At 55.7% G+C, this 57,671-nt stretch carries 44 protein-coding genes and 1 pseudogene (2 of these 45 running past the window's edge); 31 read left to right on the top strand and 14 right to left on the bottom strand.

Annotation, left to right across the window (positions count from 1 at the left end):
• On the top strand, positions 1-539 hold the 3' portion of the coding sequence (locus IPM61_06105; GenBank protein ID MBK8910884.1) for a DUF1016 family protein. 520 nt of this gene lie to the left of the window's left edge; 539 of the gene's 1,059 nt are visible here — the last part of the coding sequence; its start codon lies beyond the left edge, outside the window; its stop codon occupies positions 537-539.
• Between the two features lie 278 nt (positions 540-817).
• On the opposite strand, the gene IPM61_06100 is transcribed toward IPM61_06105, so the two are convergent.
• The 3 genes from IPM61_06100 to IPM61_06090 form a co-directional block, all read right to left on the bottom strand.
• Entirely contained in the window at positions 818-1,693 is an 876-nt protein-coding gene (locus IPM61_06100; protein ID MBK8910883.1) for a GerMN domain-containing protein, read from the bottom strand.
• A 55-nt stretch (positions 1,694-1,748) separates the two neighbouring features.
• A complete protein-coding gene (radC, locus tag IPM61_06095; GenBank protein ID MBK8910882.1) occupies positions 1,749-3,968 on the bottom strand; it encodes a DNA repair protein RadC in 2,220 nt (739 codons plus the stop codon).
• 108 nt (positions 3,969-4,076) lie between these two features.
• Positions 4,077-4,478, bottom strand: coding sequence for a metalloregulator ArsR/SmtB family transcription factor (locus tag IPM61_06090; protein MBK8910881.1), 402 nt, complete (start codon positions 4,476-4,478; stop codon positions 4,077-4,079).
• 132 nt (positions 4,479-4,610) lie between these two features.
• Between IPM61_06090 and IPM61_06085 the strand changes: the two genes are divergently transcribed.
• From IPM61_06085 to IPM61_06075, 3 genes are all read left to right on the top strand, one after another.
• Complete coding sequence (locus tag IPM61_06085) at positions 4,611-5,138, top strand: VOC family protein (protein MBK8910880.1); 528 nt, start codon at positions 4,611-4,613, stop codon at positions 5,136-5,138.
• 485 nt (positions 5,139-5,623) lie between these two features.
• Positions 5,624-6,298 (top strand): aquaporin family protein, encoded by a 675-nt coding sequence (locus IPM61_06080; protein MBK8910879.1) that lies wholly within the window; start codon positions 5,624-5,626, stop codon positions 6,296-6,298.
• Positions 6,299-6,393: 95 nt separating this feature from the next.
• A complete protein-coding gene (locus IPM61_06075; protein ID MBK8910878.1) occupies positions 6,394-9,198 on the top strand; it encodes a fibronectin type III domain-containing protein in 2,805 nt (934 codons plus the stop codon).
• A 105-nt stretch (positions 9,199-9,303) separates the two neighbouring features.
• On the opposite strand, the gene IPM61_06070 is transcribed toward IPM61_06075, so the two are convergent.
• Complete coding sequence (locus tag IPM61_06070) at positions 9,304-10,014, bottom strand: hypothetical protein (protein MBK8910877.1); 711 nt, start codon at positions 10,012-10,014, stop codon at positions 9,304-9,306.
• A gap of 183 nt (positions 10,015-10,197) precedes the next feature.
• Here IPM61_06070 and IPM61_06065 point away from each other — a divergent pair, with 183 nt between their 5' ends.
• The 6 genes from IPM61_06065 to IPM61_06040 all read left to right on the top strand — a co-directional run bounded on the left by IPM61_06065 (position 10,198) and on the right by IPM61_06040 (position 20,212).
• Entirely contained in the window at positions 10,198-10,992 is a 795-nt protein-coding gene (locus IPM61_06065; protein ID MBK8910876.1) for an ATP-binding cassette domain-containing protein, read from the top strand.
• Between the two features lie 258 nt (positions 10,993-11,250).
• Positions 11,251-15,264: an SBBP repeat-containing protein gene (locus IPM61_06060; GenBank protein ID MBK8910875.1), complete on the top strand. Its 4,014-nt coding sequence runs from the start codon at positions 11,251-11,253 to the stop codon at positions 15,262-15,264.
• The gene (locus IPM61_06055; protein MBK8910874.1) at positions 15,264-17,303 is read left to right on the top strand and encodes an OmpA family protein; all 2,040 of its coding nucleotides are present in this window, start codon (positions 15,264-15,266) and stop codon (positions 17,301-17,303) included. The genes IPM61_06060 and IPM61_06055 overlap by 1 nt, the downstream gene beginning before the upstream one ends.
• Positions 17,304-17,315: 12 nt before the next feature.
• Positions 17,316-18,566: a hypothetical protein gene (locus IPM61_06050; GenBank protein ID MBK8910873.1), complete on the top strand. Its 1,251-nt coding sequence runs from the start codon at positions 17,316-17,318 to the stop codon at positions 18,564-18,566.
• A gap of 30 nt (positions 18,567-18,596) precedes the next feature.
• Positions 18,597-20,024 (top strand): VCBS repeat-containing protein, encoded by a 1,428-nt coding sequence (locus tag IPM61_06045; protein MBK8910872.1) that lies wholly within the window; start codon positions 18,597-18,599, stop codon positions 20,022-20,024.
• Positions 19,985-20,212 carry a T9SS type A sorting domain-containing protein gene (locus tag IPM61_06040; protein MBK8910871.1) on the top strand — a complete coding sequence of 76 codons (228 nt, stop codon included), beginning with the start codon at positions 19,985-19,987 and terminating at the stop codon, positions 20,210-20,212. The genes IPM61_06045 and IPM61_06040 overlap by 40 nt, the downstream gene beginning before the upstream one ends.
• Before the next feature lie 39 nt (positions 20,213-20,251).
• Here IPM61_06040 and IPM61_06035 read toward each other — a convergent pair whose 3' ends face one another.
• Positions 20,252-20,533: a helix-turn-helix transcriptional regulator gene (locus IPM61_06035; protein ID MBK8910870.1), complete on the bottom strand. Its 282-nt coding sequence runs from the start codon at positions 20,531-20,533 to the stop codon at positions 20,252-20,254.
• 169 nt (positions 20,534-20,702) lie between these two features.
• Here IPM61_06035 and IPM61_06030 point away from each other — a divergent pair, with 169 nt between their 5' ends.
• The 3 genes from IPM61_06030 (at position 20,703) to IPM61_06020 (ending at position 25,507) form a co-directional block, all read left to right on the top strand.
• Complete coding sequence (locus IPM61_06030; GenBank protein ID MBK8910869.1) at positions 20,703-22,373, top strand: T9SS type A sorting domain-containing protein; 1,671 nt, start codon at positions 20,703-20,705, stop codon at positions 22,371-22,373.
• Positions 22,374-22,446: 73 nt separating this feature from the next.
• Positions 22,447-24,063, top strand: a complete 1,617-nt coding sequence (locus IPM61_06025) for a hypothetical protein (GenBank protein ID MBK8910868.1) — start codon at positions 22,447-22,449, stop codon at positions 24,061-24,063.
• Between the two features lie 166 nt (positions 24,064-24,229).
• Positions 24,230-25,507, top strand: a complete 1,278-nt coding sequence (locus tag IPM61_06020) for a hypothetical protein (protein MBK8910867.1) — start codon at positions 24,230-24,232, stop codon at positions 25,505-25,507.
• Between the two features lie 9 nt (positions 25,508-25,516).
• Here IPM61_06020 and IPM61_06015 read toward each other — a convergent pair whose 3' ends face one another.
• Complete coding sequence (locus tag IPM61_06015; GenBank protein ID MBK8910866.1) at positions 25,517-25,795, bottom strand: helix-turn-helix transcriptional regulator; 279 nt, start codon at positions 25,793-25,795, stop codon at positions 25,517-25,519.
• Between the two features lie 177 nt (positions 25,796-25,972).
• On the opposite strand from IPM61_06015, the gene IPM61_06010 reads away from it, so the two are divergent.
• The 3 genes from IPM61_06010 (at position 25,973) to IPM61_06000 (ending at position 34,522) form a co-directional block, all read left to right on the top strand.
• Entirely contained in the window at positions 25,973-27,634 is a 1,662-nt protein-coding gene (locus IPM61_06010) for a T9SS type A sorting domain-containing protein (protein MBK8910865.1), read from the top strand.
• Between the two features lie 74 nt (positions 27,635-27,708).
• Positions 27,709-29,340, top strand: coding sequence for a T9SS type A sorting domain-containing protein (locus tag IPM61_06005; protein MBK8910864.1), 1,632 nt, complete (start codon positions 27,709-27,711; stop codon positions 29,338-29,340).
• A 1,027-nt stretch (positions 29,341-30,367) separates the two neighbouring features.
• Positions 30,368-34,522 (top strand): T9SS type A sorting domain-containing protein, encoded by a 4,155-nt coding sequence (locus IPM61_06000; GenBank protein ID MBK8910863.1) that lies wholly within the window; start codon positions 30,368-30,370, stop codon positions 34,520-34,522.
• A gap of 89 nt (positions 34,523-34,611) precedes the next feature.
• Here the strand turns inward: IPM61_06000 and msrB are convergent.
• The 4 genes and pseudogenes from msrB to serS form a co-directional block, all read right to left on the bottom strand.
• Positions 34,612-35,149, bottom strand: a pseudogene (gene msrB / locus IPM61_05995) (peptide-methionine (R)-S-oxide reductase MsrB).
• Between the two features lie 242 nt (positions 35,150-35,391).
• A complete protein-coding gene (locus IPM61_05990) occupies positions 35,392-37,947 on the bottom strand; it encodes an OmpA family protein (GenBank protein MBK8910862.1) in 2,556 nt (851 codons plus the stop codon).
• 188 nt (positions 37,948-38,135) lie between these two features.
• Positions 38,136-39,092 (bottom strand): histone deacetylase, encoded by a 957-nt coding sequence (locus IPM61_05985; protein MBK8910861.1) that lies wholly within the window; start codon positions 39,090-39,092, stop codon positions 38,136-38,138.
• Between the two features lie 28 nt (positions 39,093-39,120).
• Positions 39,121-40,395: a serine--tRNA ligase gene (serS, locus tag IPM61_05980; protein MBK8910860.1), complete on the bottom strand. Its 1,275-nt coding sequence runs from the start codon at positions 40,393-40,395 to the stop codon at positions 39,121-39,123.
• A gap of 161 nt (positions 40,396-40,556) precedes the next feature.
• On the opposite strand from serS, the gene guaA reads away from it, so the two are divergent.
• The 5 genes from guaA (at position 40,557) to dnaK (ending at position 46,816) form a co-directional block, all read left to right on the top strand.
• Positions 40,557-42,221, top strand: coding sequence for a glutamine-hydrolyzing GMP synthase (guaA, locus tag IPM61_05975; protein ID MBK8910859.1), 1,665 nt, complete (start codon positions 40,557-40,559; stop codon positions 42,219-42,221).
• Between the two features lie 51 nt (positions 42,222-42,272).
• A complete protein-coding gene (locus tag IPM61_05970) occupies positions 42,273-43,766 on the top strand; it encodes a leucyl aminopeptidase (GenBank protein MBK8910858.1) in 1,494 nt (497 codons plus the stop codon).
• Between the two features lie 237 nt (positions 43,767-44,003).
• Complete coding sequence (locus IPM61_05965) at positions 44,004-44,327, top strand: hypothetical protein (GenBank protein MBK8910857.1); 324 nt, start codon at positions 44,004-44,006, stop codon at positions 44,325-44,327.
• Between the two features lie 85 nt (positions 44,328-44,412).
• Positions 44,413-44,877 (top strand): Hsp20/alpha crystallin family protein, encoded by a 465-nt coding sequence (locus tag IPM61_05960; GenBank protein ID MBK8910856.1) that lies wholly within the window; start codon positions 44,413-44,415, stop codon positions 44,875-44,877.
• A 43-nt stretch (positions 44,878-44,920) separates the two neighbouring features.
• Complete coding sequence (dnaK, locus tag IPM61_05955; GenBank protein MBK8910855.1) at positions 44,921-46,816, top strand: molecular chaperone DnaK; 1,896 nt, start codon at positions 44,921-44,923, stop codon at positions 46,814-46,816.
• 52 nt (positions 46,817-46,868) lie between these two features.
• Here dnaK and IPM61_05950 read toward each other — a convergent pair whose 3' ends face one another.
• Both IPM61_05950 and IPM61_05945 read right to left on the bottom strand, forming a co-directional pair.
• Complete coding sequence (locus IPM61_05950) at positions 46,869-47,384, bottom strand: hypothetical protein (GenBank protein MBK8910854.1); 516 nt, start codon at positions 47,382-47,384, stop codon at positions 46,869-46,871.
• Entirely contained in the window at positions 47,381-47,746 is a 366-nt protein-coding gene (locus IPM61_05945) for a hypothetical protein (protein ID MBK8910853.1), read from the bottom strand. The genes IPM61_05950 and IPM61_05945 overlap by 4 nt, the downstream gene beginning before the upstream one ends.
• 109 nt (positions 47,747-47,855) lie before the next feature.
• Between IPM61_05945 and mnmE the strand changes: the two genes are divergently transcribed.
• From mnmE to IPM61_05895, 10 genes are all read left to right on the top strand, one after another.
• On the top strand, positions 47,856-49,217 hold the full coding sequence (gene mnmE / locus IPM61_05940) for a tRNA uridine-5-carboxymethylaminomethyl(34) synthesis GTPase MnmE (GenBank protein ID MBK8910852.1): 1,362 nt from the start codon (positions 47,856-47,858) through the stop codon (positions 49,215-49,217).
• A 29-nt stretch (positions 49,218-49,246) separates the two neighbouring features.
• Positions 49,247-51,070 carry a tRNA uridine-5-carboxymethylaminomethyl(34) synthesis enzyme MnmG gene (mnmG, locus tag IPM61_05935; protein MBK8910851.1) on the top strand — a complete coding sequence of 608 codons (1,824 nt, stop codon included), beginning with the start codon at positions 49,247-49,249 and terminating at the stop codon, positions 51,068-51,070.
• A gap of 155 nt (positions 51,071-51,225) precedes the next feature.
• Positions 51,226-51,681: a helix-turn-helix transcriptional regulator gene (locus IPM61_05930; GenBank protein ID MBK8910850.1), complete on the top strand. Its 456-nt coding sequence runs from the start codon at positions 51,226-51,228 to the stop codon at positions 51,679-51,681.
• A gap of 420 nt (positions 51,682-52,101) precedes the next feature.
• Positions 52,102-52,470 (top strand): VOC family protein, encoded by a 369-nt coding sequence (locus IPM61_05925; GenBank protein ID MBK8910849.1) that lies wholly within the window; start codon positions 52,102-52,104, stop codon positions 52,468-52,470.
• Positions 52,471-52,521: 51 nt separating this feature from the next.
• The gene (locus IPM61_05920) at positions 52,522-52,884 is read left to right on the top strand and encodes a VOC family protein (GenBank protein ID MBK8910848.1); all 363 of its coding nucleotides are present in this window, start codon (positions 52,522-52,524) and stop codon (positions 52,882-52,884) included.
• Positions 52,881-53,489, top strand: coding sequence for a VOC family protein (locus tag IPM61_05915; GenBank protein ID MBK8910847.1), 609 nt, complete (start codon positions 52,881-52,883; stop codon positions 53,487-53,489). Before IPM61_05920 ends, IPM61_05915 begins: the two co-directional genes overlap by 4 nt.
• The gene (locus tag IPM61_05910) at positions 53,456-53,848 is read left to right on the top strand and encodes a VOC family protein (GenBank protein MBK8910846.1); all 393 of its coding nucleotides are present in this window, start codon (positions 53,456-53,458) and stop codon (positions 53,846-53,848) included. The genes IPM61_05915 and IPM61_05910 overlap by 34 nt, the downstream gene beginning before the upstream one ends.
• A 36-nt stretch (positions 53,849-53,884) precedes the next feature.
• Positions 53,885-54,157, top strand: coding sequence for a MoaD/ThiS family protein (locus IPM61_05905; GenBank protein MBK8910845.1), 273 nt, complete (start codon positions 53,885-53,887; stop codon positions 54,155-54,157).
• Between the two features lie 50 nt (positions 54,158-54,207).
• On the top strand, positions 54,208-55,305 hold the full coding sequence (locus IPM61_05900) for a glycosyl hydrolase (GenBank protein MBK8910844.1): 1,098 nt from the start codon (positions 54,208-54,210) through the stop codon (positions 55,303-55,305).
• 63 nt (positions 55,306-55,368) lie between these two features.
• Positions 55,369-55,935 (top strand): DUF1579 family protein, encoded by a 567-nt coding sequence (locus IPM61_05895; GenBank protein MBK8910843.1) that lies wholly within the window; start codon positions 55,369-55,371, stop codon positions 55,933-55,935.
• 8 nt (positions 55,936-55,943) lie between these two features.
• On the opposite strand, the gene IPM61_05890 is transcribed toward IPM61_05895, so the two are convergent.
• Together IPM61_05890 and IPM61_05885 are read right to left on the bottom strand one after the other, a co-directional pair.
• Positions 55,944-56,636, bottom strand: coding sequence for an oxidoreductase (locus IPM61_05890; GenBank protein MBK8910842.1), 693 nt, complete (start codon positions 56,634-56,636; stop codon positions 55,944-55,946).
• Between the two features lie 166 nt (positions 56,637-56,802).
• Positions 56,803-57,671, bottom strand: partial view of a metallophosphoesterase gene (locus IPM61_05885; GenBank protein ID MBK8910841.1) — the 3' portion only. 13 nt of this gene lie beyond the right edge of the window; 869 of the gene's 882 nt are visible here — the last part of the coding sequence; its start codon lies beyond the right edge, outside the window; its stop codon occupies positions 56,803-56,805.

The following is a 57,671-nucleotide window of genomic DNA, read 5'->3' as shown; positions in this document are numbered from 1 at the left end:
CCTTAGCGCACGAAACGCTGAAAGACCCATACCTGTTTGACTTCCTTGGCTTGGCCGATGCTGCCCACGAGCGCGAGATCGAAAACGCGTTGATTCGCCACATCACTCGTTTCCTTATCGAGCTGGGTTCGGGGTTTGCTTACGTTGGGCGGCAATTTCGGCTGGAGGTGGGGGGTGATGAATTTTTCATTGACTTGCTGTTTTATCACACGCGGCTGAAGTGCTACGTCGTGATCGAGATCAAAGGGGGCAAGTTCAAGCCCGAACACATCGGCCAATTGAACTTTTACCTTACCGTTGTGGATGCACAGATCAAAGCCCCCGACGACAAACCAACAATCGGCCTGTTGCTGTGCCGCAAGCAAAACCGGATGGTGGCCCAATACGCCGTCAATGGCATCAACAAACCGATTGGCATTGCGGAGTTTGATTTGCTGCGAAATCTGCCACAGCCCCTGGCCGACAATTTGCCCCGCATCGAAGAGATAGAAGCGGAATTGACCGGGAGGATACTGCCGGATGAACCAGAAACAGAGTAGCCGCCCCGACCTCTGTCGGGGTTGATAAAAAGGTAGCCGCCCCGACCTCCGTCGGGATTGATAAAAGGTCTTTAGCCTTCGGCGTCATCTTCGATCTTCAGTTCTCGGCCTTCGGCCTCTGGGCAGGCTAAAGACCTGCCGCTACCCCGACTTCGTCGGGACAACCACCGCAAAAGGTAGCCGCCCCGACCTCCGTCGGGATTAATAAAAGGTCTTTAGCCTTCGGCGTTATCTTTGGTCTTGGCAGGCTAAAGACCTGCCGCTACCCCCCTTTTTTTTCACGGCTCCAACACCTCTTCCTCGTTTCCCTCCACTTGGATCACCACGGATTGCACCGAGGGGAATTGGAACAATGTCCGCTCAATCTGGGCGCGGATTGCTTCGGCGCGGCAGGCCCCGGCGGAGCTTCGCAGCTGGCGGCTGAAGTTCGCCACCGCCACCCCGTTCGTAATTCGGATTCCAAGCAACTCCACCCCGCGCGGAAGCTCGGTTGCGTAGCCCGCTTCACGGTCGCTGCTGCTGGGGCCGGCAAGAAGCTCGCGCAAGGCGTGCTCGGCAACGGCGGGCGATGCCCCGCGAGGACGCTCCACCGAGAAGACGTTGCGGCAGTCACCATTTCCGTTCATTGATGAGTTCGCGAAGAACACCCGAATGGTGGCCCCGCCAGTGGCAGCGGCGGGGGGCTGGTCCCGCACGGCAATCGGGATTTTCACCACGTCAATCGGGCGGCCATCGCGGGCGGAATATTGGAAGACCTCCAACGTTGCCCGCCCGGCGTATTTCCCGGGCAACGCCACCTCGGTGGTGAACGGGTTCATTGTGCCTGCGTCGCCAACGGCCATCAGGTTCCCCTCGGCAACGCGCTCGCCACCTTCGCCAACCACTCGGTAGCTCACGGTGTTCTCAAACGTTCGCGCCTCCCCTTTCAACACAAATCCACCGGAGACTTTTTGGCCGCGGGTTGGGAGTTCCACCACGATGTTCGGGCCGTCGGCGGGTGGCGCGTCCGCCTCGGTTTTCACCGGTTGCTGTTTGGCTGGCGTGATGCCGGTCCCCGCTTCCTTGCCCTGCGGCCCCGAACGTTCGCCACAGGAAAGAAGGGAGAGAAGCAGCAGCAGAAAAGAAGCCAACCGCAAGAATGGAAACCGTTGCATGATCTGGAGTTTGTGATCGGTAGATAGTTCAACGCTGATGGAGGTCCCGGGCAACTCACACATATCCTTGCTCGGCCAGCGAGACGTACTCCTCGCCGGCAATGATGACGTGGTCGTGGAAGGTGATGCCGATAATCTTCCCGGCATCCACCAGCTGGCGGGTGATGTTGATATCCTCACGGCTAGGGGTTGGGTTTCCGCTGGGGTGGTTGTGGATTCCGATAATCGCCGCCGCGTTCTCGATAATCGCCGTGCGGAAAACCTCGCGGGGGTGAACAATCGAGCTGTTCAAATTCCCCTCCGACACCATCTCCCGCCGGACCACCTGGTTTGCCGTGTTCAGAATCAGCACGTGGAATTGCTCCTTCTGAAGGTCGCGCAGGTGCGGGCCGATATACCGGGCAACATCGGCCGGGGAAGTGATCGTTGTCCGGCTGGTGAACGCCTCGGATTTTACCCGACGAACCAGCTCGAACGCGGCGGCCAGCGTCACCGCTTTTGTTGGGCCAATGCCGTTGATGCTTTGAAGCTCCGTAACGTCGCGGCGGGAAAGCTCGGTGATGTTCTTGAACAGATTCAGCAGTCGCCGGCTCATCTGCAGCACATCTTCCCCAACCCGCCCGGTGCGGAGAAGGATTGCCAATAATTCCACATTGCTGAGCGACCCCGCCCCCTTGTTTATCAGCCGTTCGCGGGGTTGTTCGCTTGGCTGCCAATCTTTCACGGTGATCGTTTTTGGCGACGCGTCGTTCTCGGGTTGCGCCTTCTTCTTCTTTTGCTTCGCGGGGGTTGGCTCCGCTGGAATCGCCTGCGGCTGCGGGGCTTGCGCGGTGGCCGGGTCCGGCTGCTTCTTCAGCTTGGTGAGCTTCAGTTTCCGTGGGTGTTTATCGCCAACGCTGGGCTGGTGCGCCGTTGGCAGCTTGGGCGTTGCTTCCGTTGGTTGCGGCGTGGCATTGGGGTCCATCGCCCCATTCTGTTCCTGCAACTGCAACGCTTCCCCCACCACGTAGAACGATCCGCAAATCACAACAATCTCCCCTTCGGCACGCTCCTGCTCGGCCAGGCGGATTCCATCGGCAACGGAGCCGGCAAGGGTGGTGGGGATTCCGGCGGACTGGGCGTGGTGGGCGATTTCATCGGCGGGAAGCGAGCGGTGGCTGTCGGCACGGACGGCGTACAGATGCTGGGCCAGCGGCCCCAGCGATTTCATCACCCCGGCAACGTCTTTTTCCTGGACCGCACCCACCACAAACCGGACGTTCCGCGCCCCGTGGTTCAGCGTTGCAAGCGTGTCGGCCAGGACCGCTGCGCCGTCGGGGTTGTGGGCAACGTCAATCACCGTTCGGGGCGTTTCCCGAATGCTTTGGAACCGCCCGCTGATTCCGGTGTTGGCGGCAATCTGCGCCAGCCCTTCCTGGATTGCTCTGGTGTCAATCCCGAACCGTTCTTTCAGTTGCTCAATCACCCCCAGTGCCACCCGTGCGTTCTCGATCTGATGCCGCCCAACCAGGCCAATCTGCAAGCGCGGCAGCTCGCGGCCACTCAGCAGGAAGGAGGCAACGGTGGCGTTGAAGGTGAGGTCATGGAACAGGCCGCGGCAGAAATCATCAACGAACAACACCGGCGCGCCAACCTCTTCGGCACGCTTCTGGAACAGGGCGCGCAATCGCGGCGCAACGCGCCCAACCACTGCCGGCGCGCCCCCTTTGATAATCCCCGCTTTCTCGAACGCGATCGCCTCCAGCGTTTCCCCCAAATGTTTGGTGTGGTCAAAGGAAATGGAGGTGATGGCGGTGGCAAGCGGGGCAACCACGTTGGTTGCATCCAGCCGCCCCCCCATGCCGGTTTCAATCACGGCAACGTCAACCTCTTGCTCGGCAAAGTAGCGGAAGGCCATGGCGGTGGTCCCCTCAAAAAAGGTGGAGCCAAGCCGCTCGATTGCTGGCATCATTTGGGTGGTGTAGCGGGCCAGGTGTTCAACGGGCATCGGGATTCCGTTCATCCGAATCCGTTCCTGGAACCGAACCAAGTGGGGCGATGAGTAAAGTCCAACCCGCAACCCCGCCGATTGCAGGACCGAAGCCACCATGGCACAAACCGAGCCTTTGCCATTGGTGCCGGCAACGTGGATGCAGGGGAAGCGGTGGTGGGGATTGCCGAACTGATCCAGCAATTCGGTTACGGGTTCCAGCCCCAGCTTGATCCCAAAGGTTTGCAGGGAGAACAATCGGTTCAGCGTGGCGCGAAGCTCCGGACTGTAATCGGCGTTGGTCATGCCGGAAAATAGCAGGGAAGGGGAGATGTGGGAAAAAGGTTTTCTGGCGGGAAGGGGTGGGGCCCGGGTTCGACCCCGGGCATTGCTTCTATCAGCCAGGTTCTTCCGCTACTTCTGCGGAACTCCTTCTGGCCGGGGCGCGCCTTGAATTTGGATTGGTGGGCTTGCCATGCAGCAGACGGCGGTTAGCCGTTCCCGCTCGCGCCGCATTGCCGGGTCCAGTAGCAGCCAAGCGCGAACTTCGTTCAGGATATGCGCCGCGCCAGGGTCCGGCGGCTGCGCAATTTGGTAATGGATCCATTTGCCGTCGCGGCGGGATTCCACCAATCCGGCGCGGCGCAGGTAGGCCAAATGGCGCGAGATTTTCGGCTGGCTGGTTTTCAGAACCTCCACAAAGTAGCAGACGCAAATTTCACCGCTGGCCATAAGGTTCAGCAGCCGCAGCCGTGTGTTGTCGGCAAGGGCGCGGAACATCAGCTCGAAATCGAAGGGTTGTGATTGCTTGCTCATGGCGCGAAGAAAGAAAAAAAATGCCAAACAACAAATATGCTTTTGCATATGTGTTTTTTTCGCCTATATTTGCATCACATTCGCGTAGGCGAATATGAACTTTTATCAACAATCCATAATGGAGTAACCGCAATGAGCACAACCGCAGGAAGCCGAGCAACGGCACTGAAAGCACACATCGCCTTGAACGTCAACAACGTGGCCGAAAGCATCAGTTTCTACAAGAAGCTGTTCGGCATCGAGCCGATGAAGGTCCGAAGCAATTACGCGAAATTCGACGTGGCCAATCCCCCCTTGAACCTGACGCTGAACGCCGCCCCCATGGCCGCCCCCCTGAAAGGGCAGGGCGCGCTCTCGCATCTTGGAATCCAAGTAAGCACCACCGAAGAAGTGCTGCAGATGCGCGAAGAATGGATTGCCACCGGCTTACTCACCCGCGACGAAATGGGGACCGCCTGCTGCTACGCCATTCAGGATAAAACCTGGGTTCGCGATCCCGACGGAAATGAGTGGGAGGTGTTTACGGTGCTGGAGGACCATTTACCAGAGCAAGATTCGGCAAGCGCAGGGACCTGCTGCGTGCCGCTGGCCACCGTCGAACCCGGACCCTGCTGCACCAAAGAGGATGTGCCAGCCAGCGCCACCTGCTGCGTGGTGTGAACGGCAGCATACATAGCATTGGCCATGAACCCTGAGGTTGGGGATTGGTGAAGATTGCCCACACGTGACGCGCCATTTTCACCCCCCAACCTCATTCCATTTCCCTCCGCTGTTGCTCCGGTTGTGGCTGGGCTATATTGATGCCAACAGCGTTAATTGATAAGCGACCCACAAACCCTCACGAAACAGTTCCCCTCCTGGGGAGGGGTGCCCGATAGGGCGGGGTGGGTTCGGGGGAACAACAGAAAGAGCGGCGTTTCGCGTTGGCCACCGAGGCCTGCTGATCCTGAGATTCGGGAACGAGGGCTTGGTTCGCGGGTGTCCCCAACCCACCCCCCGCCCCCTCCCAAGAGGGGGGGAGCCACGCATCAGGCCGCGCACGGAGAGAGAGGTAGAGAAGATGAACGCCGAAGGTTAAAGGCCTTCAATCAACCCCAACTCAGTCGGGGTTGGAAATGATAGCAACACACAACAATCAACACACCATGGAAACACGCACACACGTTTGGGGGCAATCGCGGCGGGTTGTTGCCGAAGGGATTGGGACCGGCTTACTCCTTGCGGCAGTGGTTGGGTCCGCACTGATGGCCGAGCAATTGGCGGCGGGGAACACCGCGCTTGCCTTGCTGGCAAACTCCATTGCAACCGCAGGGGCGTTGATTGCCCTTATCACCACCTTCCTACCGATTTCCGGCGCGCACTTCAACCCGGCACTGACGCTGGCCGAGGCATGGAACGGCAGGATGGAATGGCGCGAGGTCCCCGGCTACGTCACCGCGCAGATTCTTGGCGGGATTGCCGGGGTTGTTGTTGCCAACGTGATGTTCGGGAATTCGGCGGTTGCTATCGCGGACCACGAACGCTCCGGGTTTGCGCAATTGTTCGGCGAGGTTGTGGCAACGTTTGGGCTGCTTGCGGTGATTTTCGGGACGGCACACAAGGAGCCGGAGCGGCTTCCGATGGTTGTGGGGATGTACATTCTGGCCGCGTATTGGTTCACCGCCTCATCGGCGTTTGCCAACCCAGCCCTCTCCATCGCCCGGATATTCACCGAGACGAACGCCGGAATCCGCCCGGCCGACGCATTGGCGTTTGTTGTGGCGCAGCTTGTTGGCGGCACGTTGGCGGTCCTGCTTTTCCGTTGGTTTGGGAAGAAGTAATCTCCCCTGAAATTTCTCTATTCTTCTCTGAAATTTCATGCCGTATATTCGGGCAAGCATCAATCCGTTTCTCTCTCCATCAACGTACGCCTGCCATGAACAAACTGCGACTGCTTCTGATCCCTGTGCTTCTGCTTGTTGCGTGCCATGCCGCAAGCGCCCAACAGCGTTTCCCATCGGCCACCCTGGACGGCAAAGAACTCTTCAAAAACATCTTCCAGATTCGGCAACACCCAATGCTTGCCCAGCTTAACACAGCGGAAGCAGGGCGATTGCTGGCTGCCCCGGAGCATCTAGAGATCACCAACTTCCCGGTGATGCCGGAAATCTATGGGACGATTGTGCTGCAACGCCGCCGTTCGGTGGTGGATGCCACCACGCAGTTTGTTGTGGCCACGCCAACGGGCGATGTTCCCACCAAGGCCCCACAGCTGGTCCTGTACACCGGAACCGTGGAAGGGAGCCCGGGATCGAAAGTGTGGCTGACCTACGAAGCAGGAACCGAGCAGATGTTTGCGGTGATGGAGTATCCCGATGGCCAAAGCTATATCGTTGGTCCGGACATCAGGAACCCGCAAGGAAGCTATACCATGGCCGCCACAAAGAAGATGACACTTCCCGCCAGCAACTTTGTTTGCGGAACGGAGGATGACTTGGATGCGTTGCCCCCAACCCCGCCGGCACCAATGGCCGCCGATGTGTTGGCCGCAAAAAGCATTCTGGAAGTTGAGCTTGCCGTGGAGACCGACAGCGAGTTCTTCACCGCCACCGGTGGGACCGTGGAAAAAGCGCAGGCCTACGCCGTGGCAATGTACGCGGTGGTCAGCAGCATCTACGAAGATGAGCTTCACGTCACCATCCACATCCCCTGGATGAAAACCTGGACGAACTCACCCGCCGATCCGTACAACGTGAAAGGCGACCCCTTCCTGCTGCGCGACAAAGCCGGGCCGTACTGGAAGGAAAACTACACCACCGTCCAGCGCGACATCTTCCAAGTGGTGACTTCGTTAAGCTACGGCGGCGGGGGATATGGATTCTTCGAGGCACTGTGCGGGAAGAACCAGGACAAAGGCTACAGCGTGATCTCGGTGCAGGGAAGAAACCCACTGCCGACGTTTGGATTCAGCTACGACGTGTACATTGCCGCCCACGAGATTGGCCACAACTTCAACGCACCCCACAGCCACAATTGCTACTGGGGCGCGCCGCTTGACACCTGCGTTGTGGATGAGGGAATCGAAGGGAAATGCTTGCCGGAAGGCCAACAGAAAAAACCGAACCCTGGCTCGATTATGAGCTACTGCGGCGGGACCAACAACGACGCAGGTTTAGGCTTCACGCTTCGGATGACCTTCCTTCCCCAAGTGGCCGCGCTGATGCGCCAAACCGCAGAAGCCGCCACCTGCATCAGCGCACCCGCCACGCAACGGGTGATGCTACTGAACCCACATGGCGAGGAGCAATACGATGCCGGAACGGCAGCGCAAATCCGCTGGCGGTCCTCCGGCGTGGCAAACATCACGTTGGAGTACAGCAGCAACAACGGGGCCGATTGGACGCTGATCCAAGCGAACATCCCCGCCGGCGACGAGGCCTACAACTGGACGCTTCCGCAAACCTGTTCCCCCACCATGCGGGTCCGGATCAGCAGCAGCGAAAACCCTGCGGTGGCCGACACCTCCATGAAAGCCTTCAGCATCGTCCAGAACGATGCCAGCGGGCTGGTGCTGTACTATCCATTCAGCGGAAACTCACGCGATGAAGCGGGGTGCGGATATTACCCGGCATCGGGCAACGCAACCCTTGCCAACGATCGGCTTGGGAACCCGAACAGCGCCTACTCCTTCAACGGAAGCTCCTCGCTTTCGGCAGCAAACTATATCTCCAACTTCACCAACTTCACCGCCTCCTACTGGTTCAAGCTGGACAACACCACTGGCATCCAGACAATGGTGGGGCAGAACTGGGAGATTGACGCAATGTTCTTCACCTACAGCTGGGACGGGCGATTGGGGATTGCCGCCTACTTCAACGGAAGCGGCGTGCCGTTCCAAGCATGGGGACCAAACTTGACCGCAAACAAATGGTACCACGCCGCCTTTGTGTACGATGGCACGGCAATGAAAATCTATCTGGATGGCGTGCAGGTTGCCAGCGAACCAAAAACCGGAACGCTGGTGACGGCAAAGGCGCCGCTGTTTGTTGGCGCACGCGGAACAACCGAGTACACCAAAGGGGCGATTGATGAAGTCCGCATCTACCGCCGCGCGCTGAGTGGGGAGGAGGTGCTGGCACAATCGAAAGAAGGTTCCGTTGCGCCGGCAGCGCCGTTGCTGCTGCTTCCGCCGCACGCCGCCACCAACCAGCCAAGCTCGGTGCAGTTGCAGTGGCAAAGCAGCAGCGGGGCATCGGCCTACCACGTCCAAGTTTCCACCAACGATAACTTCAGCGGAACGTTGGCTTTGGACAACAACGCCGTGGCCACCACTTCGCAAATCGTTGGCAATCTTGGCCCGAACACCACGTATTTCTGGCGGGTTGCCGCTACAAACAGCGTTGGGACCGGGGCTTGGTCCACGGTGTTCAACTTCAGCACCGCCGGGTTTAGCGGGGTGGAGGAAACCACCACTGGCAACGGCGCAACGCTTGCCGGAGCCACGATTGACCCGCGCACCAACAGCGGGACCGCCACCATCCTTCTGGAAGCCGAGCGGAACCTTACGATGACCATCTACGACCTAACCGGCCACCCGGTGATTGCCGTGGCGGTTGGCCCACGCGAAGCCGGAAGCCACACCCTGCGGTTCGATGCCGCCGGCCTTCCATCCGGCAGCTACCTTTGCGTGGTGGATGTTGGCGGGAAACGCCTTGTGCGGAAAATGGTGCTGGCCCGCTAAGCCTTCCCCTTGCACACATTCTTTCTGGTTTACCTTTGCGTCGTCTGTGCCCTGGCGGTTCTTTCACCAAAAGTTCCGCCGGGGCACAGCCGTAGTTGGCCCGGGCTATTCCCCCAAGCCGCCCCCGGTATCGTTCCATTGGAACTCGCTCAGGATCGCATCAATCCGCAGCGGGAAATCTTTCTCCCCTTTCTTGTGGACCACCGCCACGTAAAACGCTTTGGTGGTGGCATGGACGCTAAGGCAGGCGTAGCCTTCGTTCCCTTTTCCGGCAAAGGCGTAGGTTTCGGCACTCCATTGGCAATGGGGGAAAGGTTGCGGCGGCGCTGTCACCTTGAACTTGTTTTGCTCCACCAGGCCATCGGACCCAAGCACTGCGCCGGTCATATCCATCAGCGAGAGCGGGTTGTTGGGAACGTAGATTTCGGCCCACGCGCTCCGGTCCGGCTTCCCCTGCGGAGCGTTGTAGATTCGCAGGCGCGTCCCTTTCGGGTCCGTTGTGTCCCGCTCGGCAAGCATATCCTCGGGGACGTACAGGCTGTACGGAATCCCCCGATACACCAGCTTCATGGCCACGGTGATGGAGCCATTGGTTGTTGCAATCGTCCCGCTTTTGGTGTCTGGCCGTCCGGGGTGCCACTCGCCCGTTGGCTTCCCGGTGTCCGCGCCGGTTTGCGCAGCTTGCGCCCCGGGGGCTGCGGTTCGGGCGGAAGTTGTGGCGGAGGTGTCGGGAAGGGTGGTTTTGGGCGCATCCTCCTTGCTGCATCCGGCAAGAAGGATTCCGCAAAGAAGAAGCGTTGGGAGCGTTTGGTTCATGCTGAAGATGTCGTTTCTTGAATCGGTTGGTTCGGTGCGCAAAATTGCAGATCGCCACCGTAGCAATGCAAGCAAAGCCGTGCAAGCGCGCCGAATATCCCGATATTTTGGGCAGCCCCGAGCAGCCCCACCCAAAAAACTTGGGGAACAAATCAACAGAAACTCAATCACAAGTGGCGCACGATGATCGCTGTAGAAAATCTTCATAAATCTTTTGGCCCAAAGCAGGTGCTGCGCGGGGTCTCCTTCCGGATTGAAGCGGGGGAGACGGTGGCAATTATTGGCCGCTCAGGGACGGGGAAAAGCGTGCTGCTGAAACTGATTGTTGGACTGCTGCAACCGGACCAGGGGACCGTGACGCTGGACGGAAAGCGGGTGGACCAGATGAGCGAGAAGGAACTGTACGAAATGCGCCGCACCATCGGCTACGTTTTCCAGGGGGCGGCCCTGTTCGATTCCCTTACCGTTGCCCAAAACATTGTGCTTGGGCTGCATGAGCATGGCGAGCGGAACCAGCAGTTGTTGGATAGCGAAATCCACCGCAACCTGCTGAACGTTGGATTGCTTCCCGACCCCGAACGGATGTCGCCCGCGGCGTTCAACGAGGCCTACCAGATTATCGCCAACAAAAAACCGGCGGAGCTTTCCGGCGGGATGCGAAAGCGGGTGGGGGTGGCGCGCGCCCTTGTTGGCCAGCCCCGCTACATCTTTTACGACGAGCCAACCACGGGCCTGGACCCGATCACCAGCGAGCAGATTGACAACCTTGTCCGCGACCTTGCCACCAAGTTGGACGTCACCTCGGTGCTGATTACCCACGACCTCTTCTCCGTGTACAAAGCTGCCGACCGCGCAATTTTTTTGGAGGAAGGATTGATCCGGTTTATCGGCACGCCGCAGGAGTTGCGGCAAAGTGAGGACCCCGTTGTTCGCGAGTTTATCGAGCGGTACAACGCGGAGAAGGTGGCCCAACCATAGCCACCATTGCCCCCCCACGTGCGGCGGTCCTGCTCACAGCGTATTACCGAAATATCCCCCCGGATGGACTGCCGAACCACGCGGTGGCTTGTAACTTTGACCCGCTCCAGAGTGTAGTTCCCAGGGCGTAACCGCGCGATAGCCGCCACTTCGCTTGCCATCACCGTTTGGCTATCCTTTCCCCCTTTCTGTGATCCTTTGCGTGACTTGTTACCCGGTTGTGTATTGTTGGCTCAGCAACCTACTCATCAAATGCCGATGCGATTTCTTCGATCCCTTCTGATATCCTTTGTCCTGATTGCCCTTGTTGGCACGCTTCATTCCCAGCAACGTTCGCACCCGTTTGGCACCGCCGCCACCGGCGCGTTCATTTTTGCGGAAAACGTTGGGCAGTGGCCCGGCGACGCGCTGTTCCAGGGGCGCGCCGATGCTGCCAGCGTCCGGTTCCGCAAGGGTGGGGTGGACTTTTTCTACATCACCGATTCCGTTGGCAACACCGGCGCAAGGAATCCCCAGCGCGCAGTATCGGGCTATCTGCTGGCCACCAATTTTGTTGGCGCGCGTGCCGATGTTGAGGTGGTGGGTGAGGGGCCAACCGCTGCCCGGTTCAACTACTACGGCATTGCCAACCGCAACGGCTCCCATTCCGGAGCCAACGGGTTTCAGCGGGTCCGCTACCGCAACATCTACCACGGCATTGATGCCCTGTACTACGGCAACAACGGCGGGATGAAGTATGATTTCATCATCGCCCCCGGCGCCAACCACCGCCAAATCTCGCTCCGCTACGACGGTGCCGATAGCCTATCAATCGGCGCGAAGGGTCAGCTGCTGGTCCACACTCCATTTGGGGTGGTTCGCGAGGCCCCGCCCTACTGCTACCAGGAAGTCGCAGGGGAACGCGTCCCGGTTCGGGGTGAGTATCGGCTGATGGGGAACAACCAGTTCGGGTTCGCAATCGGAAGCCACCGGCGGGACCTTCCGCTGGTGATTGACCCTTGCTTGTCGGTGGAGTACGTCGGCTATTTGGGGGGTGGGGGATATGATGTTATCTCCTCAATCGCCATTGACTCCAGCGGCAACACCTACGTCACCGGGTTCACCAACGCCCCCGATTTTCCCCGCCGCCCGGGAGTCGGCGCGCTGCCGGCCGGGAACTACATCTTCGTCAGCAAACTCACCAGCGACGGAAGCCAGCTTCTGTACTCCACCGTTGTTGGCCGCCCCTACTCCGGAACCTACATCGTCACGGGGCAGGGGGAGATTTTTTATGAGGCAATCGGTGAGGATTTGGAGGTGACGGCCGCGGGGGAAGCGGTGGTGGGGTTCACCACAAACATCCCAAACCTAACAACCACCCCCGGGGCTTGGGCAACCACAAAACTGGCCAACGATCTGGATACCGAGTGCGACCCTCCAATCGCCCAAAACTTTGACTTCTACGTTGCGCGGTTGGATGGAAATGGGGAGCTGAAATGGGGGACGTATCTGGGGGGGAAACAGAACGATTACTTCGCCGATCTGGCGTTGGATAACAACCAGAACGTCTGCATCACCGGCACAACCTACGCGCCGGAGTGTGGCCGTGGCGACACGCTGCTGTTCCCGTTCACGGTGGATAAAAGCGCGTTTGCTTCCAACGATCAATTCGCGGGGTTCCAAGCGGTGGCAGTGCGGCTTAGCGCGAACGGCGGAACCCTGCAGTTCAGCGCGCCGTTGGGGGGGCGCGGCAACGAGTTCGCAGGGCGGATTGCCGTGGACCAATCGGGGAACATCATCACCCTGGGAAGCACCAATTCCGACAACTTCCGCACCACGCCCAACGCATTCCAGGCGGCTGCGCGGGCCGGAATCGGGGGCGGGGTTTATGACCTCTATCTGGCGCAACTGAACCCCACTGCCGGAACACTCCTGTACAGCACCTACATTGCCGACAACGGAACACAAGGAAGGAGCGGATTGGGGTTTGGCGGATACACGCCGCGCCAGATTGGGCCGATGCTGGGCTATGGCGACCAAGCGCGCCCGCAAGCCCTATCCATCAGCAACAGCGATGGCACGTTGCTGATTGGGGGAACCACCCGCAGCCGTACACTTCCGGCAAGCGCGGGCGCGTTCCAGGGGTCGGCACCGAACGGGGCCAACGCGTTTGTGATCCGGTTCGACATCCCCACCAATCGGATCATCGCCGCAACGTACGTGGGCGGGTCCGACGACGATTTTCTGGGGGGGCTTGGGTTCGATCCGTTCGGCGATGTTGCCGTTGCGGTCTCCACCGCCTCGCACGATTTCCCGATCACCAACGTGAACATCCAATCGCAGCTGTACGGCGTTAGCGATGCCGCGCTGGTGATTCTGGGGCGGGGGCTGGGGGGATTATCCTACGGCACGTTTATCGGCGGGAACACACCATCGGGAAGCACGCGGGATTCCTACTTGTGGGAACAATCGGTGCGGGGGCTAATCACCGCCCCACGCGAAGGGGGGATCTATCTGTACGGCGCGACCTCATCGCGGGACCTTCCCGTCACCTCCAACGCCTTCCAACGGAACAACGATTACTACAGCGGCTACATCATCAAATTTGCCGGGCCGAACAACCCACGGCTTGGAACCGGGTTGGCCGCATACTTCCCGGAGAACGCTTGCGGCAGCGAAGAGGTTATCTCCCACTTGGTTTTCAACTCCGGCTTCTCCCCGCTAACGATTGATTCGGCCACCGTTCTCACCGGCGAGCATTTCCGGGTGCTGAACACCGGGCGGTTCCCGATCACGCTGGGCCCGTGCGACTCCACCTACATCACCGTTGCATTCAAACCAGCCCCCGACGCGCTGTGCGACCGCAACCTGCGCGACTCGCTGCTGATCCACTCCGCCAACGCCATGCCGAACCGCACGGCTGTGTACCTGCAAGGGATCAAGCGGTGCATCGGTTTCACCTTTCTTGATACGGCGGTGAACGACCCCCGCTACTGGCTTGGAAGCACCACGCAATATCACTTCAGGGCGGCGGTCCAGGGGGACGTTCCGCAATACCTGACCATCACCCCCGACCCCGGCAACCAAGGCATTTTTGTGCCAACGCCGCCGGTGGTCAATCGCCCGCACTTGCAAGGGACCGCCTTTGTTGATTTCGAGATTCGCGCCCCCGACACCGGCTACTACTGCGAGACGTTCACCGCAACGATTGAGCCGTGCGGACGCTCGCAAAAACTGAAAATCTGCGCCTACGTGAAAAGTGGGTTCTTCCATGCCGAGGATACCATCAACTTGGGGGTGCTGGAGTGCCGCACGCAGGAGATTCCCATCACCATCGGCAACACCGGCAACGACACGCTGCGGTGGCGACTGTGGTTTATTGGCGGCGACCAGGGGGGCGACATCATCTACGACCAACTATCGCTGGTTGCGTCGCGTCCGCTTCCCCAGAAGGACTCCGTCAGTTTCAACCTCACCGTGCGGCCAACCGGCGTGGGGAAACGCCAGGCCATTTTGGTGTTTGAAACCAACGAGCTTCGGAACCAACGCCCACGCATCATCCTTCTTTCCGAGCTTGACACCGTCAGCTTCCGCCTGGGGCATCAAGGGTTCACCGGCGGGTTTGGCGAACTGTACTCCATGCCGATCAGTTACGAGCCAATCCGGCAAGGGCGCGTTCCTTCCACCGAGCTGACGTTCCTTGCGAAGTTCAATCCATCCATGCTGGCCGTGGAAGGGATTGATGGAGCCGGGACGATGACCGAAGGATGGAGCATTGTGGAGAAGCAGGAGATTGCCAACGTTGGAACGCTTCTGCGGATTTCCGCCGGAACCACCGGCAAGCCGTTGCGCGGGGCGGGAATGCTCACCCGGTTAAAACTGAAAGTGCTTCGCGGCGATTCCGTCCAATCTCCGTTGCGGCTGGAGCTTTCCGGAATCAGCAGCCTTTGCATGAATGCCCAGGCCGACACCACGCAGCTGTTCCTGCTCAGCGAAGAATGCCGCGCCCACCAGCGTCTGCTGTTCACCAGCAACCGCTTGCTGAAGCAAAGCCTTCCGAACCCAGCCCGTGGCCAAACGGTGATCCCGTTCCGGGTCCCACACGCCGGGCAGGTTCGGCTAACCATCTACGATGCCATTGGCCGCGAAGTGCTGCGGCTGCTGGACGCGCCACGCCCCGAAGGAACCGAGGAACTGATCTTCGATGCCACGCTGCTTCCATCGGGACGCTACTACTACCGCATCACCATTGACAACGCCCTGAGCGACACACGGGAGATGGTGATAGAATGATGAAAACCTTCATGGAACGATTGCCGATTGGCCGCAAAACCTTTGCCACCCGTGCCCTTGCCTGCGCCGCGATTGCACAGCTGGTGGCGGCCTTCCCGCGCCAGCTGCACGCCCAAGAAACCGACACGCTGCCAACGCCCACACGCTTTTCCGTTGGCGGGTTTGCCGGGCTTGGCGGGAACCTCTATTTCGGTTCGGTGGACCTTGGAAGCAGCTCCAAATTTGGCGCGGGGAACTGCGGCGTGTTCAACAGCGGGTTTGGGCTTGGCGGGGTTGCGGGGGTGCTGGTGGAGTATCGCCTAACCGATGGCTTCACGCTGGGGCTGCGTGGAATCTACAACGGCAGCAACGGCGCGATGCGCACGCCCAACGCCGCCGGTGCCCAGTTCCGCAAACCGGATGGATCGCTGGCCCAGATTGAAAGCGAGCACACCTACCTGATTACCAACCCATCGGCAGGGGGGGAATTGTACGGGGCAATCCGCCCGTTCAATCTTCCACTAACCTTGCGCGGCGGGGTCCGGTTGGCCCAGCCACTTAGCCCAACGTACGAGCTTCAAGAGGAGATAGTGGAGCCAGCCGAGGCGTACTTCGACAACGGAACCCAAACCCGCAAGTATGGGTCGGGAGCCCTGAACGATGGGACCGAAATTGGAGTGATTGCCGGAGCCGGTTGGCCGCTAAAAATTGGCGACTTCTGGGAGCTGATCCCCGAGCTGACCCTTTCCACAACGCTCACCAGTTTCAGCCCCGTGGGAACCGGCTATCAGGCATCGGCCCAGCCGACGGTGGCGGTCCGCTACACCTTCCCGACCCCGGCGCCGGACCCACCGCCGCCGCCACCTCCACCGCCCCCACCACCTCCGCCGCCGCCCCCACCGCCGCCCAAGCCTCCGGTGTTGGCCGCAACGGTGCAGGCCGTTGGGATTGCGCCCGATGGAAGCGCGCAGAACCATCTGTCAATCCAGATTGCCGAGGTGGTTCGCGTTCGGGAGATTGCCGCGCTTCCGTACATCTTTTTCGAGGAGAACTCCGCGCAGATTCCGGACCGCTACCGGAACGCGCAACCAGGGAACGCCCGCGACCCGCTAAGCCGCTACCGCGCAATGCTGGCCACGCTTGGCGAACGCCTTGCCGAATCGCCGGACCAGCGGATCACCATTGTTGGGACCAACGCCAACGTTGGCGATGAAGCCGGCAACACAACCCTTTCGCGCCAGCGTGCCGAAGCGGTGAAGGAGTATCTGGTCAGCAACTGGGGAATCGCTGCCGACCGAATCCGGACCGAAGCGCGTGGGCTGCCGGAGGCTCCTTCCAACAGTGCCTATCCAGAAGGGAGGGAGGAGAATCGCCGCGCCGAGATTGTGGCCGATGCGGCACTGCTCCGCCCGTTGCGCATTGCCGACACAACCCGCGCAATCACCTCGCCCGGGTTCCGGTTCCAGAACAGCATCCGCGCCGATGCGGGCGTTGCCAGTTGGGAGATTTCTGCGCAGATCAACGGCGGGCCAATCCGGCAACTGCGCGGCCAGATGCGCCCACCCGAAACGTTGAACGAGCAGCTCACCAGCCAAGAATTGGAGCGGTTATCGAAGCCCGGGATGGAGCTTGGCTACGGCATGAGCGTGGGCGACAGCGCGGGGCAAACCGCCCGAACCGAAGCGGGCCGATTGCCGGTGGAAGTAACCCGCACCAGCGTGGAAGAAACCGGCGAAGGAGCATCGCTGCAAGAACTTGGGGAGGTTGTGGTGTTCGACTTCAACAGCGCACGGCTACGCACCGAAGCACGCGCGGCACTGGAACGGCTGCGCCAGCGGCTGCCAAAAGGGGCCAGCATTGCAATCAGGGGCTATGCCGACGAAACCGGGGACCCGGCGGTGAACCTGCGCCTTTCCACGGCGCGTGCGCGTGCGGTGGCGGCGGAGTTCCGCGACTTCACCGTGGCAATCGAGGACCCGCAATCAAGCATTTCCCTGTTCCCGAACGACACGCCGGAAGGGAGGTTCTACTCCCGCACCGTTCGTGTGCGGTTGCAGTAATTGGGGCAAGGGATGGCTGCCAAACGCGCCAGCCGCCGCAGAACGGATCTGCGGCGGCTGGCGCGTTTTTTTATTCTTTGGCGGGTGAGAACTTTCCCCCCGAACGGTGTCTTTATTGCAAGGATTGCGGAGGTTGTTCAACGCATCCAGCAACCGAACCGGAGCAATGACCGCCGTTGCTATCTTGCCAATGGTTCTTCCATCTCTACCATCCAATCGTTCAACATCATGCTCAACGCCATGTTCAACACACCGCTCAACACCATCGCCCCTTCCCGCCTTTGCCGCTCGTTCAACATCTTTCTGCGTGCCGCGCTGTTGCTGGCGGTTCTGGTTGTGCCGCCAACGGTTGCGGGGCAATCGTCATTATCTCCATCTGGATCACCTGCATCCGGCAGCTTGCGTGGGTGGGTGCGCCCAAGCGGGTCAGGGCTTGATCTTGAGGTCTATTTCTTCGACTCCGTTGAATCCGCCGACTGCCCGCTGCGGTTTGCCACACGTGCCGGAGGAACATCCGACAACAACCACGAGGAGCGGGCCAACAACGGCTACCCTTTGCAGGAGCGAATCTACTCCGAGCTGGACAGCACCCTTCCCCACATGGTGATTGCCGAAGGGCTTCGCGGAAGCGGCCTTCAGGGGCGAACCCCGCACTTCTTGATTGTTCGTGGCCATCTTTTCACGGTTGGCCCGGCGTTCGACAGTTCCGTGCTGGTGGAAATCCGGTTGCAGCGGAAGCCCAGCCCACAGCACCCGGAAGCGGGCGACACACTGCTGCAACTGCGGAAGCGGGAGCTTCAGCCGCGGCCCGGGCAGGCGTACAGCCGTTACCGCGAGCTGGCCATTCCGCTGCCACGCTGGTGGGCCGATGCCGCCGCCACCGCGCAAGGTCCGGACCAAGCGGGGATCACCGTGAAGTGGGGTGGTGGCGAGCGGATTGGGCTCCATTCCATCGGGTTTCGGGACAGCCTGGGGCAGGTGATTCGTAGCCATGAGCAGCACTGGCGCACGTGGCGCGAATCGTTGATTGGTTGGATAGAAGAACGCGTGGCGGCGGAACCAAACCAGAGGGTTGGGAGAGTGGTGGATGAGATTCTGCAGACGCAAGGTGGGCAATGCCAGCAGCGGACCACGGCGCGGTGGTTGTTGGAGTTAATGGTGAAATACATTCGCCAGGAGCGGGGATTGCCGCTGGATGTTGAGGAGAATCGGGCCGAAGAAACAACGTGGCCAATGCTGCCAAAGGGAACGCCGAAGCGGTAGGATGCTTACTCCACTCACGATACCGACACCATGATGAACCCTCTTGCTATCCTTCTGGCCATCTTCCTGCTTGCCACAGCAAGCCCACTACTCCACGCCCAAGCCAGCGACACCATCCTCCCCAATCCCAACGCCGTCCTCCTTCGCAAAATCTGGATGATTCGCGGCGAGACTACTGGGCCCAATGCTGGTGGGATGGTCGGGGATGGGGCCGCTGCGATCCCTGATGTTACCGGAGATTCCCTTGATGATTTCCTCATCCACTTCGGTAAATCTCCCCTCTGGAAACTCTTCCCAAGCAATAATTTGGCTCCCGATACTACGCCCATCTGGCAAACCATAGGATTCAGCACTTACCCGCTTACCCCGGGCATTGGCTCCTTCTGGGGAGACTCACGAAAAATGCTCTGGATTGCACGCGATACCTGCGACACCAACCAAATCTGCTTCCTTCGACTCCTCCTTTTCCCTCTCATCAAAGGAACCATTGCTGACACCCCAGCGTTCATCCTCAACACTCACATCCAATTCTGCCCACGTGATGTTTTTGCTCGCGATCTTGACAACGATGGCGACGACGAGCTGATCTTGACTCGTTCGTGCAGCTACCCGGAAATCTGGATTTATGAGGGGGGACCGAACTTCACGACCACCGCGCCGACCATGAAAATTGGGGACGAGAACGACAACGAGCTATCGAACCACAGCACAGTAATTGCTGATGTGGATGGAGACCGGCGGTTAGATATGGTGACGGGGGCTGGGTATGGGGGCAATCCAAAACTCAAAATCTGGTACGGACGCGATGGCTCGCCATGGAACTGGAACTCTACTCCCGATCGCGTTATCCATCTCTCAAGCAATCTCCCCATCGGAACCAAACTCATCTATGCCAACTACGATGGCGATTCCTTGCTTGACTTCGCCGGAAATATTCACCTCGGAGACAACGCCGGTATCTACCTCTTCCTCTCCTCCTCCGGCAAATCCTTCCGTAACCGTTCCTTCGCACTCGACGATGCTGATCTCATCTTGCATAGCTCTACCTACTTTGTCCGAGATGCCGTCGGAACCATGAACGACCCAACCAAACGATTCGATATGCTTCCCGCTATCGGCATTGATCCTGCCTTGCTCCTCTTCTCCGGATCACGCAATGGGCCGACCTCACCAACGAGGCTTGGTACTCCGAAGCGATTCAACCCAACATCTTCTATGCCATGCGACCACTGGCCGATTGCAACGGGGACGGATGGAGTGATCTGTTGGTCAATGACCCAGATTGGTGGGGGTTCGATCAAGGCATTGCTGTCATCCTTGCTGGTGGCCCTTACATTCCACACGATGACCCTACCGTGGATGTTCAGCAACTCCCAGCAGAGGGGAAGTCCAATGCCATCTCACTCTGGCCAAACCCTGTGCGTGACCAACTCAACATCGCTTGGCATGGAGGGCTGAGTTTGCCGCCAGCTCGCATTGCCATCCACGACCTTACTGGAAGGCTTGTTGCCAGCGGAGCCACCGACCCTTCGGTTGGGGCAGCCATTTGGCACGCTGATGCGGTGGCTGATGGGACGTACTTCCTCACGCTGTATGACCGCAATGGGGTGGTTGTAGCCAGCAGGCTGTTTAGCAAGCAAGAATGATGGTGATTACGTAGCAGTCGAAGGAAGCACAACACGGGACTATCGCCGCTCGGAAAGGATGCTCTCCACCTCCGCCAGCAGCGTTGCAGAGGAAATCCCTAAGGCACCGGCAAGAATGAAAATCGTCACTAACCCAGGCTCCTTCTTCCCTAACTCCAATTCAGAGATAAAGGTGCGATCAATTCCAGAGTTCCATGCAAGCTGTTCTTGCGTAAGCTGGCGTTGGTGTCGGAAGCGACGCAACGCAGTTCCGAAGGCAGCAAACGTCGCCGGATCCCGAATCGGGAGTTTGCTGGAGTTCTGCTGCTTCGGCTTGGGCATAGCCGAAAGTATCGGGGAAGAGAAAGAAGGGCTTGACGGCTATAGCCATAGAATTGTATATTGCTCACAGCTTTGTTCTGCAAGCCTCGTTGAGCAGTTTTGCATAGGATGGAACACCAATGGTCAGTAAGTTCTCCGCACTTCACAGACTATCCCATTGAGGCTATCAATGAAACTCTCCTATATCATTCTGGTACTTCTCCTGCTTGCCACAGCAAGCACCACCCTCCACGCCCAAGCCAGCGACACCATCCTCCCCAATCCCAACGCCGTACTCCTTCGCAAAATCTGGATGATTCGCGGCGAGACTACCGGTCCCAATGCCTATACCTCTGTTGGAGAGGCTGCTGGCGCAATCCCTGATCTCAACGGCGATTCCCTTAGCGAATTTGTCGTTCGTGTTGGCAAAGCAGATCAATGGAGAATCTACCTCGGACGATACCCCTACCCCGATACCATCCCCTTCTGGACCTTTACTGGCGATTCGACTTCACCACCGCGACCCGCATATCCCCTCTTCGGTAACCTCAAAGGAGACAACCAGCAATTCCTTTGCCTCGGGCAACATCGCTTCCATGATTCTCCCGAACGATACCGCTTGTACATCTTCTCGGTCACCAACGGAATCATTGAACCGATACCAAGCGACACCTTGGACCCTTTACAAACCATGAACCCTCCTGTTAACATCGCTCCTACTACAGGCTATATCATCAACCTCGATCAGGAGACCGGCGATGAATTAGTTCTTACTGCAGAAGTCACGCTGCGGAACAAGCAGCGGAGCACCAACGCAGAACTCTGGTTCTTCAAGGGGGGTCCCGACTTCCAAGTCAACCAGCCCACCAAGATCATCGTTGACCCAGACGAAAACGATGATCGGGCTTACAGCACCGCCTTCGCCGACTTTGATGGCGACCACTTCCTCGACATGGTCATTGGATGTGGATACCCATCTGGACCAAAACTCAAAATCTGGTACGGACGCGATGGCTCGCCATGGAACTGGAACTCTACTCCCGATCGCGTTATCCCTTCACTCCCCGGCTTCCCATGGTTCTCCAATGGCATCACCTCTCTCGATTCCGATGGCGATTCCATCGCCGACATCCTCGTCAATGGCAATTACCTCTTCCGATCCGCTTCCGGCAAAAACTTCCGCTCCCGATCCTTCCAGGTTGACGATGCCGATCAACAACTCCAAAGCCCTGACTTCTTCGTCCGATTCAATGCCGGTCCGCTCAATAACTCCAACCACCGCTTCGACATGATCGCACTTGTGCGGCAAGGGCAAGACCGATTCGCATCCTCCGAACTCCGACTCTTTAGCGGTGATGCGGGAGTCAATACCACCTATGATGCCTTCTACAGCACCCATAGCGATGGCATGATTGCAGGCAACAGCTTCCAACATGTCGTTCCACTGGCCGATTGCAACGGGGACGGATGGAGCGATCTGTTGGTAGCTGACCCCAAGTGGTGGGGTTTCGATCAAGGCATTGCCATCATCCTTGCTGGCGGTCCTTACATCCCCAACGATAATCCCTCTGTGGATGTTGAACAACTCCCAGCGGAGGGAAAGTCCAACGCCATTTCACTCTGGCCGAACCCTGTGCGTGACCAACTCAACATCGCTTGGCATGGAGGGTTGAGTTTGCCGCCAGCTCGCATTGCCATCCACGATCTTACCGGAAGGCTTGTTGCCAGCGGAACCACCGACCCCTCGGTTGGGGCAGCCGTTTGGCACGCTGATGCGGTGGCTGATGGGACGTACTTCCTTACGTTGTATGACCGCAATGGGGCGGTTGTAGCCAGCAGGCTGTTTAGCAAGCAAGAATGATCCCGCAGTAATGGCTATTGCAGTTATCCTCCGTTGTGTACCTTCAGCACGAAAGCATTACTTGGAGATTACCATGAACACCAAAACCACCATCGTTCTCCTTCTCCTGCTTGCCGCAACAAGCCCACTACTCCACGCTCAATCCTCCGATACCATTATCCCCAACCCACAAGCTGCTCAGCTTCGCAAGGTCTGGGAAGTTACCGGACGACCCCTCCACCATGATAAGGTCGGATACCAAGCTGCACGCCTCCCCGATCTCACCGGCGATTCCATCAATGAGTTCGCCGTCCAGTTCCTTGAAGAATTCGGTGGCTTACGCCTCTATAAAGGTGCTGCCCCACAGCCTGAACGCACCTCTTTTGCTGCCATTGATTCTATTGCTGATTTGCCCGTTGCTGGACGATTTGATGCCTCTGATTCCATACGCTTGATTGCTATGCGTTATCACTGGGAATACCCAAATAATGTTCCGAAACTCTATTCAACGCCGTATCAATACAACTGTAGTGCTGAAGGTCTCTCTCAACGAAAAACCATCGGAAGCAAACGCCTATGTTTTCGCTTCCTCCGTGCAGCCGATCTGAACAATGATGACACCCTTGATTTGTGCGTCGTCAGCGGCTGTGAGAACACTCTGACAGAAATAGCCATCTGCAAGGGGGGACGTGAGTTTCAAGTGGAAGAACCAACCGTTATTATCCGGGACTCCAGTGCCGAGCAAGGAAGTCTCAACGTGAGTTTTGTGCATTTGGATGGAGACCAGAAACTTGACATGGTCATCGGTGCTCGCCAAGCCGGTGGAGCCAGACTCAAATTCTATTTCAGCGATCACGATTCACCGTACTCCTGGGCTAACAGAAATCCCGATCGCGAAATCCTCCTCCTCCCTAACAACGGCATTGCCATTACTACCCCTCCATTCTTCATCAACCTTGATGGCGATTCCATTGCCGATGTCGTCGGCAAAGTCTTTACCGGCCAAAACATCGGCATCTATCTCTATCTCAGCCGATCCGGCAAACCTATGACCTCCCGTTCCTATGACTACGACGATGCCGATGTTGTCTTTCATACCGTCTACGGTCGCCTTCCAGCCATCGGAGCACTCAACGATTCTTCCCAACGCTACGATATGCTCCCGCTTACTGGCATTGGTCCCCATCGCGGGCCAGCATTGCTTGCTCTCTCCGGTGGATCAACCGGACCCAACCGCACCTACGATGCATGGTTTCCTGATGACGACGAAAGCCTTTTTGCACGAGCCCAAGCTCTCCAGGATGTTACCGGGGATGGATGGAACGATTACTTGGGAGCCAATGAACGTTGGGGAGCATTCGTGGATCAAGGCATCGCCATTGTCCTTGCCGGTGGTCCCTACATCCCCACCGATGATCCCTCTGTCAGCGTCCAACAACTCCCCATCGCTGGTAAACCCAACGCCATCTCACTCTGGCCGAACCCCGTCCACGATCGCCTCACCATTGCATGGAGAGGTGACCTTCACCCCATGCCTCATCGCTTCGAACTCCATGACATCAACGGGCGACTCCTTGCCCGTGGAAACGCCAACCCCGCACTCGGTTCCGTCGTCTGGAACCGAGGCAATACACCATCAGGGACCTACATCCTCTCCACACTCGATGCTTCCGGTGCCCTCATTGCCTCGGCCACGATCATCCTTCAATAGATACCCATGACCACAACCCCCAGCATCGTACCCATTCGGATGGATACCCACCAACCTTGCGGATACCATCCTATCCCTTGTCTTCCACTTCGCTCTGCAGGATGTCTCTTCACCGCACCGGTGAGACTGCAGAACCAACCATTTCATAATCGTTCACGGAGGAGTGATGAGACACGATCGAACACAACCGCCGATTCGCCACCGCTGCACAACCCTTGCGCTGCTGCTGTTGATGGCAACCGCCACCGCCCACGCGCAGTATCGCCAATGGATGGACACCACCATCCCAACCATCAAGAAACCCTATGGGGTCGGGGAATCCGAGTTCTTGATTGGTTCCTACAAGTACTACTACAACAACAACCGTCCGGTAACGGAGCTGTGGGACTTCTATGCCTCGCTCGGCATCAGCACCGTCATCCTCTGCAATTCGCACTTCTACCGCCAGCAGTTCGACAGCTTCCTGTTGGCAACGAATCGCCCGCAGAACGGACGGGTGATTGTTGCCGATTCCTGGAAGATCATCGAAGCCACCAGTGCTCGCGAGATTGAGTTCTATCCCTTCGACAGCTCGCAGTCCCGAAAGTGGGGATACAACGAGTGCGTTGCCCTTAGCTATGATGATGACGCAGTAGCGTTCAACCCAGAATATGCTCAAGGTCCGAACGCCCCACGCGAAGCGATCTACGACACAGCCGACGCGGGGACGTTGGCGTTGGGGGACATTGCCTACAACTACCGTCCGGCACACATCTACCCCTACAGGATCGTCCCAACCGACACCAGCTGGAGGGCCGTCTCGCCCGACAGCCTTATCAACCGCTGGCAGCTCTCCTTCGACCCTATCGGGCAAACCTACTATATCGCTCTTACCGGGCATCTCTTCCCATTTGGCTCAGCCAGTTCAACTACCAATCTCTTCCGCATCGAGCTTTGGAACGAGATCAACCAAGGGGTTCCTTACATTCCAATCGGAGACTCAATACCACAAAGCGACACCTTCAACCAAGCCCTCCTCTACCACACCTTCTACGTCACCAAAGCGGATCTGCTCCCTACAGGTCAGAACTACAATGAGTACCGCACGGTCTCATTTCCGATAGACCTTGACCGGTGTGATGGATGCATGAGCGGACCATTGCGCCACGTCCTGCATGATTCGTCGGAGTACAGGCAATTCAACATCAAGGTCTATTACCAGGGAGGGGAGAAGGTCGCCCTCCGCTCGGTTGCCATCCGTGACTCCATTGCCGAGATGATGATCGGTTCCAGAACCCAGAGCGTTCAGTATCGGCAAGACTTCGTCGAGGTGTTGGAATCGGTGTTGGGTGATGAGGACCAACGCAAGAGCATCACCAACTGGCTTGGTGAACCTGTTCTTGGTGAGGCAATGGGGCGGCGAGAGATGCGAAGGTTGCTGCGGCAGTGGAACTACGCCAAGTAGAACTCGGAACTATCGCCGCTCGGAAAGGATGCTCTCCACCTCCGCCAGCAGCGTTGCAGAGGAAATCCCTAAGGCACCGGCAAGGCGAAGGATTGTTCCCAAACTCGGTTCACGGATACCACGCTCCAGTTCCGAGATAAAGACACGGCTCATGCCGATGCTCCATGCCAGTTGTTCTTGCGTGAGATTGTGCTGAAGGCGGTAATGGCGCAATCGTTGTCCGAACACAATGTCAGCAGAGCGATCATGCCCGCTGGGACGTTGTAGAGGCCGCCGTACTTGCTGCATGAAAAAAAGTAGGCGGAAGGGGGATGGAACCCTTGTACGGGATGCTTTACATCTCTATTTTCATCACGAAAGTTTTTCCTTGGTGAGGTGAGAACTTTTACCCCGATCAGTGTCTTTATCAAGAGCAACCATTCGCGTAAGTTCCTGCGAACTTGAAGCCTGTTTCGGAGATCAATTATGAACACCAAAACCACCATCGTTCTTCTGCTCCTGCTTGCCACAACAAGCACACTACTCCACGCCCAATCCTCCGACACCATCCTCCCCAATCCCAACGCCGTACTCCTTCGCAAAATCTGGATGATTCGCGGCGAGACTACCGGACCCAATGCCTATACCGCTGTTGGCCAAGCCGCTGGGGCTCTTCCCGATATCAACAATGATTCCCTTAGCGAATTTGTCGTTCGCGTTGGCAAAGCCGATCAATGGAGAGTCTACCTCGGACGATACCCTTACCCCGATACCATCCCCTTTTGGACCTTTACTGGCGATTCTACCTCACCACCGCGACCCGCATATCCCCTCTTTGGTAACCTCAAAGGAGGCAACCAGCAATTCCTTTGCCTCGGGCAACATCGCTTCCACGATTCCCCCGAACGATACCGCTTGTACATCTTCTCGATCACCAACGGAATCATTGAACCGATACCAAGCGACACCTTGGACCCTTTACAAACCATGAACCCTCCTGTTAACATCGCTCCTACTACAGGCTATATCATCAACCTTGATCAGGAGACCGGCGATGAATTAGTTCTTACTGCAGAAGTCACGCTGCGGAACAAGCAGCGGAGCACCAATGCAGAACTCTGGTTCTTCAAGGGAGGTCCCGACTTCCAAGTCAACCAGCCCACCAAGATCATCGTTGACCCAGACGAAAACGATGACCATCCTTACAGCACCGTATTCGCCGACTTTGATGGCGACCACTTCCTCGACATGGTCATTGGATGTGGATACCCATCTGGACCAAAACTCAAAATCTGGTACGGACGCGATGGCTCGCCATGGAACTGGAACTCTACTCCCGATCGCGTTATCCATCTCTCAAGCAATCTCCCCATCGGAACCAAACTCATCTATGCCAACTACGATGGCGATTCCTTGCTTGACTTCGCCGGAAATATTCACCTCGGAGACAACGCCGGTATCTACCTCTTCCTCTCCTCCTCCGGCAAATCCTTCCGTAACCGTTCCTTCGCACTCGACGATGCTGATCTCATCCTGCATAGCTCTACCTACTTTGTCCGAGATGCCGTCGGAACCATGAATGACCCAACCAAACGATTCGATATGCTTCCCGCTATCGGCATTGATCCTGCCTTGCTCCTCTTCTCCGGATCACGCAATGGACCCGACCTCACCAACGAGGCTTGGTACTCCGAAGCGATTCAACCCAACATCTTCTATGCCATGCGACCACTGGCCGATTGCAACGGGGACGGATGGAGTGATCTGTTGGTCAATGACCCAGATTGGTGGGGTTTCGATCAAGGCATTGCTGTCATCCTTGCTGGTGGTCCCTACATTCCACACGATGACCCTACCGTAGATGTTGAGCAACTCCCAGCAGAGGGGAAGTCCAACGCTATTTCACTCTGGCCGAACCCTGTTCGCGATCAACTCAACATCGCTTGGCATGGAGGGCTGAGCCTTCCGCCAGCTCGCATTGCCATCCACGATCTTACCGGAAGGCTTGTTGCCAGCGGAACCACCGATCCTTCGGTGGGGGCAGCCGTTTGGCACGCTGATGCGGTGGCTGATGGGACGTACTTCCTTACGCTGTACGACCGCAATGGGGTGGTTGTGGCCAGCAGGCTGTTTAGCAAGCAAGAATGATCCTGCAGTGATGGCTATTGCAGTTATCCTCCGTTGTGTACCCTCAGCACGAATAGCATTACTTGGAGATTACCATGAACACCAAAACCACCATCGTTCTCCTGCTCCTGCTTGCCACAGCAAGCCCACTACTCCACGCCCAAGCCTCCGATACCATTATCCCCAATCCCAACGCCGTTCTCCTTCGCAAAATCTGGATGATTCGCGGCGAGACTACTGGGCCCAATGCTGGTGGGATGGTCGGGGATGGGGCCGCTGCGATCCCTGATGTTACCGGAGATTCCCTTGATGATTTCCTCATCCACTTCGGCAAATCTCCCCTCTGGAAACTCTTCCCAAGCAACAAACCAGCTCCCGATACTACGCCCATCTGGCAAACTATAGGATTCAGCACTTCCCCGCTTACCCCGGGCATTGGCTCCTTCTGGGGAGATTCACGAAAAATGCTCTGGATTGCACGCGACACCTGCGACACCAACCAAATCTGCTTCCTTCGACTCCTCCTTTTCCCTCTCAGCAAAGGAACCATTGCTGATACCCCAGCGTTCATCCTCAACACTCACATCCAATTCTGCCCACGTGATGTTTTTGCTCGCGATCTTGACAACGATGGCGACGACGAGCTGATCTTGACTCGTTCGTGTAGCTACCCGGAAATCTGGATTTATGAGGGGGGACCGAACTTCACGACCACCGCGCCGACCATGAAGATTGGGGACGAGAACGACAACGGTGGCGGGCTATCGAACCACAGCACAGTGATTGCTGATGTGGATGGAGACCGGCGGTTAGATATGGTGACGGGGGCTGGGTATGGGGGCAATCCAAAACTCAAAATCTGGTACGGACGCGATGGCTCGCCGTGGAACTGGAACTCTACTCCCGATCGCGTTATCCCTTCACTCCCCGGCTTCCCATGGTTCTCCAATGGCATCACCTCTCTCGATTCCGATGGCGATTCCATTGCCGACATCCTCGTCAATGGCAATTACCTCTTCCGATCCGCTTCCGGCAAAAACTTCCGCTCCCGATCCTTCCAGGTTGACGATGCCGATCAACAACTCCAAAGCCCTGACTTCTTCGTCCGATTCAATGCCGGTCCGCTCAATAACTCCAACCACCGCTTCGACATGATCGCACTTGTGCGGCCAGGGCAAGACCGATTCGCATCCTCCGAACTCCGACTCTTTAGCGGTGGACCCGCGGGAGTCAACACCACCTATGATGCCTTCTACAGCACCCATAGCGATGGCATGATTGCAGGCAACAGCTTCCAACATGTCGTTCCACTGGCCGATTGCAACGGGGACGGATGGAGCGATCTGTTGGTAGCTGACCCCAATTGGTGGGGATTCGATCAAGGCATTGCCATCATCCTTGCTGGCGGTCCTTACATCCCCAACGATGATCCCTCTGTGGATGTTCAACAACTCCCAGCAGAGGGAAAGTCCAACGCTATCTCACTCTGGCCAAACCCTGTGCGTGACCAACTCAACATCGCTTGGCATGGAGGGTTGAACCTTCCGCCAGCTCGCATTGCCATCCACGATCTTACCGGAAGGCTTGTTGCCAGCGGAACCACCGATCCTTCGGTTGGGGCTGCCGTTTGGCACGCCGATGCGGTGGCTGATGGGACGTACTTCCTTACGTTGTATGACCGGAATGGGGCGGCCATTGCCAGTAAACTCTTCAACAAACAACGATGATTTTGATGCAGCCATTGAGAATGTAGTAACCGAAGGCTAAAGACCTTTTATCAATCCCGACGGAGGTCGGGGCGGCTACCGGCTACCGGCAAGTAACTCTAACAAACAACGATGATCTTGATGCAGCCATAACTACTCCCGCACCACTATCCCTCCCTTCGTCGCGAGCGGGAGCACGACGATAATCCTCTTCTTCATAGGAGACTCCGACCATGACGACGACGACGCTCAGAACAACCACAGCAAGCGCGGCACTCCTATCCATTGCCATGCTCCTGCTTGCCTGCGCAAACGCCACCGCACAGCCGATCAAGCCTGCCTACAACATCGGCCAGTACGAGTATTGGATTGGTGGCTACGAGAGTCCTTCCCACAGCGATCCCGATGCCATCTGGCCATTCATGGATTCCATGGGAGTTACCATCCCGATCCTTGGAAACCTCTTCCCACCCCTGCCAAGCAATCCCTTGGGGGTGTTACTTGACACCTCCGACCAATGGTGGCACACCGGACGACGGTTTTTCCCGATTGGTCCTCCGCAAGCATTCCTTGCGGGCTTTGGTCGGGAGGTTGTCTTCTATCCCTTCGACAGCGTCCAAGCCACCCTCTGGCCATCGAAATTCCTTGTGAAGTCGAAAGGAACAACTGATACGAACTTCAGTGAAAGGAAAGTCCGGGAGCAAGTGTATAGCCTCAGCAGTGATCTTGGAGAGATCGCCTCAACGATCGCCATCAACGCGGCAAGCCTCAGTGCGCGAACGTTCCAGAAAAACAAGAAGCTCTTGGCCGAACAGCACACCAAAGAAGACCCTTCACGATGCGCGTACATTGTCCTGACCGGACATCTCTTTGACTCATTAAACAGCAGCAACAATAATGCGGCAGTGGTCTTCCGTGTGGCAGTCTATCATCAGCTGGGGCCAAGCGACCACTATCTACGCGACAACCTTACCGTACCGTTGACTCAGCCGGAATTTCCGGCCTTGATATCCTTGTGGATAGCTTCGCCGTCACTCGGGGAGAGCTCTTGGCTGACACATTCCCTCGGCAACGCTACCGCGAGATTTCCCACCGGACAGACCTTTACTGGAGGCCACACGATAACGGCCCAGGTCCGCTGCACCCAAGCCAACCCAGCGGGCGTGAGCAAGCCCTTGACATTCGCGTCTATTGGACCGGTGCCGAAAAAGCTGCTCTCCGCTCCGTCGCCTTCCGCGATTCACTGGGCGAGCTTGTGCTGGGCAAGTCCCAAAACAGCATCACCTTCCGCGACAGCCTGATCCGCGAGGCACGGCGCATCCTGCAAGGCTCCCCAACCGCTGCGCCAACCGCACCGCTCCATCCCGCTATCTTCCGCTTGGAGGTCGGGCACGAAAACCACCCCAGTGCCTACGCCGGCTACATCGCCATGGACCGGCTGATTCGTGAGACCTTCAACAAGGCCCCACACGCTACGGCCAGCGACAGCGTTGCGGCCATAAACGTCAAGGATAACCCCAACGCCCATTGGTATGAGATGAGCGACCAGCGCGAACACACCATCGAGACCTACTTCAACAACCCTTTCGACGTTGATTCGATGTTCGGAAACTTCACCACGTGGAAGCCGATGTCGAATCTCTTCACGGTCCCGCACGAGGCGGTCCCAGCAATCGGCGAGCACAACGGAGGGCGGTTCACCATTCCCGAGACGAACGTTTCGGACACGGGAATTGAGAACTATGAATCGAGCATCCAGCGGATGATGTTGGGGCGTGCCTTTGCGTGGCAGCTTCCTGGCGATGACCAGTTTCCATTTTCGGGGAACGCGTTGTCGCATCTTTCGCAAGGAGCGTTGATCTGTCGCGACCGTCGGATTCGGATGGTGCAGTATGTCGGGACCATTCGCAGCATGGACTTCCGGAAGAACAAACCACTCACCCCTGAAGACACGTTGATGGACACGATCATGAGCCATGTTCCCGAAGCTGCCGAGCTTCGCGCAATGGCCAACCTGGGCCTTGCGTGGAATGCAAAAGGGATTACGTGGTGGAATTTTGGGGATTGTAAGCTGTACAATCTTGATAGCGGCGCACGCTTTCAACAGTGTTGCATCGGCAACCGCAAATGCGACGATCTGTTCGGATTCCAGGATAACTTCGATGATACGATCCCGATCAACACCGGTGGCTACTTACTGGTTCCGGGCCTGTACGTTGGTCGCCACAATATCATGACCGAGATCCAATGGCTGAACAAAAATTGGTTCGACACCATCGGTGGACGGCTAATGTACCTTACGTGGAGAAATGCATACAGCGCTGATGCCTCGGCTCCGTGGCCCGGAAGCGAGGAACCAGCCGACAGCATCACACGCCCGTTGCCAAGCAGTGAAATCATCACCGAGGTCAAGTCGTACAAACTCAACGACACCATCCCCGACTCGACCCACCGGACGTTTGTGGAGGTTGGGTTCTTCGACAAACTTACCGGGCAAACCAGCAGCCAGCCGGACCCGAAGAAGGACACCCACTACGTTGTGGTTGTCAACCGCCGGATGTTCGAGCGTCCCGCCGACATCTCGCCAACCAGCGCACGCGGCCAACTGATGGACTCCTTAGCCGAGAACCGCCGCATCCGTCTGAAGTTCAATTTGCTGCGGAAGGACTTTGCCCAGTATGAATTCATCCATGTTCGGGAGTATGCTCCTGACCTGACCCCGTTAGCAGGAACAAGCACGCAGCGAACACCCACCTCGGTGACAATTCCTGCCGACGGCTATGCCGAGATAGCACTCCGACCCGGGGGCGCGGCGTTGCTGGAGATCGTCTATAAACAACCCGATGAAAGCCTCATTGCCGGCAAACTCCAGACCAACAACCAACACAAAATGGTCTATGTGAACGGGCGGTACTACTGCGTGTATACCAAGGACACCACCCGTTGGGTCAACTGCCCCAACATGACCCCACAGCCAATCTCCAGCAGCTTCGTCTTCCTGCGCCGCTCCTTGCCGGTGGACACAACCGGGACCATCCTTTGGGAACCGATCGAGGACTCCGTGGATTACGACGATCCCTGCAACTTCTTGACCGACAACCTCCACCCCGCACTCACCGTCCGCCGAACCGGACTCAACGGAGCCTTCACCGTCGTCACCGTCACATGGACCGCTCACGTCCGCGACACCAACAGCAACGTTGTTCGCGCCGTCTATGCTCGCGATATTGGCATTGGGTCGTTGGGCACGCGGTCCTTTGGGAACATCGAGCGCGTTGCCTACTATCACCCAACCGATCCCAACAAGGTGGCCTGCAACGATGTCCGCAACGTCTGGGGAACTCCCGTCGTCTGCCGCACATCCAATGGCTACTTTTTCGTGTACAGCTCTGCGACAGCCGGGATTGTTGCCCGCGTGCGGAAATACACACCGGGGTTGCTCTGGCCGATCACCGGAGCCTACTCCGGCTACGACAGCATCTCACTGCATAACGGTGAGCAAGGTGGCTATGGATACTCACTCTATCCTTCAGTTCCAGCGTTTGCTCACGAAGGATCAGGAGATTCCAGTTGTGGCATCGTTTGGCAGCAAGTTCATAGCCGACGGGTTGATTATAAAGATGCTTATAGTGGCGATACCATTGCATTAAACTATGAGATTCGCTACGCACGGCTGAAGCAGGTTCCCGGGGTTGGTGGCGCACCAGCTTTGGCGCAGAGCTATCGCAACTTCCGCTTTGCCAACAATGCCAACGGACCGGTGGCAATTGATGGCTACACCATCGGCTTCAACGATTACCGCAATCCCTGCATTGACCAAACCCAGGACATCTATGGCCGCCTTCAGGAGATGGTCACCTTCCAATCGCTAGAACAAAAAAATCTACCCCTGTTTACTATCAATACTAGCCAACAATACTCGACAGCATGGGACCTGTTCTATGTGCTACGAATGCGAAGCATTTACACCGATCCGCAAGAGAAGTCGTGGCTGTGGGGAGCCTTTAACTTGGTGCAATACAATAGCACCTCTTCCCGCCCCTCCGATTGGGTGTATAAGCATGGCTTGAACGCAACCGTCGGCTCCTTGAACGACCTGACCGCAGCGGTCTCCACCAGCCCCGTTGCCTTCTTCTCCATTGCCTACACCACTCCTAACAGATCAGGAATGCGCCAAACCACCGCACGCTACACCGAACCGCTTGACTCTGCACGAAAAAAAGATGCGCTGTACACCTACGGTGGGACCTATCCACAAGCCTCCTGCGCACCGCAGCACCAAGCCACACGCGAGGCGGTTCTCTACCAATCGGGCACTGGCGGGACGGTGCTTCGGACCACGCGGCAGTTCTTTGCCCGAACCCGTCCCAGCGGATACCTTGCCCATGGTCGCAGCCTTGCTTTCAGTGTGGATGATTCTTCGCAAAGTGCGTTCCATGCTTCGTTGTTCGATCTCTGGTATGCTACCGACAGCGTGTCGGTGCCGTTGCACCTTGCGGCACTGCCAAGCTACGAGCACATGGAGTTGGACAGCTTGCCGCAGGTTCCGGTGCTGTTCCGCACCGGGGCGTTCCAAGCGCACGACAGCGTTGCGATTGGGTTCTCCTTGCGCGGAGAGTTTAGCGGTGTGATTGATACGCTGAACCTATCACGAGTTCGGTTGCGTCTGGAGTTAATGGATGCGGTGGCCGACACGGTGGTGGCAGTGGTGGATTCGGGATCGGTGACGATGGCCGCGCCGCAGCATGGGCGGTCTGGAGACTCGGTGCTGGATCTTCTTTCAGGGAGCTACTACCTGCGGCTGCGGCTCGACACGATGAACATTCCGGCAGTGGTGTGGAATCCGAATGGAGCACCGAGGTATCCGGTGGTGGACCTTCACGGATGGATGGAGGATGGTGGCTTCGGGAAGGTCCGTCGTGAAGGCGCGGCCAGCAGTGCCGAAGCACGCATCTCCGCGCAGCCGAACCCATTCACGGCGACGACGGAAGTGCGGTTCAGCATTCCGGTTTCTGGCACCGCAGCGGTGCGGGTGTTCGACCCGTTGGGTCGTCCGGTGGCGGAGGTAGTTCCGGAGCAATGGATGGAGGTAGGCCGCTACGCGGTGGAGTTCGATGGAAGCGGTTTGCAGCCAGGGACCTATCTGATAGAGTTGATGCTTGACCAACGCCGCGTGGTCCAGAAATTGGTGCTGGCGCGGTAAGCGGAGGTGAGTAGAAAAGCAATCAACAACACACCAGCCGCCGCAGAATTTTCCCTTCTGTGGCGGCTGGATTCTTTCTTCCCCTTGCTTTACTGTTTGGCGAATTCGAGCGCGGCGGAGTTGATGCAGTAGCGAAGCCCTGTGGGCTGGGGGCCGTCGTCGAAGACGTGGCCCAGGGTGGCCGCCGCAGCGCGCGCACACCACTTCGGTGCGGACCATGCCGTGGCTGCCGTCGGCGTGATTGGCAACGGCCGTCGGCGTGATTGGCTGATAGAAACTTGGCCACCCCGTTCCGGAGTTGAACTTGGTCGCGCTGCTGAACAACTCCAACCCGCACCCCGCGCACCGGAACACGCCGGAGTCGTGGTTATCCCAATACTTGTTGCGGAACGGCGGCTCGGTCCCTTTTTGCCGAAGAACGAAATATTGCTCCTCGGTCAAACTCTTCTTCCACTCTTCATCGCTTCTCACCACTTTCTGAACCGGCTGGGCGGTTTGCTTGGCGGTGTCCGGCTGTGCGGTTTGGCCCGTTGGCGGCGCGATGCTGCTCCCTTGCGTGCGTTCGGCATTGCCGCACCCAACGGCGGTGAGAAGAAGGATAGAGAGGATGATCTCGGTAATGCGCATCATGGTAGTTTGGTATGGTTGTTCGGTGCGCAGCCCCGGCAACGCGCCACTGCGTAAACGAACGAGTTAAACTGGTTAGTGGATTGGCGGCATTCCCCGCCACCAACTATTCCCTGCCGCTTTTTGATTATTCCTGCAGCACCCATTCCAACCCTTTTCAACCCTTTGAACAACAACGGCTCCGGCAAACAATGTTGCCGGAGCCGTTTGCTTGTGGCCAATGGGGGGGCTGCTTCGGTGGCTTACTTTTTCAAGAACCGGAACTCCACCCGGCGATTGAGCGAGCGGCCCTCATCGGTGTCGTTCGATGCCACCGGGTTCTTCTCGCCGTTCCCTTTCGGGACCAGCCGTGTGCGCTCAATTCCGGCGGAGATCAGATAGTCAACAACGGCTTGCGCGCGCCGCTGCGACAGCTGCTGGTTGTAGGCATCGCCGGCAACGTTATCGGTGTAGCCAGCAATCTCCACCCGGGCTTTTGGATAGCTTTTAATCAGCTCGGCAAGGCGATCCAGCTCCACGCGGGATTCCGGTTTCAGGTCGGATTTGTCGGTGTCGAAAAAGACGTTGTTGATCCGCACGGCCATTCCTTCCTCGGCAACCTCCTTGATGGGAACAAGGGTGATGTTGACGGTCAGGTTCACGGCCTCCTTTGTTTTCCGCAGGTCAACGTTGTTCGTTACCGGGTAGTAGCCTTTTTTCTCGGCATAGTAGCCGTAGTTTTTCCCCAGCGGAACGGTGATAAAGTAGACACCGTTCTGCGGGTCGGTTTTTAGTTGGCCAATCGCTTTCCGCGCCCCCAAATCTTCCCACTTAATGTCGGCAATCAACGGCTTCCCTGCGGGGTCCGTGACAACGCCACGGATGGTGGCAACGGGGTCGGGCCGCAAGGTTTTTGGAAGCGGTATCCAAAAAATATCTTCCGATGTTGATGTCCCGATGGTGTTCCCGGCGGCGAAGAAGGCTTGCTGGCCATCGGTGGTTACTTTGTAGCCCCAATCGGAGCCGATGGTGTTGAACGATTTTCCAAGATGCACCGGCGGGCTCCATTCGGTCCAAGAATCTTCCCGAAGCCGCGTGGTTTTGAACACATCCAACGTGCCGAACCCTTCCCTCCCTGATGTGCTGAAATAGAGGGTCTTTCCGTCGGGGTGAAGGAAGGGGGTCCGTTCGGCAAAGGGGGTGTTAATCGTCGGGCCAAGGTTGATGGGGTTGCTCCATCCGGTTGCGGTTTTCAGGCAGACGTAGATGTCGGTGTTCCCCCACGTCTCCCCGTGGAAATAGCGATCCTTCGGCTGGAACTGGCCAACGCCGCCCGGGCGTTCGGAGGTGAACAGGATGGCGTTGCCGTCGCTGGTAATCATCCCGTCGCTGTCCCAAAACTCGCTGTTGATTGGTTTGGGAAGAAGTTGCAGCGGCCCCCAGCCGTTCGGGGTGCGCTCGGTCAGGTACAGGTCGCCGCCGCCAAAGCGTTGCGGCGCGCTTGCGCTGAACACCACCAACTGGTTAGCGTCGGCGGAAACCGCTGTGGTGGCTTCACTGTTCCCGGTGCTGAGTTCTTTCACCAACTGAGCTTTTCCCCACACTCCGTTTTGCAATGTGGAAAAGTAGATATCCTCACCGCCAACTCCATCGGGGCGTTCCCTTCCGGTGAAGAACAATCCATTGCCATCGGCGGTGGGGACCGGAACGTACTCGCCGCCGCGTTGGGTGTTCACCCCAAGCCCGGCATCTTGGATTTTAGAGTCTTCTTCCGGCGATTCCAAGATTTGGACGGAGCGGTTGAACCGGTCGCTCATTGCGGGGAACAGATGCTGATACTTCCGATAAACATCAGCGGCTTGCTTCCACTGCTTTTGCTCCACATACATCCCGGCAAGCCTTTGCACAGCAAGGAAGGCATCCTCCGACGGAGCATTAACGCGGATGAAGGAGTCGTACCAACCAACCTCCGCCGGGGTGGCTTGCTGGGTTAGATGCACCTGAATCCCCTGGTTGTTCCCCGAACCGAACGACGGCCAAAGCGTGGTGTTGACAATAGTGGTGATGCTGAACCCACGGCTCCAGTAGCTGTTGATGAACTTCGTGGTCTCTTCTTCGCTCCAGCTGCTATCCACTTGATATACCTGGCGCCCATAATCCCCCCCTTGCGAAAGGACGATCACCCATTTACCGCCGCCAAATCCGGCATCGGTGATGCGGTATCCTTCTTGCATCCGCTGCTGGATTTCGGCATCGGGAAAATCGCCGACGCTGGTGATAAATATCTGGCTGGTGAAGGGGGTGTTGCGGGTAAGGACGGCGGCCCAAAGGGTGTCGCCATGGGTGATTGAGGTGACGGCAAATCCCTGGCTCAACTTTGCTTTAATCTCCGCTTCGGGGAAGGTTGCTGCTGCAAGCACCGTCTGCTCGCCATACCCCACCGCACTGCTGGCCACCACTGCCCAGTTTTTCTGGGACCAACCGATATCGGTGATGCTGTACCCCTGCGCCCACAACCCTGGCATCCCCAACCCCGACGGCTCCGGCGACATCCGAACTTGCTGCGGTCCAACGAACTGGCTTCCGAACGAGAGGACGCTAAGCCACGAGCCTTGCATTCCCGTAAGCAATGTTAGATATGCCCCGGCTTCGTTCTGCCGCTGAAGGAAGGTGGGGGGCGTGGCGGTTGCGTTCCAGACTTGGGTGGTAAGGCCTGTGCCTTGCGTCATCACCACCAACACGGGGCGCGGCTGGGCGGTGGCCAATACGGCGGTTATCAGAAGAACGCTGATAGCGGAAAGGAAAGAACGTAAAAGCATCATAAGCGAAGAACATGGTTCGTGCGGTTCAGACGAACCACCGATTGGTCTGTGTCATCCCCTTCCCCAACGGTAGGCAGGGGATACGCCCTGGATATTCTGTGAGCAGGAAGAGGTTTCAGACTGAAAGTTATTCCCATTTGTGGAAAAGATGTGGATAACTCCCCTTGTAATCCACATTCTTTCTGTTAAGAGAGGGCAACATTCCCCGCAACCGCCAGCATTTCCTGCAAACAAGCCTGGACGCTGGTGGATAGGCCTGTCAAATCATATCCCCCTTCCAACACCATCACCAAGCGATTCTGGCAGTGGAGTTGGGCCAGCTGAACAACCCTTTTTGCCAGATGCTGGAAGCCATCGGCGGTCAGTTGCATGGAGGCCAGCGGGTCGCGGTAATGGGCATCGAACCCGGCGGAAACCAGCAGGAACTCCGGCTGGAAACGGTTAAGTGCTTCCTCAACCTCGTTCAATGCTACGGCATAATCGCTATCGCCGCAACCACCAGGAATGGGGATGTTGAGCGTGGTTCCGACCCCGCGCCCGGTTCCCCGTTCGGTGCGAAGCCCTGTTCCCGGGTAGAGTGGGTGCTGGTGGATACTGATGTAGAAAATGCTGGGATCATCTTCCAGGATATGCTGGGTTCCGTTTCCGTGATGAACGTCCCAATCCAGAATTGCCACCCGCGCCAAGCCATGATGTTGTTGCAGATACCGCGACGCAATCGCCACGTTGTTGAACAAGCAGAACCCCATCGCCGTTGCGCGTTCGGCGTGGTGGCCCGGCGGACGGACCGCAGCAAAGGCATTGTGGCACTTGCCAGAAATCACCGCATCGCAAGCGGCAATCGCGCCGCCAACCGCCAGCAACGCAACGTCAAACGATTCCTGGCCGACCGGGGTGTCGGGGTCCAGAAATGCCGGAGCCGAACGCGCCGCCAGTTCAATCGCGGCGATATACTCCGGTGGGTGGATCAGCTCAACCCAGCCACGCTCCGCCGGTTGCGGCTGGATATGGTGGAGTTGGTCCCACACTCCCGATTCTTTCAGCCGCTCCACAATTGCCCGCAGCCGGTCGGGACGTTCGGGGTGGGGGATGCCGGCGTTGTGGAGCAGGTATCGGGGATGGTAGATAAAGGCTGTTCCCATTTCTGTTGTTCCCCTGGCTTCACCCTGCTCAGTTTTTTGGCAGGATATTCTTCCGCCCGCCCATAAATGGTTGCAGCACTTCTGGGATCAGAACGCTTCCATCTTCTTGTTGGTAATTCTCCAAAATGGCAAGGATTGCGCGCGGCACTGCCACGGCGGTCCCGTTCAGGGTGTGAACAAAACGGGTGGCGTTGTTCTCGTCGCGGTAGCGGACCATCAGCCGGCGCGATTGGAAGTCGGTGCAGTTGCTGGTGCTGGTGACTTCACCATATCCATTTTTGGAAGGCATCCATGCTTCGATATCGAACTTCCGGTAGGCCGGCCCGCCCAGGTCCCCGGCGGCAACATCCAGCACGTGGAACGGAAGGCCAAGCTCGGTGAATATCTCAATCTCAATATCCAGCATCTGCTGGTGCATCGCCTCGCTCTGCTCCGGCGTTGTGAAGGCGAACATCTCCACTTTGCTGAACTGATGAACCCGGTACAGCCCGCGTTGCGCCGCGCCGTGCGCCCCGGCTTCGGTGCGGAAGCAGTGGCTGTAGCCAACCATCAGAATCGGCAGTTCTTCTTTGCGGAGGATGCGGTCCTTCAGCATTCCGCCCAGGGTGATTTCGGCGGTTCCAATCAAACAAAGATCGGTGTCGGCAATGCTGTACACCTGCGTTTCCTCGCCACGTGGGTTGAAGCCGATTGCCTCAAGGATGCTGGCGCGGGCAAGGTCCGGGGTTAGATATGGAGTCCAGCCACGCGCCACCAATTTGCTGACGGCGTAATTCACCAGGGCAAGCTCCAGCAACGCCGCCTCATTTTTCAGGTAGTAGAATTTCTGGCCGGTGACGGTTCCGGCGCTTTCAAAATCGAGCAGCCCAAGATCCATCCCCAGGGTAACGTGGTCTTTCGGGGGGAAGGTGAAGGTTGTTGGCTGGCCATGGGTGGCAATCACCGCGCTGTCGGCTTCGCCACCGGCGGGGACTGCGGGGTGGGTCATGTTCGGGATGTTGCGCGCGGCGGCCATCAGCTCCTCGTCCAGCCGCCGCTCCTCGGCCTCAAGACCCTCCAGCTGAAGTTTCAGCTGTTTGCCATGTTCAATCAAGGTTTGGCGTTCTTCGGGGTCCAGCTTCCCTTTCATTTTTTGCGAGGTCTCGTTCCGTCCAGCCCGCACCGATTCCAATTGCTGAATCACCGCATTGCGCTGCTGATACAGGTTTGCAACCAGATCGGCATCGGCATTGCGAACGCCGCGGAAGGCAATGTTTTGGCGAACAAGATCAAGGTTGTCGCGAATGAATTTTAGGTCAAGCATGGAAGATGTTGATTTGATGAGCCGGATGGATACCGCAACCAAACAAGGATGTTTCTGCGGGACGAATATACTTCGGTGGGGAGATCGCGGGGAGTTCGGGGTTGTAAGCAATCGGGGGGTGGGCAGCAAGCAACTTTACACATCAACACCACCAAAACCGAATGATTGCCGATGATCGTTCGTTATTTTTGCCGCTTGTTTTTCGTTCGCGCCTCCCCCAAAAATGGTGTTGGAGGCGCGTATCGTTCCCAGTGCAACCAGCGACGAACCCAGGCAATTCCGTGACACATGCCGAACGCATTCTGATCCTTGATTATGGCTCACAGTACACCCAGTTGATAGCTCGCAAAGTCCGCGAGTGTGGGGTGTATGCGGAAATCCACCCGTTCAACATCCCCCTTGATACCATTCGCGAGATGTCCCCGGTCGGTATCATTCTTTCTGGTGGTCCTTCTTCGGTGTATGGTGAAGATGCGCCCCATTCCGACCCTGGGATTTTCGACATTGGAACGCCGATTCTTGGCATCTGCTACGGCCTGCAGCTGATTGCCTATCAGCTTGGCGGCGCGGTGGACCGTTCGGCAAAACGTGAGTTTGGGCGCGCCCACCTGCAAGTTGATCGAACCGATTCCCCACTGTTCGCTGGGCTGCCGGACCAATCGGTTGTTTGGATGAGCCATGGCGACTCGCTGACGGAAATCCCTGCTGGTTTCCAGGTGATTGCTCACACCTCCAACGCCCCAATCTGTGCCGTTGCGAACGTGGCCCGTTCCATTTACGGCGTTCAGTTCCACCCAGAGGTGCATCATACCCCCAACGGCGTTCAGGTTTTAAAGAATTTTGTGTACGGAATCTGCAACGCGACGGGCGGATGGAACGCCACCGCGTTTATTGAAGAAGCAAAGCGGGAGATCAAGGAGAAGGTGGGGAGCGGGCGGGTAGTCTGCGCACTTTCGGGCGGTGTGGACTCTAGTGTGCTGGCGGTGTTGCTGCACGAAGCACTTGGGGACCAGGTTCTTTGCATCCACATTGATAACGGGCTGATGCGGCTTGGGGAATCGCAGCAAGTGGTGGAGATGTTCCGCGAGAAATACCACATCCCCCTTGATTTTGTGGATGCCAGCGAACTCTTCCTTTCCCGACTGGTCGGCGTAACCGACCCGGAGCGGAAGCGGAAAATTATCGGCACAACCTTCATCGAAGTGTTTGAGGAAGAAGCGAAAAAGTTTGCCGATGCTGAGTGGTTGGGGCAGGGGACTCTCTATCCTGATGTTATCGAGTCGGTCTCCTTCAAGGGGCCATCGGTAACGATTAAAACGCACCACAACGTTGGCGGGCTGCCGGAACGGATGAAACTGAAGCTGATTGAGCCGTTCCGCGAGCTGTTCAAAGATGAGGTTCGGGCGGTTGGAAAGGAGCTTGGCTTGCCGGATGAGTTCCTCTATCGCCACCCATTCCCCGGGCCTGGGCTTGCAGTGCGTGTGCTGGGCGAAGTTACCCGCGAACGGTGCGACATCCTTCGCCAGGCCGATGCGATTTTCATGGAAGAGCTTCACCGCTCGGGCCAGTACCGCGAAACCTGGCAAGCATTTTCCGTGCTGCTGCCGATTTCATCGGTTGGGGTGATGGGGGACGAGCGCACGTATGAGAACGTCTGCGCGCTGCGTGCGGTCACCAGCACCGATGGAATGACGGCTGATTGGGCGCATCTTCCGTACGATGTTCTGGCCCTTTGCTCCAATCGCATCATCAACGAAGTTCGCGGAATCAACCGTGTCACCTACGACATCAGCTCCAAACCCCCGGCCACGATCGAGTGGGAATAGGCTAAGAAAACGTCAAGAAATCATATTCCATAAACAAACAGACAAAGCACCATGAACTTCACTGTTCAGCAACTTCAGCTTGAGAAGGTGACGGCCGATGCCGTTGTTGTGTTGGTTCCGCAGTCGGAAGAGAGCTTCTGGGATGGCTCGGCGGAACTGAAAAAAATCGCCGAGGCGGCCAGCCCGGTCCTCTCCTCTGGTGACTTCACCGGCGCGCGCGACACCAGCGCAGTGGCCTACACCAGCTGGAAAAAACTTCCCCGCATCATTCTTGTGGGATATGGCGAAACCGGGCAGGTTTCCCTTGAAAAACTGCGCCGCGCGGGCGCGTTGGCAATCCAGCGCGCAACCGGACTAAAGTGCAAAACGCTTGCGGTGGTTCAGCCAGCCATTGGCAGTTTTACCCCAGCCGACGTTGCCCAAGCAATCAGCGAAGGCCTGGCGTTAGGGGTCTATTCCTACGATAAACACATTTCCCAGAAACCGAACGGCGGATTCTCCGCACCCAACAAAGTCGTGCTTCTTGGCCTTGATGCCGCCGAAGTGAAAGGGATGAAAGTTGGCGCAGCAACCGGGAAGGCAGTGTCGGATGGCGTGCTGCTGGCGCGTGATTTGGCCAACGCACCATCGAACGAAATTGACCCGCAGACGCTTGCTGCTCGGGCAAAAGAGCTAAGCAGCGTCGGGGTAAAAGTCACCGTTCTGACCAAAGCTCAGATTGAGAAATTGGGGATGGGTGGTTTGGTGGCAGTCAACAAGGGGAGCGAAATTCCTCCATCGTTTATCATCATGGAGTGGAAGGGGGGAGGCCGGAACGAGCAACCACTGGTGTTTGTGGGGAAAGGGGTGACGTTCGATTCGGGTGGCATCTCGATAAAACCCGGTGCGGGAATGGCCGATATGAAATTAGATATGGGTGGCGCGGCAGCGGTGATTGGCGCAATGCACACCATCGCCACGCTGAAACTTAAGCAAAACGTGATTGGCTTAGTGGCAGCCACCGAGAATATGCCATCGGGAACGGCGTTCAAGCCGGGTGATGTGATTAAGCACCTGAACGGCAAGACCTCCGAAATTGACAACACCGATGCCGAGGGCCGATTGATTCTTGCCGATGCGTTGGCCTACGCCGACCGCTACAAGCCGCAAGCCGTGATTGACCTTGCAACCTTGACCGGTGCTTGCGTTGTTGCGCTGGGCAACGTGGCCAGCGGTTTGATGGGGAACACCCCCGAGCTGAACAACCGCATCCGCCAATCGGGCGACCGGACGTACGACCGCGTGGTAGAGCTTCCGCTGTGGGAAGAGTATGAGGAGTTAATTAAAAGCGATGTTGCCGATGTGAAAAACTCCGGCGGGCGCGGTGCCGGAACAATCACCGCCGGGTTGTTCTTGAAAACATTTATTGGGAACTACCCCTGGGCGCACATTGACATTGCCGGCACGGGAATGACCTCGCGCCCATCTGGCTACATCAACAAAGGGGGAACAGGGGCGGGAGTTCGTTTGCTGGTTGATTTTGTTCAAAACTGGACCAGCCTTTAATCACGCGGCGCAACCGCCAAGCCATTGTTTGCAAACGAATGGGCAACGCACGGTAGATGCGTTGCCCATTTTTTAGATGGAGACTCCGCAGGTGAACATGGCCATTATCGTTGGCCGCCATTCCGCTATGTCACCATGTTCCACGAAATGGTGATTTAGAACCTGCGTTTTTGTGAAAATTTCGGATATAGTTTTCCACACTGTTTCCCACAATCCCACAACAGAGGTGCAAAAGCCATGAGGATTGCACGTGCGCAAGTGCCGTTGCCCCTGTGGATTACCTCACGTTATCCACGGCGTTGTGGAAGAATCGCAAGTTATCCACAAGTTTTCCAAGTCGGAAAATCTCCGTTTTTCCGGCTTTTTGGGAAAGCAGAGGTTATCCTCAATAGTTATCCACTCTTCCACATTCTCATTAACCAAAACAATAGAGTATTTATTTCTTTGAGGAGAGATTTAAGAAAAGGGAAGAATGACAGAATGATTGTTGGCGTTGTGAAACTTGAATCAGCCTATCGAGCTTCCCCAAACATTCTTCGACATTTTGACAGCAATGAATGACATTTTGGCCATTGTGATCGTATGGCGTAATTGTTGAAGATTTGGCAAGCATATCATTTCCACAATCACCAATACCTAGCTGACCATGATGAAGCAGAACGATGAATGGCTAAAGACCATTGAAGAAGTTGCGGGGCGAATCAAAGATTTTATCAAAGCCAATGTTCAAGTAGATATAGATGGCGATTCTCCTTCGCCAGCCACCGCCACAAGCTCTTACCCTCCGATGTCCGTCTATTATGACGCGGATGGATTTCACATTGCAGCCGAACTACCGGGCATGGCCAAGCAGGACATCGCTATCTCGCTAACCGACGACGGCAAAGTGGAGATTTCGGGTAATAAAGGTGATGGAATAGATACCAATCGGGCAGTGGTGCAGTTGAACGACCGCTACGTGGGGGAGTTCCGCCGCCAAGTCCATCTTCCTAAAGGGCTTGAGCTTGATACCGCCAGCGCAACGGCTTCCTACACTGACGGTATCCTACGGATTCTGATCCCACGGCAAGCTGCACCAAGCAAAACAGGAACAACAATCAGCATTGACTAATCAAGAACTACCAACATATCAATCGCTATAAGGAGCACACAACATGGGAAAAATCATTGGAATTGACCTTGGAACCACGAACTCGGTGGTTGCGGTCATGGAAGGAACCACACCTACCGTTATTCCAAACAGCGAGGGAGCACGCACAACCCCGTCGGTAATCGGTTTTACCAAGACCGGCGACCGGGTGGTTGGCCAGGCGGCAAAGCGCCAGGCTGTTACCAATCCTAAGAACACGATTTACTCTATCAAGCGGTTTATGGGCCGCACGGCTGCCGAGGTGAAGGAAGAGGAGAAGATGATCCCATACGAGGTCGTAAGCGGCGAAGGGGGCACAACCGTTCGCGTCCGTATTGATGACCGCCTATACTCGCCGCCAGAAATCTCGGCTATGGTTCTGCAAAAAATGAAGCAGACTGCCGAAGACTATCTAGGCCAGAAAGTTACCGAGGCTGTTATCACTGTTCCGGCATACTTTAACGACTCACAGCGCCAAGCCACGAAAGATGCCGGTGAGATTGCTGGCCTTCAGGTTCGTCGCATTATCAACGAACCGACGGCTGCTGCGCTTGCGTACGGCATGGATAAAAAGGGGCAGAATCAAAAAATCGCAGTGTTCGATTTAGGGGGCGGAACGTTCGATATCTCCGTTTTGGAGTTAGGAGATGGCGTTTTTGAAGTAAAATCAACGAATGGGGACACTCATCTTGGTGGGGATAACTTTGACCAACGCTTGGTTGACTTCCTTGCTGATGAATTTAAGAAGAGCGATGGGGTAGATCTGCGGAACGACCCAATGGCACTGCAACGCCTGAAAGAGGCTGCAGAGAAAGCAAAAATTGAGCTTTCGCAATCGCTGCAAACCGATGTGAACCTTCCGTTCATCACTGCTACGGCCGATGGTCCAAAGCACTTGAACTTGATGATTACTCGAGCAAAATTCGAGCAACTTTGCGAGGACCTCTTCAAGCGGACGGTTGCCCCGCTTCAGCAGGCCTTAAAAGATTCGGGTCTTGGCCCGCATCAGATTGATGAGGTCATTTTGGTGGGTGGCTCCACTCGTATCCCAAAAGTTCAGCAGATGGTTCGGGAGTTCTTTGGAAAAGAACCGAATCGTGGCGTGAATCCAGATGAAGTGGTTGCAATTGGAGCCGCCATTCAAGGGGCTGTGCTTTCTGGGGATGTCCAGGATGTGTTGCTGCTTGACGTTACCCCGCTAACGCTGGGAATTGAGACTTTGGGTGGAGTGATGACACCAATGATTCCATCAAATACCACAATTCCAACGCGGAAATCGGAGATTTTTTCCACAGCGTCGGATAACCAGCCATCGGTGGAAATCAATGTTCTTCAAGGCGAGCGACCAATGGCTGGCGATAACAAATCGCTTGGCAAATTCCATTTGGATGGCATTCCGCCGGCTCCGCGTGGTGTTCCACAGGTTGAAGTTACCTTCGACATTGATGCCAACGGCATTTTGAATGTGTCAGCAAAGGACAAGGCCACGAACAAGGAGCAAACAATTCGGATAACGTCATCCAGCGGTTTAGCTAAAGATGAAATTGAGCGGATGAAGCGCGAAGCTCAGGAAAATTCTGCGGCTGACCGTAAGAAAAAAGAGGAAGTTGAGTTGCGCAATCAGGCCGATCAAACGGTGTTTACCACAAAGAAGCAACTTCAGGAGTTGGGCGATAAGATGCCTGCTGACGGAAAAGCACGCATTGAAGCCGCAGCCGAAAAGCTGGAAACAGCCCTGAAAGGAGGTTCAATTGATGATATCCGCACTGCTAAGGACGAGCTTGACCGTGCTTGGAGCGAGGTCTCTCAGAAAATGTACAGTGGTGGTGAGCCATCCGCGTCTTCCTCAACAAACGCTTCAAATGAAGAGAAAAAAGATGTTGAGGATGCTGACTACACAATCGTTGAAGATGAGAAATAGTAGGCGGTGAATGGAGTAAAAAAAGAGCGAAGCCTTAACCGGCTTCGCTCTTTTATTTTGACTGAGCTAATGTTTTGTTCAGGTTGGAGATCAATAAATCCACCTGTGATTTCGTTCCAGTGCCGGAGATCGTAAATCGGATGATTCCTTGTTTATCAACAACCACAAGATTCGGCACATCTTCCACCATTTTGAATGCTTTAATGAGCACTCCATCCCAATCCATCAGCACACTGTAGCTGAAATTGTCTTGAAATTTAGAACGAATAAACCCTTTTAAGAACCCGGGAGCACTTTGAACATCGGCTACTGGCGCAAATTTTACACGATCTTTGAAAAGGGGAACGATCCGGTCTGTCCAATTCTTTGTGTGCTGATAGCCTGTTCGATTGTTCAACACATACACAGTGACCGACCCTTTGAAGTAATCAGCAGTCCATATTTTCTCAAACTGATCTTCAATACGAAACGGGGGGACTCGTTCACCTACACCTGCAACTAAAGGCAGATGCGCAGAAATTAGCCAAAAAACAGCATAAGCAACGATACTGAGTCGCTGATGGATCATGGCTTGCTTTGTTTGAGTAAGTTGAATTTTAGGTGAGGTGTTGCTGAGCTACTTGTGAAAACGTCAACAACAACTGGCTGTAAAGTGTCCATCCTTTCTAACGAGACTGACACATAAATATCCCCAGGGTGTTCTTTTGTTGCCCTGTTCCTTTGAACACTCGCCAGCACACAACCGCAGCTGGGGTGGAGACTTTTAATAAAAATCGCGCTATCGGTTTCGTTAATCAATTGAACGTGCAGGCTAGCGTAGCGTGCTGTGTCAGCAATGATCACCGTTTCCGGAGATAAACGAATTGCTGGAGGCTGCTGGAGTAGCCCTACGATTAGCGGCCACAGTTGAAATAATGGGTAGATGTTCATGTTTTAAGGGAAGGATCGGGCAAAATTAGGCAATTTTGCTTGGAAGAATTTGTTCGGTTCTGTTGATCACTACCAAAAACAAGGCAGTTTCAAATCGGTTTAGACTTCAATGAAATATCCACTTCGTGATGATACTATCGTCGCACTATCAACAGCTTCTGGGGAAGCTGCCATTGCTGTTATTCGCTACAGTGGTCCAGATAGTGTTCGGATTGTGCAGTCGCTCATACAATTACGAAGCAACAAGAACCTTAGTTTGCTTCCGCCACGGAGGCTGGCAAACTGTGCTGTTTTAGACAGTGGGGCAGTATTGGATGAAGGGATGGTTGTACGATTCGCTTCACCAGCCTCCTACACAGGTGAAGACCTTGTGGAACTTCACATTCACGGCAACCCAATTATTACCGATCGAATACTTGAGTTGAGCATAGAGCTGGGGGCACGCATTGCATCTGCCGGAGAGTTTACACGCCGAGCCGTGGTGAATGGTAAGATGAATCTCTTACAGGCAGAAGCTGTTGGTGCTCTAATTGCCGCTGAATCCCGGCAATCGGTGATGTTGGCACACCGCCAGTTGCATGGTGAGCTATCTGAGAAACTTTACAGCTTTCGCAGTCAGCTCCTCTCATTACTTGCTAGATTAGAACTGGAGCTTGATTTTATTGAAGAGGGGTATGAGTTTGCTTCGGAACAAGAAATCAGCGATCTGCTGTCAGCTGTTCGATTGTACGTTGAAGAGCTGATTAGAACATCTCCAACTGCGGAACGGCTATCTCGGGGACCGCGAATTTTGTTGCTGGGTCGCCCTAACGCGGGTAAATCCAGCCTTTTTAACGCAATTTTGGGGTATTCGCGTTCATTAGTGAGCATCACCCCAGGCACTACTAGGGATTATTTGGAAGAGCGGTTTATCCATAATGGAATAACAATACGGCTGATTGATACCGCTGGTATTCGTGATGTGAATGATGAGATTGAAAAAGAAGGCATTCACAGAGCTTTAGGAATGGTTCCCGTTTGCGACCAAATTCTGTATCTCATAGATTCTACGGATTCGGTTTTGATGGATGAGGAAATGGGGTCCGTACAGGAGCTGCAACGCCAATATCCTGCGATTCCTATCGTTCCAGTGTTTACCAAATCAGATGTCTCTCATTATCGTTCCTCAAATCACCTTACCCTCTCTATTAAATATCCAGCGACAATCACAACCCTTCTGGATACTTTATCAATGGGGGCTACTACGCAGACCAGCGATCTCTTAGCGCTTCTAAATACCCGACAATTGAATCTACTGAAGCAGATACATGGGCTTATCCATGAGATTCAGAGTCAAACAGGGATGATACCAACAGAAGTTTTATCAACGCTGCTTCGAGAGATTTTGGAGCCTATCTCTGAATTGGTTGGCGAGACCACATCAGAAGATGTTTTGAACACAATTTTCGATTCGTTTTGCATAGGCAAATGAGTTCCACGTGAAACCTTAAAAACAACAGTATGGGTAGCTATTATGATGTTATTGTGATTGGTGGTGGACATGCCGGAATTGAAGCTGCATCAGCCGCTGCAAGAATCGGTTGTTCCACGTGCTTAATCACTATGTCCATTGCTGCAATTGGCCGATTGTCATGCAATCCAGCGATTGGCGGCATGGCAAAAGGGCAGATTGTTCGGGAAATAGATGCTTTAGGAGGTGAGATGGGGAGGATTGCCGATCTATCGGGAATCCATTTTAAGATGCTGGGAAGATCGAAAGGGCCGGCAATGTGGTCTCCTCGCTCTCAAAATGATAAAGACCTTTATCCAGCGTTCGCTCAAAAACGACTTCAAAAAATCCCTAACCTATCATTGGTAGAGGGTGTTGTTGAGGATGTTGTCTTGCATAATGGTGCTGTGGCGCAGGTACAATTGCAAAACGGAGAGCGCATTGATTGTAAATCGCTTGTGGTCTGTTCTGGCACGTTTTTAACTGGTCGTCTTCATATTGGTGAACACTCTCATTCGGGTGGGAGAATTGGAGAGGAGTCTGCGGAGTCTTTGAGTGAAACATTGCGCCGATATGGGGTTGTCACCGGGCGACTAAAAACGGGTACTCCTCCTCGAATCCATAAAGACAGTATTAACTGGAATGCCTGTACGCCCGATCAGGGCGATCCTCATCCTATACCGTTTTCTCGGCAAACATCGGCAGTTTCTAACCAAATTCAGTGTTATTTAACAACGACGACGGTCGCAACCCATCAAATCCTTGAGTCTGGTTTTGACCGCTCTCCAATGTTCACAGGGCGAATAACAGGCACGGGGCCTCGATATTGCCCTTCTATTGAGGACAAAGTTTATCGGTTCTCCGATAAAGACGGACATCAAATCTTCCTTGAACCTGAGGGATTGACGACAAACTCTGTGTACGTCAATGGTTTCTCTACATCATTACCTGAAGATATTCAGGAAGCGGCTTTGCGGACTATTCCTGGATTGGAAGCTGCTCAAATCCTGAGATATGGGTATGCAGTGGAATATGATTACTTCCCATCCTACCAACTTTATCATTCTCTAGAAAGTAAGGTAGTGAAAGGGTTGTTTTTTGCGGGGCAAGTCAATGGAACATCAGGATATGAGGAAGCAGCGGCACAAGGGTTGCTTGCTGGGATCAATGCTGCTCGATCTATACAAGGAAAACCTGCGGTAGTTTTGGATCGCTCGCAAGCATACATAGGCGTTTTGATAGATGACTTAGTGAGTCTGACCATTAATGAGCCATATAGAATGTTCACCTCTCGTGCTGAATACCGATTGCTGTTGCGGCAAGATAATGCAGATCTGAGGCTTGCTCATATTGGGCATGATGTCGGCTTGGTTGATATAACCACCTTTCAAGAAATTCAAACTATAGCGAATTCAATAGAAAGAGCGCAGATTTGGCTGCAAAAAAACAGAATCAAGGAACAAGAAGATGGGCAATCAGTCTCATTTTGGCAGCTACTAAAACGCCCAGAACGATCAGTACAAAGCATTCTTAGCTACATACCAGTGGATGTGGGAATGGTGGAACTACTGATAAATGAGAAAATTGCAGAGCAGATAGAGATTGCGGCACGCTATGATGGATATATCCAACGCCAGATGCAAGAAGTCGAGCGATTTAAAGTAGCTGAGCAAAGCCAATTACCTGCGACCATTGATTATACTGCGATCGTAGGGCTATCATCCGAGGGTCGGGAAAAACTTATAAGGGTGAATCCTCAATCGTTGGGACAAGCATCAAGAATCAGCGGTGTTTCTCGATCTGACCTTGCCATACTTTCAATGTATGTTCGATAAGTATGATGATGGTTTCACGTGAAACATGAAGTTCGTAAAGCAAAAAGCAATAAAAAAAACGGTGTGATGCTCGTTCTTTACCTCAAGTGATGCTATCGCTGAAGTAATTTCTGATTGGTAAATCATCCTTTGCAGCAACTATACCGATCAATACCATGATGAGCTTTATCGAAAATCGGGAGAGTCTTTCTGCCACGCGTATTTCAACAAGGTTGGAGCTTTACGGTCGGTTAAGTCAAGCTCGCGACTTTATTGAACTCAATGTCGAGCAACCTCTTACCCTCTCTCAAATTGCTGAAATAGCATGTCTATCTACGCATCATTTCTTGCGCGTATTTAAGCAAGCCTTTGAAGAAACACCTCATCAGTATCTAACACGGAAGCGAATTGAGCGTGCAAAAGACCTGTTGCTGACAACATCCATTTCCATTGCAGGCATCTGTCAGGCGGTAGGGTTTAGAAGCCCTGGGTCCTTTAGTTGGCTTTTTCGCCGCCATGTGGGGTGCTCGCCAGAAGGGTTTCGAGCAATCAATGGGCATAAGAAGCCTACCAATACACCTGCTACTACAACCCGATTAAAGCGTCAGCGCATATCCTACAAAAGATTATAAAATGCCATAAAAAAGCAATTTTCGATAGGAACTTTTCCATCTAAACTCCGTTTGGCATAGTGAAAACGGGTTGATGTATACCGTTCAGACGGCATCAGTCATCATCATGGGTGCAGACTGACTGGTGCACGTTAATGCGCAAAGAGAGCACAAACTCTTTGCGCATTTTTTTTGCTTTGAATGTGAGTTGGTCATCTTTTGATGACCAAAATGTGAAAAAAGCAATTTTCAAGAAGTCATTTGTGAAGAATCGGTTGTATGTTTGTGTGGTGTTCTTATGAAGACTTTCGAACTTACCTGTACATAGTAGATATCAGGTTCAAGTCATTCAAAAAGGAAAAGACAACTGTTAATGGCTGGCAATAGTGCCAGGCTGCAGACAACCGATACACGTTCACTAACCTACTTAGGAGCAGAAACATGCCACGAGTCGTTCACTTTGAGATTGCTGCTGACAACACCGAACGCGCAGCAAAATTCTACGCAGACGTTTTTGGATGGAACATCAACAAATGGGATGGTCCCCAAGAATATTGGATGGTTTCAACTGGCCAGCGCGAGGCACCGGGATTTGATGGTGGGTTGATGAAAAAGATGGAAAACTTCCCAGGAGTAATCAACACCATAGATGTTGATTCGGTAGATGAGTACGCAGAAAAAATCACTGATAGTGGTGGGGCTGTTGTTATGCCAAAAATGGCAATTCCAAGCATCGGATTCTTTGCCTATTGCCGTGATACCGAGGGGAATATCTTCGGAATTATGCAAAAAGACCCTACGGCACAGTAACTCAACAACAGTTATCGAACAATAAAGCCGTTGAACCACAAAGGAGCAACCATGCAACACGCCATTACTTGGTTCGAGATTCCAGTGCAAAACATTGACCGAGCCACCGATTTCTACGGAACGATATTGAACACTGAGCTAAATCGAGGGGAAATGGGGGGATATGAAATGGCTTTTTTCCCAACGACAGGGGTTGGCGGAGCTTTGGTACAAGGGCAAGGATACAGCCCCGCAGAACACGGAATCGTCACCTATCTGTTTGTTGGCAATGATGTCAACAGCGTTCTTTCGCGGGTTGTGCAAGCTGGAGGAAGAGTCTTACAACCCAAAACGCTGATTACCGAAGAGATCGGATATATGGCGTTTATTCGCGATTCTGAGGGAAATCGTATAGGACTGCATGGCATAGGGTGATCCGGTACATCATCATAATTACAAAGGAGGGAATGATGGAAGATGCTCAGCAGGAAGTAGCAATCCTTCGTCAGATTGGCCAACAACGACTGGCCAGTGCTGCAAATGCTCAATCCCAAGAAGATTGGAACAGTTTGGCCGCAAGCCTTCCGCATCAATTTCCTTTTGATTGGGGTGATTGCTGGCGGCAATCCACCGAATATCGCGTCTGCGATTTCGCCGCCGAAGTCGGTTTCTATACCGATATCCTCGGGTTTAGCATCATGGTATTATCCGATACCTATGCAATGTTTACCAGCCCCGACCATGCGTTCAACGTTGCCTTTGTGCCTGTGCAGAAAGGCGATGAAACCCCTCCGAACGCAATCGCGATCGAGTTCATGGTCAATAACATTGCCGAAACCGTTGCCAAACTCCAGGAGCGTGGCATCAGCTTCGAGACGTTGCCCAGCCCGCCAGCGGCGCAGCCCATTCTAACAACAGCTACGTTCCGTACCCCGAACTCTATCCAGTTGCGGTTATGGTCGGTGGTGAATCCTGAAGTAACAACAACAAAACTTGTGGAGGAATTATGCCAAACGGAGCCATTGTCTGGCGTGACTTAACAGTGCCAGATGCGGAAGCTATTAAGGAATTCTACAGCCAGGTTATTGGCTGGCAGACGAAGCCACATCCGATGGGAGGGTATGATGATTTCAACGTCATCATTTCCGATACAGGGGAAACGATTGCCGGAATCTGCCACGCACGCGGCGGCAACGCTGGGATACCGCCGCAATGGCTGATGTACGTTGAAGTGGACGATCTGCGGCAGTGTGTGGAACGATGCAAGGAACTTGGCGGGGCTGTCGTCCATGGTCCGCGTTCCATAGGAACGCACAATTTCTGCGTAATCCAAGACCCGGCCGGGGCGGTTATCGGCTTAATTGAAGCGGTAACGCCAGCGGAGAGCTTGCCGCAATAACGTGTTCCCCTTCCTTACTCCAAACAGGAGAATGCAATGGCTGTTGTTCGTTTCACAAGCCATCTATCAACCTTTTTCCCAGGCTTGCGCCAGGTAACGGTGGAGGCTTCAACCGTTGCCGAGCTTGTTCAATCGCTTGATGGGGAGTACCCAGGGATTGCCTCCTACTTAGTTGAAGATCACGGTGGCTTGCGAAAGCATGTCAACATCTTCGTGGATCAGATGCTTATTCGCGATCGAAAGCAGCTTAGCGACGCCCTTACCAGCGGCTCCGAAGTCCATATCCTGCAGGCCTTGTCTGGCGGATGATTCTCCGCACTTCGGCAGGCATCAACCATTATCACAACAAAGGCAACACCATGGCCGATTCACGACTTTTTGTGGGAACACGCAAAGGGCTGTTCACTCTGGAACGAACAACCCAGAACTGGGAAGTGAAATGCCAGCAGTTTAAAGGTGCCCCAGTCTCCTACGCTGCCGACGATTACCGCAATGGCGCAGCATGGGCCTGCTTGGATCATGGCCATTGGGGAGCCAAGCTCCATCGCTCTTTCGATGGTGGCGAACGCTGGGAGGAAATCCCTGCCCCAAAGTATCCAGAAGGAGCAGAAATCACCCCGGGAACACCCGCAACCCTCCGCTACCTCTGGTCAATGGCGGTTGGGGGGGAGGATCAGCCGGGAACCATGTACTTCGGCACCGAGCCGGGCGGCTTGTTCCGCAGCGACGATTATGGCGACAGTTTCACCCTGGTGGAAGGATTGTGGAATCATCCGTCGCGCCTGACAAAGTGGTTTGGCGGCGGACGCGACTACGCCGGAATTCATTCAATCGTTGTTGATCCCCGGAACAGCCAGCGAATGCTGGTGGCGGTTAGCTGTGCGGGGGTGTTCCAAACAACCGATGGAGGGGAGACATGGCAGCCAAAAAATCAAGGGATGCGAGCAGAGTTCCTGCCGAATCCTGAAGATGATGTTGGCCAAGACCCCCACCTGATGGTTGCTTGCCCGGCCAATCCCGACGCGCTTTGGCAGCAGAATCACTGCGGTATTTTCCGAAGCACCGATGGAGCCGAAACCTGGACGCAAGTCTCGCAACCTGGCGGCCCTGCCTACTTCGGTTTCCCGGTTGCTGTTGATGAGCAGAATCCCGAGGTGGCGTGGGTGGTGCCGGCTGCCAGCGATGAAGTCCGCACCGCAATTGATGGCGCGCTTCTGGTGTGCCGAACCGACGACGGCGGGGGACACTGGACTCAGCTTCGCAACGGGCTTCCGCAACGCGACTGCTACGATGTGGTCTTCCGCCACGCGCTGGATGTTTCTGGCAACACCCTTGTGTTTGGCACAACAACCGGTAACCTGTTCGTTTCGGAGGATCGTGGGGAGTCGTGGAGTTGCATCGGCAACTACTTTCCGCCGATTTATTCCGTGCGGTTCGGACGCTTCAACGGCAACTAACAAATCGCTGGCGGCGGCTATCGCTGTTCGGCACAAAAAACATTCACACAACCAACAACACCAATGATCCGCACCGCATTGCTTTCCGCGTTACTCGCCATGTTGGCCAGCTTCACCTTGTCTGCACAGGAAGGTGGGGAGTTTGTAGAGATGGAAGCCGCCGCCATGCCAGGCCCGGGCCATGAGATACTGAAACAGATGCTTGGCTCTTGGGATCAAAAGATGATTGTGACGATGATGCCCGGAATGCCGCCAATGGAAGGAACCGGAACCGCCGAAAACGCCATGATTCTGGGCGGACGCTACGTTGAAGGGAATGGAGTGATTACGGCAATGGGGATGACGGCCAAAACCAAAATGTTTACCGGCTACGATAACCGCCGCAGCAAATACTTCCTTTTCGCCATTGATGAGTTGGGGACCTACGCCGTCACCGCCGAAGGGGATTACGATGCTGCAAAACGGACGTGGACATTCCATGGGGTGGAGGATGATGGGAAGCAGACGATGAAATTCAAGATCATCACCCAGATGGTGAACGATAATGAGATGACCAGCGAGATCGTTTTCATCATGCCCGACGGTACCGAACACCGAGCGGTCCGTGTAGAAAGTAAACGTCGGGCATGATCTTCTTTTTACTTCCTTGATCCGCGTTGGCGTTCGGCACCGATCAACGCAATCTTGTCGGATTCAAAAACATTCACCCCGTGAAGTTCTTGGTGGGCAATCTGGATCATGGCACGCGCTACCGTCTGGGCCGCAACCGGGCGGTAGCGGCGGAACCTTCCCGCCATCAGTGGCGAAAGCGCTCGGAACAGCATCGTCCCCATTCGTTCGGCAAACCGCTCTTCGGTTCGCTCGCCCACCAAAAACGAGGGGCGGAAGACTTGCAACCCTTCAAACCGCAGGCTTCGCAATGCTTGCTCGATTTCCCCTTTCACCTTGCTGTAGAACACCCGCGAACGGGCGCTTGCTCCAACCGAGCTTACCAACAAGAACTGCGCCGCTCCGCACTCGGCCGAGCGTTTGGCCAGTTCGTGGACGTAAGTGAAATCAACCTTGTAGAACTGATCTCGAGTTCGGGCTTTGTGGATGGTGGTTCCCAGCGTGCAAAACACGTCGTCGGCGGCGGGGAAATCGGGAAGGCGGGGGATAAGATCGAAATTGATAACCCGCTGCACCAGCTTGGGGTGAAACGCCGAAGCCGACAGCTGCCGACGAACAAGCACGATAACCCGTTCGTAGCGGTCATCGGCAAGAAGCTGCTGAAGGCAATGCCCCCCCACAAGCCCGCTTGCGCCTGCAAGAAGCGCGGTGCGTTTGGTCATGTTCGTTCCCGATGTGTCACGTGTGCAGTTGGTTCAGCGTGGAAAAAGGGGGCTGCAAGTGCGTTCATCGCTGGGAAACGCTTCCTAAGCGGTTGAAAGTTCCATCGAACATTCCATTCACCATCCCATTCAGAATTCCATCCCTATCCTGCGGTTGATAGCGGTTTTACTCACCCTCATCCTTCCCAATCTTCTTTGCCTGCAGCCTCTCCGTGTCAATCGTATCCCCCTGGCGATTGATGAACCAAAACCGTAGCTCCTCGGGCGATGCTTCAACAAGCATTGCGCCGTGGGTGGCGTTGTAGCGCGCTTGGCTTTGCGGAACAGCCACCCCTTCTGGATAGATATTGCCCCCGCCCAGCCCATTCACAAAGTAAGGAATCCCATCCACCCTTAGCCGCTCATAACTGTGCTCGTGCCCAGCGATTACCGCCGATGCTCCCCACTCAGCAAAAGGCCATTGCATTGCGGTGTCGGGGCGATGATGGCCAACCGACAAGTAGGGGGGATGGTGGAAGTACACGATCTTCCACGGCTCGGCTGCGGCGGCTAACCGTTCCCGCAGCCAACGGGCTTGGATTGATGTGTCGCTCTTCCCATCTGGCTCGTTTTTGTCGCTATCAAGAGCGAAAAAGCGGACGGGGCCTTGGGCAAATTCGTAGTAGCGTTCGTTCCCGGGAAGGGTGAAATATTCCAAATATGGCTTGGCGTGCGGCGTGTACCAATCGTGGTTGCCAAGCGTTGGAAAGAAGCGATTGATGCTTCCGCCGGGGCCGTAGCTGCCGCGATAAGGATGGATAAACTCGTGGTAATACTGGCCGATGTTCCGGTCAATTGTGGTGTCGGAGCCACGCGGGTAGTTGTTGTCGCCAACGGTGATGATAAGGTCCGGATTCCACCCTTTCACCAGCGTTGCAACGGCTGCTTCCGCTTCGCCCGCTTTGCCGTAATCGCCGATGACAGCAAAGCGGAGCCGTTGCGGCAACGTATCCCCCTGGCACCACACCGTTGCCGAGCAGAAGAGGAATGCGAGGA

The organism is Chlorobiota bacterium, assembly GCA_016710285.1.
In the GTDB taxonomy this organism is placed as follows: domain Bacteria; phylum Bacteroidota; class Ignavibacteria; order OLB7; family OLB7; genus OLB7.
Note: the sequence above shows the minus strand (reverse complement) of the source record. Positions and strands in the feature narration are given on the sequence as shown.

Coding starts and splice junctions, on each gene's coding strand:
- IPM61_06100 (MBK8910883.1), bottom strand. CDS start 1,693: ATGCAACGGTTTCCATTCTTGCGGTTGGCTTCTTTTCTGCTGCTGCTT.
- radC (MBK8910882.1), bottom strand. CDS start 3,968: ATGACCAACGCCGATTACAGTCCGGAGCTTCGCGCCACGCTGAACCGA.
- IPM61_06090 (MBK8910881.1), bottom strand. CDS start 4,478: ATGAGCAAGCAATCACAACCCTTCGATTTCGAGCTGATGTTCCGCGCC.
- IPM61_06085 (MBK8910880.1), top strand. CDS start 4,611: ATGAGCACAACCGCAGGAAGCCGAGCAACGGCACTGAAAGCACACATC.
- IPM61_06080 (MBK8910879.1), top strand. CDS start 5,624: ATGGAAACACGCACACACGTTTGGGGGCAATCGCGGCGGGTTGTTGCC.
- IPM61_06075 (MBK8910878.1), top strand. CDS start 6,394: ATGAACAAACTGCGACTGCTTCTGATCCCTGTGCTTCTGCTTGTTGCG.
- IPM61_06070 (MBK8910877.1), bottom strand. CDS start 10,014: ATGAACCAAACGCTCCCAACGCTTCTTCTTTGCGGAATCCTTCTTGCC.
- IPM61_06065 (MBK8910876.1), top strand. CDS start 10,198: ATGATCGCTGTAGAAAATCTTCATAAATCTTTTGGCCCAAAGCAGGTG.
- IPM61_06060 (MBK8910875.1), top strand. CDS start 11,251: ATGCGATTTCTTCGATCCCTTCTGATATCCTTTGTCCTGATTGCCCTT.
- IPM61_06055 (MBK8910874.1), top strand. CDS start 15,264: ATGAAAACCTTCATGGAACGATTGCCGATTGGCCGCAAAACCTTTGCC.
- IPM61_06050 (MBK8910873.1), top strand. CDS start 17,316: ATGGCTGCCAAACGCGCCAGCCGCCGCAGAACGGATCTGCGGCGGCTG.
- IPM61_06045 (MBK8910872.1), top strand. CDS start 18,597: ATGATGAACCCTCTTGCTATCCTTCTGGCCATCTTCCTGCTTGCCACA.
- IPM61_06035 (MBK8910870.1), bottom strand. CDS start 20,533: ATGCCCAAGCCGAAGCAGCAGAACTCCAGCAAACTCCCGATTCGGGAT.
- IPM61_06030 (MBK8910869.1), top strand. CDS start 20,703: ATGAAACTCTCCTATATCATTCTGGTACTTCTCCTGCTTGCCACAGCA.
- IPM61_06025 (MBK8910868.1), top strand. CDS start 22,447: ATGAACACCAAAACCACCATCGTTCTCCTTCTCCTGCTTGCCGCAACA.
- IPM61_06020 (MBK8910867.1), top strand. CDS start 24,230: ATGAGACACGATCGAACACAACCGCCGATTCGCCACCGCTGCACAACC.
- IPM61_06015 (MBK8910866.1), bottom strand. CDS start 25,795: ATGCAGCAAGTACGGCGGCCTCTACAACGTCCCAGCGGGCATGATCGC.
- IPM61_06010 (MBK8910865.1), top strand. CDS start 25,973: ATGAACACCAAAACCACCATCGTTCTTCTGCTCCTGCTTGCCACAACA.
- IPM61_06005 (MBK8910864.1), top strand. CDS start 27,709: ATGAACACCAAAACCACCATCGTTCTCCTGCTCCTGCTTGCCACAGCA.
- IPM61_05990 (MBK8910862.1), bottom strand. CDS start 37,947: ATGCTTTTACGTTCTTTCCTTTCCGCTATCAGCGTTCTTCTGATAACC.
- IPM61_05985 (MBK8910861.1), bottom strand. CDS start 39,092: ATGGGAACAGCCTTTATCTACCATCCCCGATACCTGCTCCACAACGCC.
- serS (MBK8910860.1), bottom strand. CDS start 40,395: ATGCTTGACCTAAAATTCATTCGCGACAACCTTGATCTTGTTCGCCAA.
- guaA (MBK8910859.1), top strand. CDS start 40,557: ATGATTGCCGATGATCGTTCGTTATTTTTGCCGCTTGTTTTTCGTTCG.
- IPM61_05970 (MBK8910858.1), top strand. CDS start 42,273: ATGAACTTCACTGTTCAGCAACTTCAGCTTGAGAAGGTGACGGCCGAT.
- IPM61_05965 (MBK8910857.1), top strand. CDS start 44,004: ATGAGGATTGCACGTGCGCAAGTGCCGTTGCCCCTGTGGATTACCTCA.
- IPM61_05960 (MBK8910856.1), top strand. CDS start 44,413: ATGATGAAGCAGAACGATGAATGGCTAAAGACCATTGAAGAAGTTGCG.
- dnaK (MBK8910855.1), top strand. CDS start 44,921: ATGGGAAAAATCATTGGAATTGACCTTGGAACCACGAACTCGGTGGTT.
- IPM61_05950 (MBK8910854.1), bottom strand. CDS start 47,384: ATGATCCATCAGCGACTCAGTATCGTTGCTTATGCTGTTTTTTGGCTA.
- IPM61_05945 (MBK8910853.1), bottom strand. CDS start 47,746: ATGAACATCTACCCATTATTTCAACTGTGGCCGCTAATCGTAGGGCTA.
- mnmE (MBK8910852.1), top strand. CDS start 47,856: ATGAAATATCCACTTCGTGATGATACTATCGTCGCACTATCAACAGCT.
- mnmG (MBK8910851.1), top strand. CDS start 49,247: ATGGGTAGCTATTATGATGTTATTGTGATTGGTGGTGGACATGCCGGA.
- IPM61_05930 (MBK8910850.1), top strand. CDS start 51,226: ATGATGAGCTTTATCGAAAATCGGGAGAGTCTTTCTGCCACGCGTATT.
- IPM61_05925 (MBK8910849.1), top strand. CDS start 52,102: ATGCCACGAGTCGTTCACTTTGAGATTGCTGCTGACAACACCGAACGC.
- IPM61_05920 (MBK8910848.1), top strand. CDS start 52,522: ATGCAACACGCCATTACTTGGTTCGAGATTCCAGTGCAAAACATTGAC.
- IPM61_05910 (MBK8910846.1), top strand. CDS start 53,456: ATGCCAAACGGAGCCATTGTCTGGCGTGACTTAACAGTGCCAGATGCG.
- IPM61_05905 (MBK8910845.1), top strand. CDS start 53,885: ATGGCTGTTGTTCGTTTCACAAGCCATCTATCAACCTTTTTCCCAGGC.
- IPM61_05900 (MBK8910844.1), top strand. CDS start 54,208: ATGGCCGATTCACGACTTTTTGTGGGAACACGCAAAGGGCTGTTCACT.
- IPM61_05895 (MBK8910843.1), top strand. CDS start 55,369: ATGATCCGCACCGCATTGCTTTCCGCGTTACTCGCCATGTTGGCCAGC.
- IPM61_05890 (MBK8910842.1), bottom strand. CDS start 56,636: ATGACCAAACGCACCGCGCTTCTTGCAGGCGCAAGCGGGCTTGTGGGG.